Genomic DNA, 55,814 nt, shown 5'->3' with positions numbered 1-55,814 from the left:
GGCGATCACATCATCATGGTGGGCGAGGTGGAGCGCTGCGGCCATAGCGCCGAGCCGCCGCTGGTCTTCCATGCCGGCGGCTTCGACCTGACGCCGGCCGGCGACCGCGCGGAAAAAAAGGGGTAGCCCATGAGCGCAGATATCGATTGCGTCGTCATCGGCGCGGGCGTGGTGGGCCTGGCGATCGCGCGGGCGCTGGCCCGCTCCGGGCGCGAAGTGCTGGTGGCCGAGGCCACCGAGGCCATCGGCACCGGCACCAGCTCGCGCAACTCCGAAGTCATCCACGCGGGCATCTACTATCCGGCGGGCAGCCTCAAGGCCCGCCTGTGCGTGCGCGGCAAGCACCTGCTGTACGCCTATTGCGCCGAACGCGGCGTGCCGCACAAGCGTCTGGGCAAGCTCATCGTCGCCGCGGACGCCGAACAGGCCGCGCAGCTGGAAAGCATCGCGCAGCGCGCCCGCGCCAACGGCGTGGACGACCTGCAGTTCCTGTCGGGCGAAGACGCCATGCGCCTGGAGCCGGCGCTGCAATGCGCGGCCGCGCTGTCCTCGCCGTCCACCGGCATCGTGGACAGCCACGCGCTGATGCTGTCGTACCAGGGCGACGCCGAGAACGCGGGCGCCCAGTGCGTGTTCCACACCCCGCTGGTGTCGGGCCGCGCGCGCCCCGAGGGCGGCTTCGAGCTGCAGTTCGGCGGCGACGAGGCCATGAGCCTGAGCTGCAACGTGCTGATCAATTCGGCCGGCCTGCATGCGCCGGCGCTGGCGCGCCGCATCGACGGCGTGCCGCCCGCCAGCATCCCGGCCGACTACCTGTGCAAGGGCAGCTATTTCACGCTGTCCGGCCGCGCGCCCTTTTCGCGCCTGATCTACCCGGTGCCGCAGCATGCCGGCCTGGGCGTGCACCTGACGCTGGATATGGGCGGGCAGGCCAAGTTCGGTCCCGACACCGAATGGATCGGCGTCGAGGACTACACGCTCGATCCGGCCCGCGCCGACGTGTTCTACGCGGCCGTGCGCAGCTATTGGCCGGCCCTGCCCGACGGCGCGCTGGCGCCCGGCTACACCGGCATCCGGCCCAAGATCTCCGGCCCGCACGAACCGGCGGCCGACTTCGTCGTCGCCGGCCCGGCCGCGCACGGCGTGCCCGGCCTGGTGAACCTGTTCGGCATCGAATCTCCCGGCCTGACGGCCAGCCTGGCCCTGGCCGAAGAAACCCTGGCCCGCCTGGCCGCCTGACCTCCACGATTTCCCATTCAGCCCTTTCTTACGCACATGCAGCACAACGACTACATCCTGACCCTGTCCTGCCCCGACCGCACGGGCATCGTGTACCGCGTCAGCGGCCTGTTGTTCGAATTGGGCTGCAACATCCTGGATTCGCAGCAGTTCGGCGACGAGGAAACCGGCCGCTTCTTCCTGCGCGTGCACTTCGACGCGCCGGCCGGCGTGGCCGCCGCCGACCTGCGCGCCCGCCTGGCGCCCATGTCCGAGGAATACGGCATGGAGCTGAAGCTGCACGACGCGCGCCGCAAGGAACGCCTGCTCATCATGGTCAGCAGGCAGGGCCACTGCCTGAACGACCTGCTGTTCCGCGTGCACAGCGGGCACCTGCACGCCGAAGTGGCGGCCATCGTGTCGAACCACAACGACTACGCCGGCCTGGCGGCCTCCTACGGCATCCCGTTCCACCACCTGCCGGTCACGCCCGACACCAAGGCCGAGCAGGAGCGCCAGGTGCTGGCCCTGGTCGAGCAGGAAAACATCGACCTGGTGGTGCTGGCCCGCTACATGCAGATCCTGTCGGAGGACATGTGCCGCGCGCTCAACGGCCGCGCCATCAACATCCACCACAGCTTCCTGCCCAGCTTCAAGGGCGCCCGCCCCTATCACCAGGCGCACGCCCGCGGCGTCAAGATCATCGGCGCCACCGCCCACTACGTGACCTCGGACCTGGACGAAGGCCCCATCATCGACCAGGACATCGAGCGCGTGGACCACACGATGACCGCCCAGGACCTGACCCAGGTCGGCAGCGACATCGAATCCCTGGTGCTGTCGCGCGCCGTGCGCAGCCACGTCGAACACCGCATCCTGCTGAACCGCAGCAAGACGGTGGTGTTCCGCTAGGAATCCTGCCGCTCCCCCCGGGCCAGCGCCACGGCCGCCGCCGTGGCGCCGGCCACGTCCGGCCGCAGGTCGCCCAGCAGCCGCTGGTACAGGCCGACGCGGCGCACGATGTCCAGCGGCTGGCCCAGCAGGCCCGAGACCATCAGCCGCACGCCGCGCGTCTCGCAGGCCCGGCTCAGGCTTTCCAGCGCCTCGGCCCCGGTCGAGTCCACGTAGATCACGTTCTTCAGGTCCAGCACCAGCGCGCGCGCCGGCAAATGGTCCTCGAGCGACTCCACCAGCTTGGTCGCGCCGAAGAACACGGTGCCGTACAGCCGCCATACCGCCACCTGCGCCTCCAGCCCGGCCAGCGCCGGCTGCTCGGCCGGCGTCAGGCGTTCGGCGCGCGACAGGCTGGAAATGCGGTAGATGAAGGTCAGGCAGGCGGCGAAGATGCCGAACTGCACCGCCACCGTCAGGTCGAACACCACCGTCAGCAGGAACACCGACAGCAGCGTCACGCGGTAAGGCAGCCGGTAGGTCTTGAGGCGCGCGAATTCGCGCCACTCGCCCATGTTCCAGGCCACGAACATCAGGATGGCCGCCAGCGTGGCCAGCGGGATGGAAGACGCCAGCGGCGCGGCCACCAGGATCACCAGCAGCAGCACCACGGCGTGCGTCATGCCCGCGATCGGGCTGGTGGCGCCGCTTTTCACGTTGGTCACGGTGCGGGCGATGGTGCCGGTGGCCGGCATGCCGCCGAAGAACGGCGTGGCGAAGTTGGCGATGCCCTGCGCCATCAGTTCCTGGTTGGGGTCGTGGCGGTCGCCGATCATGCCGTCGGCCACCCGCGCGCACAGCAGCGATTCGATCGCGCCCAGCAGCGCCAGCGTGATCGTGGGCATCAGCAGGTAGCGGGCCGATTCCCAGCTGAACGCCGGCAGCGTGAAGTCCGGCAGCGCCGCCGGTATGCCGCCGAAGCGGCTGCCTATGGTCTCCACCGGCAGGCCGAACAGGGCCACCGCGGCCGTAGCCAGCACCAGCGCGACGATGGAGCCCGGCACCCGCGCCAGCGGCGCGGCCCTGGGTCCGCCCCATTTCGGCAGCCAGCGCTGCCAGGCCACGATGAGCGCCAGCGACGCCACCGCCACGCCCGCGGCCCAGGGATTGAAGGAGGACAGGTGGCTGCCCAGCGCGCCCAGGATGCCGAAGAAATCGCCCGGCATCTCGGGGATCGCCAGGCCCAGGAAGTCCTTGACCTGCGACAGCGCGATCAGCACCGCGATCCCGTTGGTGAAACCGATAATGACGGCCACCGGGATGAAGCGCACCAGCGTGCCCAGCCTGAGCAGCCCCATCACGAACAGCAGCACGCCGGACAGCGCAGTGGCGATAATGAGGTTGGCCACGCCGTACTGCTGCACGATGTCGTAGACGATGACGATGAACGCGCCCGCCGGCCCGCCGATCTGCACCCGGCTGCCGCCGAGCAGGGCGACCAGGAAGCCCGCGATGATGGAGGTGAACAGGCCCGCTTCCGGCTTGAGGCCCGAGCCGATGGCGAAGGCCATGGCCAGCGGCAGCGCGACCACGGCGACCGTGAGGCCGGCGCCCAGGTCCTGCACGAAACGGATGCGGTCGTAACCGCGCAACGCGCTCAAGAGGCGCGGACGAAACGAAAAGGGAAGATCCACGATCGACTCCGGAGAAGAAACCGAAAAGCCCTGGAACGGGTTTCAGTGCTTCGCCGGAGGGCCGCAGTGGCGCAGCCGGGTAATGAAACGCTTGCGGCGCGTCAGCGGCTGGATCGATCGGTAGGACATGGCCGGGTCAGTGTACCCCCAATGTCCCGGCCCCGGCATAGTGCCGCGCCACCAGTTCCAGGGCTTTTTCCTGCAGCGGCGTGCGCATGGCCTGCGGCCAGATCGCCTGGCTGACCGAGCGCGCGGCGTGCTCGAAGGCAATGAAGCGCGTGCCCGCCAGGCCGCTGCGCGACAGGCAGGCGGGCACGATGGACACGCCCAGCCCTTGCGAAACCAGCGAGGCCACGCTCAGCCAGTGCCGCACCTCGTGGCGGATCACGGGCATGAAGCCGGCCGATACGCACATGGCCAGCACCGTCTCGTAGTAGCTGGGCGAGGCCGCGCGGGCGAAGAACACGAAATCGTCCCCCGCCAGTTCGTCCAGCCGCAGCGACTCGCGACCGGCCAGCCGGTGGTCCTGCGGCAGGCACACCACGAAAGGCTCGGCCACCAGGTCGCGCGCCTGCACGCCCGGCGGCAGGGGGTTGGCGTGGATGAAGCCCAGATCCTGCTCGCCGCGGCGCACCGCCTCGATCTGGTCGTGCGAGTTCAGCTCGGTCAGCACATGCTCGACGTCGGGCAGCTCGGCCCGCATCGCATTGAGCAGGGCGGGCAGGCCGCGGTACAGCATCGACCCCACGAAACCGATGCGCAGCCTGCCGCGCAGGCCGGCGTCCACCCGCTGCACCAGCGTGCGCACGTCCTCGGCCTGGCGCAGCAGGGTCTGGGCCTCGCGGTACAGCACCTGGCCCGCGTCGGTCAGTTCCACGTGGCGGCTGCTGCGGTTGAGCAGGCGCGCGCCGACGTTTTCCTCCAGCTGCCGGATGGCGTAGCTCAACGGCGGCTGCGAGATGTGCAGCCGCACGGCGGCCCGGCTGAAATGGCGCTCTTCGGCCACGGCGATGAAATACCGCAGCAGGCGCGGGTCCAGATCCATGCGCGTTCCCTTTGATTTGCCTATCTATACTTTTTTTGGATTGTTCTAAATCAAAACAGTATTTGTATAGATTAATCCAGGCAAGCACCATGAGGCATCCCCCCGTTTTGCGCAGGATGCCGCCATGGATGCCCCCGTCAAGACCGCCACGCCCGCCGCCACCCCGATTCCGGATGCGCGCGGCCTGAACCTGTTCCACGCCGACCCCTATGCCGCGGCGCTGTGCCGGCGCTACCTGCCGCCGGCGCTGCACGCGCACCTGCTGCCGCACCTGGAGCGGCTGGGCGAGCTGGCCGGCGGCCTGATGGACGAGCTGGCCGCCACGGCCGACAAGCATCCGCCCACGCTGTCGGTGCGCAGCCGCGCCGGCCAGGACGAATCCCGCATCGACAAGCACCCGGCCTATGTGGAACTGGAACGCCTGGCCTACAGCGAGTTCGGCCTGGCCGCGCTGTCGCACCGCGGTGGGGTGCTGGGCTGGCCCGAGCCCATGCCGGCCGCCGCCAAATACGCGCTGAGCCATTTGTTCGTGCAGGCCGAGTTCGGCCTGTGCTGCCCGGTCAGCATGACCGATTCGCTGGCCCGCACGCTGCGCAAGTTCGGCGACGCCGACCTCGTGGCGCGCGTGCTGCCGCAGGTGACGACGCAGGATTTCGACGCGCTGCGCCAGGGCGCCATGTTCATGACGGAGCAAGGCGCGGGTTCGGACGTCAGCGCCACGGAGGTCACGGCCGAACCGCAGGACGACGGCAGCTGGCGCCTGTCGGGCGACAAGTGGTTCTGCTCCAACCCCGACGCGGGCTACGCCATGGTGCTGGCCCGCAGCGAGCCGCAGCCCGGCCTGAAGGGGGTGTCGCTGTTCCTGCTGCCGCGCGACCTGCCCGGCGGCGGCCACAACCACTACCGCATCCTGCGCCTGAAGGACAAGCTGGGCACGCGCTCCATGGCCAGCGGCGAAATCCGCCTGGAAGGCGCCGTGGCCTGGCTGGTGGGCGAACGCGGCCGCGGCTTCAAGCAGATGGCCGACATGATCAACAACTCGCGCCTGTCCAACGGCATGCGCGCGGCCGGCCTGATGCGCCGCGCCGTCACCGAGGCGGTGTATTTCTCGCAGCACCGCCGCGCCTTCGGCAAGCGGCTCATCGACATGCCGCTGATGCAGCGCCAGCTGGTCAAGATGACGGTCTGGACCGAACAGGCGCGCAGCGTCATGTTCCAGACCGCGCGCGCGCTGGCCGAGGCCGACCAGGGCGGCGGCGATCCGGCGCTGGCGCGCATCCTGACCCCGCTCATCAAGTTCCGCGCCTGCCGCGATGCCCGCAAAGTGACCGGCGACGCCATGGAGGTGCGCGGCGGCTGCGGCTATATCGAGGAGTGGACCGAACCGCGCCTGGTGCGCGACGCGCATCTGGGCTCGATCTGGGAAGGCACCAGCAACATCGTGGCGCTGGACGTGCTGCGCGCCATCACGCGCGAACAATCGCTGCCGGCGCTGCGCGCCCACATCGAGCGCCTGCTGGCCGAGGGCGCGCCCTGCCCGCCCGAACTGGCCGACATGCAGGCCCGCGCGCTGGAACAGACCTACGCGCTGGCCGAACACGCCGCGCGGGAAAACCGCGCCGAGCTGGCGCGCCAGGCCGCGTCGCTGCTGTACCACGCGGTGTCCCTGGCCGCGCTGCGCTGGGAAGCCGCGGACCCGGCGCTGGCCGCTCGCGCCAGGCTGGCCGACCAGGTGCTGCTGCATCGCCTGGGCCCGCGCGATCCCTACGCCATCCCGCCCGACGAAAGCGCCGCCTGCCGGGAAATCCTGCAATACGCGCTGTAAACCGACGCCGGCGGCACAGCCGGCGCGCATCCACCACTGGAGACAAACATGAACCGCTACTTCGCCCCCTTGCTGCTGGCCGCCGCCGCGGCCCTGCCCGCGGCGCCCACGCTGGCGGCCGAGGCCTTCCCCGCGGAACGCCCGGTCACCCTGGTCGTGCCCTTCCCGCCCGGCGGCCCCACCGACGCCCTGGCGCGCCGCCTGGCCGACAAGCTCAGGCAGCCGCTGAAGCAGAACGTCATCGTCGAGAACCGCAGCGGCGCGGGCGGCAATATCGGCTCGGAATACGTGGCCCACGCCAAGCCCGACGGCTACACGCTGCTGTTCGGCACTTCCGGGCCGCTGGCCATCAACGTCAGCCTGTACAAGAAGCAGGGCTACGATCCGCAGACCAGCTTCGCCCCCATCATCCGTATCGGCCACCTGCCCAACATCCTGGTGGTGAACCCGTCGGTGCCGGCCACCAACGTGCAGGAACTGATCGCCTACGCCAAGAAAAACCCGGACGCGCTGAGCTACGCCTCGTCGGGCAACGGCGCGTCCTCGCACCTGGCCGGCATTCTGTTCAACCGCATGGCCGGCACCCAGATCATGCACATTCCCTACAAGGGCACCGGCCCGGCGCTGAACGACCTGCTGGGCGGGCAGGTGTCCATGTCGTTCACCGACATCCTGACCGCGCTGCCCTACGTCAAGGCCGGCAAGCTGCGCGCCATCGGCCTGGCCAGCGCGCAACGTTCCGACGCCCTGCCCGACCTGCCCACGCTGTCCGAACAGGGCCTCAAGGGCTATGACGTCAGCGTGTTCTTCGGCATCGTCGCGCCAAAAAATACCCCGGCGCCGGTCGTGGAGACCCTGAACAAAGCCTTCCAGAGCGCGCTGGCCGACCCCGAGGTGGCCAACACGCTGCGCAGCCAGGGCATCGTCGAGGCGCAGGACAAGACGCCGCAAGGCCTGTCCGCCTTCATCACGGCCGAAGTGCCCAAGTGGCGCGACGTCATCGCCAGCGCCCACGTCTCCATCGACTGAAGGACTTTTCCATGGCAGCAACCCTCCCCAATGCCGGCGCCCTGGCCGGCTGCAAGGTCATCGACCTGTCGCGCGTGCTGGGCGGCCCCTATTGCACGCAGATCCTGGCCGACCACGGCGCCGACGTGCTCAAGATCGAGCCGCCCGGCGGCGACGAGACGCGCGGCTGGGGGCCGCCCTTCCTGGGCGCCACGGCCTCCTACTTCGTCGGCGTGAACCGCAACAAGGAAGGCATGACGCTGGACCTGTCGCAGCCTGCGGGCCAGGAGCTGCTGCGCCGGCTGCTGGCCGACGCCGACGTGCTGGTGGAGAACTTCAAGCCCGGCACGCTGGAGAAATGGGGCTTGGGATACGAGACGCTGAAACAGGAATTCCCCGCGCTGATCCATTGCCGGGTCAGCGGCTTCGGCGCCGACGGGCCGCTGGGCGGCCTGCCGGGCTACGACGCCTGCGCCCAGGCCATGTGCGGGCTGATGAGCGTCAACGGCGAGGCCGACGGCGAAGCCACCCGCGTCGGCCTGCCGGTGGTGGACATGGTGACGGGCCTGAACGCGGCGGTGGCCATCCTGCTCGCGCTCAACGAGCGCGTGCGCAGCGGCCTGGGCCAGTTCCTCGATATCACGCTGTACGACTGCGCCCTGTCGCTGTTGCATCCGCACGCTCCCAACTACTTCTACAGCGGCAAGGTGCCGGCGCGCAGCGGCAACGCGCATCCCAACATCGCGCCCTACGAAACCCTGCCCACGGCCAGCGGCCCGATCTTCCTGGCGGTGGGCAACAACCGCCAGTTCGCGCTGCTGGCGCAGACGCTGGAAGCGCCCGCGCTGGCCGAAGACCCGCGCTACGCCGCCAACGCCGACCGCCTGCGGAACCGCCAGGCGCTGCGCGCCGACCTGTCGGCGCTGCTGGCCGGATTCGACGCCGCCGAACTGGCCGACCGCCTGCTGCGCAACGGCGTGCCCGCCGCCGCGGTGCTCACCGTGGACCAGGCGCTGGCGCACCCGCATACCCGGCATCGCGGCATGGTGCTGGAACAGGGCGACTACCGCGGGGTCGGCTCCCCGATCAAGCTGTCGCGCACGCCGGCGACGCTGCGAAGATTGCCGCCGGATCTCGAACGCGCGTGACCCATCCTACCCGCCCGACGCCACGCCTTCGCGCCGCGGGTCCGCCCCGCCCTGCAGCCCCTCGGGCCCGATCACGATGCCGTGGATGCCGCTGGGAAACTCGGTGATGCGCACGGGATGCCCCATGCGTTCGAGCTCGGGCGCCAGCGCCTCCAGCGGCGTGCCTTTTTCGAGTTCGGTGTCCTTGTTGCGGCTGCCCATGTTGGGCAGGTCGATGGCGGCCTGGATGTCCAGGCCCCAGTCCAGCACGCCCACCACCGTCTTGGCGACGTAATTGATGATGGCGCTGCCGCCGGGCGAGCCCACCAGCAGGTACGGCTTGCCGTCGCGCAGCACGATCATGGGCGCCATCGAGCTGCGCGGGCGCTTGCCGGGTTCGATGCGGTTGGCCACGAGCCGGCCTTCGGGGTCCTGGTAGGACGAGGAAAAGTCCGTCATCTCGTTGTTCAGCAGAAAGCCGCGCACAAAGATCTTGCTGCCGAATTCGCTTTCGATGGTGGTCGTCATGCTGAGCGCGTTGCCCTTGGCGTCGACCGCCACCAGATGGCTGGTGGAGGGCAGCTCCAGCGCGTCGTCCTTGCCCAGCGACAGCAGCTTGCCTTCGGGGTCGCCGGGCAAGGCGACCTTCATGCTGCGGTCCGGCCGTATCAGCGCGCCGCGCGCGCGCAGGTAGGCGGGGTCCAGCAAGGCGTTCACGGGCACCTGCACGAAGGACGGGTCGGCCACGTAGAAATCGCGGTCGGCGAACGCCAGCCGGCCGGCCTCGGAGAAGTAATGCACCGCCTCCACGCTGCCCGGCGCGTAGCGGCCGATGGGGTATTGCTCGAGTTCGCCCAGCATCTGCAGCACGGCCAGCGGGCCGCTGCTGGGCGGCCCCATGCCGCACAGGCGATAGCCGCGATAGGCGCCGCAGACGGGATCGCGCTTGACGGCGCGGTAGGCGGCCAGGTCGGCCTCGGTGAGGTCGCCGGGCACGGCATGGCCCTGCACCGCGGCGACGATGTCGCGCGCGATCTCGCCCTGGTAGAACGCGTCCGCGCCCTGCTGCGCCACCGCGCGCAGCGTGCGCGCGAATTCGGGATTCTTCAGCATGTGCCCGACCGGCCAGGGCGAGCCGTCGGGCGCGTAGAAATAGGCCGCGGCGGCCTGCTGCCTGGGCAGTTCCTTGTTGCCCGCCAGCAGCTTGTGCAGGCGCGGCGATACGGCGAAGCCCTGCTCGGCCAGCCGGATCGCCGGCTGGAACAGCTCGGCCCAGGGCAGCACGCCGTGCTCCCGGTGCGCCAGTTCCAGGCCGCGCAGCAGGCCCGGCACGGCCACCGCCATGCCGTTGTTGACCGACTGCGCGAACGGCAGCGGCTTGCCCGCGGCGTCGAGGAAGCGGTCGCGGCGGGCGGCCGCGGGCGCGGTCTCGCGGCTGTCGTAGGTCTGGATGGCGCCGCCGCCGGCCGTATACAGCACCATGAAGGCGCCGCCGCCGATGCCGGACGATTGCGGCTCGACCAGGTTCAGCACCAGCTGGGCCGCGATGGCCGCGTCCACCGCGCTGCCGCCGCGGCGCAGCATCTCGTCGCCGGCGCGCGTGGCCAGCGGATTGGCCGAGGCCATCATGAAATGCTTTGCGCGGGCCAGCTGGCGCGCCTGCGTGCCGCTGGCGGCTTCGGGATTGAGGTCTTCGGCCGCCTGGGGCGTGCGCGCCCAGGCGGAGGACATGGCGGCCGGAAGGGCCAGGACGGCGGCCAGCAGGATCGCTGCGGCGGGACCGGGTGCGCGCATGGGAAGCTCCTTGGTTCGCCGGCATGGCGGCAGGCGTCCATCATAGCAACGCGCCGCGCCGCCGTATCCGGCATAGAATCCGGTTTTTCATCGACTTTCCCGCCCGTGCCATGCGCCTGCGCCACATCGAGATTTTCGAAGCGATCCGCCGCACCGGTTCGCTGACCGAGGCCGCCGCCGCGCTGCACATTTCGCAGCCCGCGGCCAGCAAGCTGCTGGCGCACGCCGAGGCCCAGCTGGGCTTCAAGCTGTTCGAACGCGTCAAGGGCCGGCTGGTGGCCACGCGCGAGGCCGAGATCCTCACCCCCGAGGTCGCGCGCCTGAACCAGGACCTCAACAGCGTGCGCCGGCTGGCCGCCAGCCTGCGCGACCGCCCCCACGGCCATCTGCGCCTGGGCTGCGCGCCCGCGCTGGGCCTGGGGCTGCTGCCCGGCGTGGTGCGCGACAGCCGCGACGCGCAACCCGGCATCACCTTCGACATCCACACCCATCACAGCGCCGAGCTGGTGCAGGGCCTGCTCACGCGCGAACTGGACCTGGCCATCACCTTCGACACCAACGACTATCCCGGCCTGACCCGCATGGGCCTGGGCCACACCGAGCTGGTGCACCTGAGCCGCAAGCCCGGCCGCGGGCCGTTGCGGCTGGCCGAGCTGTCCGACATGGCGGGCAACACGCTGATCGTGCTGGACGCGTGCGATGCCTCCGGCGCGCTGCTGCAGATGGCGCTGGACGCGCAGGGCCTGGACCCGCAGGTCGCCATCCAGGTGCAGACCCATTACGTGGGCTGCGCGCTGGTGGACGCCGGTTGCGGCGACGCCATCGTGGACGCGATCACCGCGCAGGCCATGCTGCGCCCCGGCATGCACCTGCGCCGGCTGGACCCGCCGCTGCGCGTACCCATCAGCATCATGGTGCGCAACCAGGACCCCTTGTCGGCGCTGCACCGCGACCTGATAGACCGGCTCAAGACCGGCTGCGCCGCGCGCCTGGCCGCGCTCGACGATATCGCCTGACGCGGGCGGGCCGCGCGCAAAATGCAACGGGCGCCCGAAGGCGCCCGTGGTTCATGCAGCCGGGGCGGACAGCGCCGCCCCGCGCGCCATCAGTCCAGCTTGATGTTCTGCTTCTTCACGACGTCCTTCGCCCAGTCGTACTGCTCTTTGATTTCCTTGGCGAATTCCTCGGGCGTGTTGCCCGACGGGGCCGAGCCCTGGTCGTCCAGCGCCTTGATGACCTTGGGGTCCTTCAGGGCCACCACGGCGGCGTCGCGCAGCTTGTTCACGACGTCCATCGGCGTGCCCTTGGGCGCCAGCAGGCCGTACCAGACCGGCTGGTTCAGCACCGGGAAGCCCGCGTCCTTGAAGGTCGGCACGTCCTTGATAGCGGCAATGCGGTCCGGCCACGCGATGGCCATGGCGCGCAGCTTGCCGGCCTGGATCTGCGGCATCGACGACGGCAGGTTGTCGAAGATGATTTCGATCTGGCCGCCGACGGCGTCAGCCACGGCCGGGCCCGAGCCCTTGTACGGCACGTGCACGATGTCCGTGCCGGTGGCCATCTTGAACGATTCGCCCATCAGGTGCAGCACGCCGCAGGTGCCCGAGCTGCCGTAGGAGTACTTGCCCGGGTTCTTCTTCAGCTCTTCCAGGAAGCCCTTGAAGTCCTTGGCGGGGAACTTCGGGTTCACGGCCACCACGTTGGCGGTGTTGGCGAAGTTGGTGACCGGCTGGAAATCCTTGATCGGATCGTAGGGCAGGTCATTGGGGCGGCAGGCGGGGTTGACGGCCATCGTCGACACGGTGGCGATCGACAGCGTGTAGCCGTCGGCATCGGCGCGCGCGGCTTCCGAAGCGCCGATGGCGCCGCCGGCGCCGCCCTTGTTTTCCACGACCATGGGCTGGCCCAGTTCCTGGCTCATGCGCTGCGTCACCAGGCGCGCGATGATGTCGGTGGAACCGCCAGGCGCGAACGGAACGATGACGCGGATCGGCTTGCTCGGGTATGCGTCGGCGGCGTGGGCGGCTGAAACGCCGAGGGCGCCGGCGGCCAGAGCGATGGCCGCAGCCAGGGAGCGGACGTTGTTCATAGAAGTGTTTCCTCCAATAATGCGAGCCCGTATGTGAACGGGACCCTGCGTGATGTGCCCGCCTGTAGACGGGTCAGCCATTGACTTAGACGGCGCGCGGCTAGGGTGCTGGTCGAATCGCACTGCTTTTGTTGGTTGCTTGTGGCACACGCGGCCGCCAGAATGTCGGAGAATAGCAGCAAATGCTTACAGTCGCATAGCGCGCCGCGGCGCGCTTGACGCCCATCAAATCGTACTCGCCCATGTCGGTAGCCCTCCTGGTTTTCCCTGATTTCATGCTGGTTGCGCTAGGTTGGGCGCTGCGTCACAAACTCGGTTTTTCGCGCGAATTCTTTGCCGGAACGGAACGGCTCGTCTACTTCGTGCTGTTCCCCGCGCTGCTGTTCCAATCCATCATCCGCACGCCCATCACGGCCGGCAACGCCGCCATGCTGCTGCAGGCCACGGCCGCCGTCATCGGCTCGGGCGTGGCGCTGTCGTGGCTGGCCGGGCTGGTGCTGCGGCCCTCGTCGCTGGCGCTGGCCTCGTCGGCGCAATGCGGCTATCGCTTCAATACCTATATCGGCCTGGCGCTGTCGGCCAGCCTGGGCGGCACGCAGGGCCAGACCGTCATGGCGCTGATCGTGGGCTTCGCGGTGCCCATGGCCAACCTCGCCGCGGTCTACGGACTGGCGCGCCACAGCGGCGGCAGCCTGCTGCGCGAACTGGCGCGCAATCCGCTGCTGGTCTCCACCCTGCTGGGACTGGCCTGTAATCTGGCCGGGCTGCAACTGCCCGGCCCGGTGGACACGGTGCTGGCCAGGCTGGGCGCGGCCGCCATCGCGCTGGGCATCATCTGCGTGGGCGCCAGCCTGTCCTGGGAAGGCGGCAAGGGCTATGGCGCGCTGATCGGCTGGATGCTGTCGGTCAAGCTGCTGGCGCTGCCCGCGATTGCGTGGCTGGTGGCGCGCCTGCTGGGCCTGCCGCCGCTCGAAGCCCGCATGCTGCTGCTGTTCGCGGCGCTGCCCACGGCCTCCGCGGCCTACGTGCTGGCCATGCGCATGGGCGGCGACGGCCGCATGGTCGCGGTGCTGATTTCGCTGGGAACGCTGTTCTCGGCGCTGTCGATCCCGTTGTGGCTGATGCTGACGGGCTAGAAAAAAGCACGCCCCTGAACAGCCGCCCTCCCCCGACCCGGGTCGCGCGGATCCGGCTCCGCCGGTCCGCAGCGACGCCCCCCCAGGGGGGGGAAGCGCGCAGCGCTTCGGGGGGGGACCTATTTATTAGTCATAGCCGCCGGAACGACCCATTGCGCGAACTGCGCCTCGGTCAGATAACCCAGCGCCAGCGCCGACTCCTTCAAGGACAGGCCTTCCTTGTGGGCCTTCTTGGCGATCTGCGCGGCCTTGTCGTAGCCGATGTGCGGGTTGAGCGCCGTCACCAGCATCAGCGAACGGTCCACCAGTTCGGCGATGCGCTCGCGGTTGGGCTCGATGCCGGCCGCGCAATGCTGGTCGAAACTGGCCATGCCGTCGGTCAGCAGGCGCACCGACTGCAGGAAGTTGTGGATCACCAGCGGCTTGTACACGTTGAGTTCGAAATTGCCGCTGGCCCCGCCGATGTTGATCGCCACGTCGTTGCCCATCACCTGCGCGGCCAGCATGGTGACGGCCTCGCACTGCGTGGGATTAACCTTGCCCGGCATGATGGAGCTGCCCGGCTCGTTCTCGGGAATGCTGATCTCGCCCAGGCCGGAACGCGGGCCGCTGGCCAGCCAGCGCACGTCGTTGGCGATCTTCATCAGGCCGGCCGCCAGCGCCTTGAGCGCGCCGTGCGCGAACAGCAGCGCTTCGTGCGAGGCCAGCGCCTGGAATTTGTTGGGGGCCGACACGAAGGCCGTGCCGGTGGCGTGCGCCAGTTCGGCGGCCACCTTGGCGCTGAACTGCGGATGCGCGTTCAGCCCGGTGCCGACCGCGGTGCCGCCGATGGCGAGCTGGTGCAGCCCCGGCAGCGTGGCGCGGATCTGCTGCTCGGCCAGGTCGAGCTGGGCGACGTAGCCCGACAGTTCCTGGCCCAGGGTCAACGGCGTGGCGTCCTGCAGGTGGGTGCGGCCGATCTTGACGATGTCGTAGAAGGCCGCGCTCTTGGCGGCCAGCGTGGCGCGCAGGGCCTTCAGCGCGGGCAGCAGGTGGTGCTCGACCTGCACGGCGGCCGCCACGTGCATGGCGGTGGGGAAGGTGTCGTTGGACGACTGCCCGCGGTTGACGTGGTCGTTGGGGTGGACCTTGCGCTCTTCGCCGCGCACGCCGCCCAGCAACTCGGAGGCGCGGTTGGCCAGCACCTCGTTCATGTTCATGTTGCTCTGCGTGCCCGAGCCGGTCTGCCAGACCGACAGCGGGAATTCGTTGGGCCATTTGCCCGCGATCACCTCGTCGGCCGCGCGGACGATGCCGTCGGCGATCTTGGGATCGAGTTCGCCCAGGTCCGCGTTGACCTTGGCCGCCGCGCGCTTCAGGCGCGCCATGGCCTCGACCAGCGGGGCCGGCATTTTTTCGGTGGAAATCGCGAAGAAATGCAGCGAGCGCTGCGTCTGGGCGCCCCAGAGATGGTCTTCGGGCACCTCGATGGGGCCGAACGTGTCTTTTTCGATGCGGGTCTTCATGGCGCTTGCAACTCCGTGGCTACGTCGATCGCGGCCGGCTGCGGCGCGCCGGCCACGGAAAATTGAGAATGACAATCAATACTAGGTTAGCAGAAACCCGCATTCCTATAATTGCGCGTACCTTCGAGCTTTCTTCACTGTTTTTACCACTCGCCCCGCGCCATGTCCGCCCCTCTCTGCAGCCTGACCTTGCACCTGCCCTCCGAGGCCGCCACCGAGTCGCTGGCGCGCCAGCTCGCCCCCATGGTGTCCGGCCGCCAGGGCGGACCGGCGGGCGCCCATATCCACCTGCGCGGAGACCTCGGAGCCGGAAAAACGGCGTTCACACGGGCATTGTTGCGCGAATGCGGCATCACCGGCCGAATCAAAAGTCCGAGCTACGCCCTACTTGAATCCTATAAAGTTTCTAACTTATACTTCTATCACCTTGATTTTTATAGATTTAGTGATTCGCGCGAATGGTTGGACGCAGGATTCCGGGATTTGCTGCGTGACGACGCGGTCGTTTTGATCGAATGGCCTGAACGGGCGGAGGGTCTTTTACCCCCGCCCGACCTGCTGATTTCCCTGGCCTACGCCGGCGAGGGACGCGACGCCACCCTGACCGCGTACACCGCCCGAGGACAAACATGGTTGAACGCGATTGTCCCCCCGCCCCCAGCGGCGCCCTCCCCTCGGCAGGCGCCACCCGGCGCCGCCTGATCAGCGTCGCAGCCACCCTGCTCGTCCTGCCGGTCCTGCCGCGCCTGGCCCAGGCCGCGACCATCCTCGCCGTGCGGACCTGGCCGGCCGACGAATACACCCGGGTCACACTCGAACTCGACAGCGAGCTCAAGGCCGAACAATTCACACTGGAAAACCCCCACCGCCTGGTGGTGGACATCGAAGGGCTGACCATCAGCGCCGCGCTGAACGACCTGATCTCCAAGGTGCGGCCGGACGATCCCTACATCCAGAGCCTGCGCGTGGCGCAGAACCGCCCCAACGTGGTGCGCCTGGTGTTCGACCTGAAGCAGCCCGTGGCGCCACAGGTGTTCACCCTCAAGCCCGTGGCCGACTACCAGTACCGGCTGGTGCTGGACCTGTACCCGAAGATCGCCCAGGACCCGCTGATCGCCATCCTGAACAAGCAGAGCGGCCCCGACGTGGACGACCCGCTGGCGCGCATCCTCGAAGACATCCAGCGCAACCCGGTGACCCGCGCCGATCCGCCCGAACCGCCGCGCGTGCCGGGCCAGCAGCCCGCCGCGCCCCTGCCCTCCACGCCCAAGCCGCCGCCGGCCACCGCCAGCCGCGGCAAGCAGCGCATGCTGACCATCGCGCTGGACCCGGGCCACGGCGGCGAGGACCCCGGCGCCATCGGCCGCAGCGGCCTGCGCGAGAAAGACGTGGTGCTGCGCATCGCCCGGCGCCTGAAGGCGCTGATCGACAGCCAGCCCTACATGCGCGCCTACCTGACGCGCGACGACGATTATTTCGTGCCGCTGCACGTGCGCGTGCAGAAGGCGCGGCGCGTGCGCGCCGACCTGTTCATTTCGATCCACGCCGACGCCTGGGTCAAGCCCTCGGCCAACGGCTCCTCGGTGTTCGCGCTGTCGCAGCGCGGCGCCACCAGCGCCCAGGCGCGCTGGATGGCCGACAAGGAAAACGCGGCCGACCTGATCGGCGGCGTCAACCTGGGCGGCCACGACCGCCAGGTCGCCAAGGTGCTGCTGGACCTGTCCACCACCGCGCAGATCAACGATTCGCTCAAGGTCGGCAGCGCCTTCCTGGACGAAATCAAGAAGATCAACCGGCTGCACAAGAACAGCGTCGAACAGGCCGGCTTCGCGGTGCTGAAGGCGCCGGACATCCCCTCGGTGCTGGTCGAGACCGCCTTCATCAGCAATCCGCAGGAAGAAGCGCTGCTGCGCAGCGCCTCGCACCAGGACAAGCTGGCGCAGGCCATGATGACCGGCATCCAGCGGTATTTCACCGCCAACCCGCCGCTGGCGCGGCTGGGGGATGTGAGCTAGCTGCCCCGCCGGGCCTTGATCAGCTTGAACAGCCCGGCGCCCACCACCGGCACGATGGCCGCGGCCAGCCCGATCAGCACGATGGTGTTCAGGTGCTCGCGCACCAGCGGGATGTTGCCGAAGAAATAGCCTGCGGCCACCAGGCTCACCACCCACAGCAGTGCGCCCAGGATGTTGAACATCTGGAAGCGCGCCAGCGACATGTCGGCCACGCCGGCCACGAAGGGCGCGAAGGTGCGCACGACCGGGATGAAGCGCGACATCACGATGGTCTTGCCGCCGTGCTTTTCATAGAACGCGTGCGTGCGCATCAGCGCGCCGCGGTCCAGGAAACGCAGGTTCATCGAGAACACTCTCGGCCCGATATAGCGGCCGATCGTGTAGTTGACGGTATTGCCGATGATGGCCGCGGCGATCAGCAGGGCCGCCATCAGGAAGGGATCGATGTGGCCGGTGGCGCCGAACGCCCCGGCGATGAAGAGCAGCGAATCCCCGGGCAGGAAGGGCAGGACCACCAGCCCCGTCTCCGCGAAGACGATCAGGAACAGCACCAGGTACACCCACACGCCGTATTGCTCGACCCAGACGCCCAGCGTCTGGTCGATGTGGAGCACCATATTGAAAAATTCGAGCATCAAGCCAACCTTGAGGTGGGAACGTGTCAGCGACTATAGCCCAGGCATCCATGACGCTAAAATCGTCCGCATAGCCATGCCAGAAATATCCAGCCACATGACCGACCGCCGTTCCATTCTTGCGCTTCCCGACCTGCTGATCAGCCAGATCGCTGCCGGCGAGGTCATCGAGCGGCCCGCTTCCGTGCTCAAGGAAATCCTCGAGAACGCGATCGACGCTGGCGGGCGCGCGATCGAAGTGCGGCTCGAAGGCGGCGGCATCCGCCGCATCGCCGTCACGGACGACGGCGGCGGCATCCCGCCCGAGGAACTGCCGCTGGCGCTGGCGCGCCACGCCACCAGCAAGATCCGCTCGCTCGACGAGCTGGAGTCGGTGGCTTCCATGGGGTTTCGCGGCGAGGCCCTGGCCTCGATCGCGTCGGTGGCGCAGGTAAGCATCATTTCCCGCACCCGCGACGGCGAGCATGCCTGGCAGATCGACGCCGGCAGCATGCAGGTCAGCCCCGCCTCGGGCCCGCCCGGCACCACGGTGGACGTGCGCCAGCTGTTCGACGCCGTGCCGGCCCGCCGCAAGTTCCTGCGTTCCGAGGCCACGGAGTTCGGCCATTGCGTCGACGCGATGGAGCGCATCGCGCTGGCGCACCCGCAGATCGCGTTCCGCCTGTTCCACCACGACCGCGCGCAGCGCCAATGGCTGCCGGCCGAGCCGCCGCAGCGCATCCGCGACGTGCTGGGCGCCGAGTTCGCCGAACACGGCCTGCTGCTGTCGCACTCGGTGGGCAATGTCAGCCTGGCCGGCATGATCACCCGCCCCACCGCCGCGCGCGCCCGGGCCGACCGCCAGTACCTGTACGTCAACGGCCGCTACGTGCGCGACCGCACCGTCAGCCACGCGCTGCGCGCGGCCTACGCGGACGTGCTGCACGGCGACCGCCAGCCGGCCTACGTGCTGTTCCTGGACATCGATCCGGCCGCGGTCGACGTCAACGTCCACCCCGCCAAGCACGAGGTGCGCTTCCGCGACAGCGGCGCGGTGCATCGCTTCGTGTCCCATGCCGTCGGCCAGACGCTGGCGCAGACCGGCGGCTCGTCGGCGGTGACGCCAAACGAGCCGGACGACGCCGGCTTCGAGACGCAGGCCGTTGCGCCACCGGCTTCGACCCCGGCCCCCGCGCCCCGTCCCGCCGAGCCCGCCAGGCCGTCCCACGACGGCGGCGCCGCGGCATCCTACGGCCTGCGGCCCTCGCCCGCGCCGCAACGCCCGCACACCCAGGTCCCGTTCCGGCTGCACGCCGAGCCCGCCGGCATACCGGCGGCTGACTGGAAATCGCTCTACCGCCCGCTGGACGACGGCATGGCTCCCAAGGCCCAGACCCTGCGCGAGCCCGCTCCGGCAGCGGCGGCGCCGGCCGCGCCCCTGCCCGCCGACGAAGAGCATCCGCTGGGCATGGCGCTGGGGCAGCTGCACGGCATCTACATCCTGGCGCAGAACCGCCGCGGCATGGTGCTGGTGGACATGCACGCCGCCCACGAACGGGTGGTCTACGAACAGCTCAAGCAGGCCCTGGACGCGCGCAGCCTGCCGCGCCAGGACCTGCTGGTGCCGGTGGTGTTCCACGCCCAGGAAAAGGACGTGGCGCTGGTCGAGGAGTTCGAAGCGCAGCTCGATGAACTCGGCTTCGAACTGCGTCCGTCGGGCCCCACCTCGATCGCGGTGCGCAGCGTGCCGGCGCTGCTGGCGCGCGGCGACATCGAAACCCTGGCGCGCGCCGTGCTGCGCGACCTGGGCGCGGTGGGCGTGTCGCGCCTGCTGACCGAACAGCGCAACGAACTGCTGGCCACCATGGCCTGCCACGGCTCGGTGCGCGCCAACCGCAAGCTCACGCTCGAAGAAATGAACGCGCTGCTGCGCCAGATGGAAGCGACCGAACGCGCAGACCAGTGCAACCACGGCCGCCCCACCTGGGTGCAGTGGTCGGTGTCCGACCTGGACAAACTCTTCCTGCGCGGGCAATAGCCTTGTCTTCCGCTTCCCTATCCCATCCGGCGCCGCCGGTGATCTGCCTGGCCGGCCCCACCGCGGCCGGCAAGAGCGCGTCCACGCTGGCGCTGGCGCGGCGCTGGCCGCTGGAAATCGTCAACGTGGACTCGGCCACCATCTATCGCGGCATGGACATCGGCACGGCCAAGCCCTCGCCGGCCGAACAGGCCTTGGTGCCGCAGCACCTGCTGGACATCCGCGATCCGGCCCAGTCGTACTCGGCGGCCGAGTTCGTGGCCGACGCGCAGCGTCTGATCGACGAGATCCGCGCGCGCGGCCGCATTCCGCTTCTGGCCGGCGGCACCATGATGTACTACAAGGCCCTGCGCGACGGCCTGGACGACCTGCCCCAGGCCGATCCGGCGCTGCGCGCCGAACTCGAGGCGCGCGCGGCGCAGCAAGGCTGGCCGGCGCTGCATGCCGAACTGGCGCGGCTCGACCCGGCCACCGCGGCGCGGCTGGCGCCCAACGACAGCCAGCGCATCCAGCGCGCGCTCGAGGTCTGCATGCTTTCGGGCCAGCCCATGTCCGCCCTGCTGCTGCGCGGCCAGCGCCAGCCCGATGAGGGCGCCCACCGCTATCTCACCATCAGCCTGGAACCCTCGGACCGCGCCGCGCTGCATGCGCGCATCGCGCAGCGCTTCGACGCCATGCTGGAACAGGGCCTGCTCGACGAGGTGCGCGGCCTGCACGCCAGGGCCGACCTGCATCCGGGCCTGCCTTCCGTGCGCTGCGTGGGCTACCGGCAGATGTGGGCGCACCTGGACGGCGAGATCGACCTGGACGCCGCGCGCGAACAGGGCATCGCCGCCACGCGCCAGCTGGCCAAGCGCCAGATCACCTGGCTGCGCGCCCAACCCGGGCGCGTCATCGTGGACTGCCTGGCGGCCGACGCCGTGGCGCGGACCATAGACGCGGTGGCGGCCGTCCTGCCGCACTGACGATCGGCCGGGACGAAAAAAAACCGCAAGCCCCTCATCGGGCCTTGCGGTTTTCTTTCCGCGAAAGACGGCGGTCAGACGACGAAGGTCTGCGCCATGCCTTCCTGCTGCTCGACGATTTCGCCCAGCGTGCTGACGGTTTCGCCCTGCTCGCGCAGCGTGGCGGCGATGGCTTCGGCCTGGGCCGGGTCCACCACCAGCACCATGCCGATGCCGCAGTTGAACACGCGGTACATCTCGGTGTCTTCGACGCCGCCCTGCTGCTGCAGCCACTGGAACAGCTTGGGCATTTCCCAGTTGGCGCGGTGCAGCCTGGCCGACAGGCCGGGCTGCAGGATGCGCGGCACGTTGTCCAGCAGGCCGCCGCCGGTGATGTGGGCCAGGCCCTTGATGGCGGCGCCGTGCTTGGCCAGCGCGGCCAGCACCTGCTTGACGTAGATGCGGGTCGGGGCCATGACCACGTCGGCCAGCGGCTGGCCGTGGAAATCGTCGTCGGGCTTGGCGTTGGCGCGTTCCAGGATCTTGCGCAGCAGCGAGTAGCCGTTGGAGTGCGCGCCGCTGGACGCCAGGCCCAGGACCACGTCGCCGGCCTTGATGGTCTTGCCGGTGATGATGGCCGATTTTTCGACCGCGCCCACGGCAAAGCCGGCCAGGTCGTACTCGCCGTCGGGGTACATGCCCGGCATTTCGGCGGTCTCGCCGCCGATCAGCGCGCAGCCCGACAGTTCGCAGCCCTTGGCGATACCGCCCACCACCGCCGCCGCCGTGTCCACCGAGAGCTTGCCGCAGCCGAAGTAATCCAGGAAGAACAGCGGCTCGGCGCCCTGCACCAGGATGTCGTTGACGCTCATGGCGACCAGGTCGATGCCCACGGTGTCGTGGCGGTTCCAGTCGAAAGCCAGGCGCAGCTTGGTGCCCACGCCGTCGGTGCCCGAGACCAGCACCGGCTCCTTGAAGGTCTTGGGCACTTCGAACAAGCCGCCGAAGCCGCCGATACCGGCCAGCACTCCGGCACGCATGGTGCGGGCCGCAAGCGGTTTGATACGGTCGACCAGGGCGTCGCCTGCGTCGATATCGACACCGGCGTCGCGGTAGGTCAGAGGGGCGGTAGGTTGATTCGTCATGTGAAATGCCGTGGGGTATGTAACAATTGCTGGGATTTGGGTGGAACGCCCTGCATTTTACGATGTTGCGGGCCCGGGCAGGGATAAGCCGCCCGGGGCGCCGGGAACGCGCGCCGGCAGGCCCTTTCCGGCCGGCGCGACACCGCTGCCCCAGGTGGTTTAAAGTGTAGGGTTCGCCGGACCCGTTTTTTGGCTTTTCGGCCCCGGTGACGCGCTACCCGGCCAGTCGCTCGCGGAAATCCCGCCATGTGGACCGCCCGCTTTCGCAAAAGCCTGATTGATAAGCTCTCATGAACCGCCAGCTGCTGCTCGACGTTCTTCCCGCGCCAGCGCCATCGCTGAACAACTATATTGCCGGCCCCAACGGCGAAGCGCTCGCCGCCGTGCGCGCGCTCGCGCCCGGCCGCGCCCTGTACATCTGGGGCGCCGCGGGCTGCGGCCGCAGCCACCTGCTGCGCGCCCTGACCGCGCGCCGCGACGCCGTCTACATCGACGCCCCCACCGGCGAAAACATGCTGCGCCGCCTGGCCGAGGCCGATTCCAAGTCGCCCATGCCCAAGTTCGTGGCCGTCGACGACGTGCACCGCATGGACGACAGCCGCCAGGCGGCGCTGTTCGCGCTGTACAACCGCTGGCGCGAATCCGCGGCCACCGGCCGCGCCTTCGCGCTGGCGCTGGCTGGCGACCGCGCTCCGCTGTCCATGCCGTTGCGCGAGGATCTGCGCACGCGCCTGGGCTGGGACCTGGTCTTCCGCCTCGATCCGCTTTCCGACGCCGACAAGCTGGCGGCCCTGTCGGCCAAGGCCGCCGAGCGCGGCATGCAGCTGGCGCCGGAAATCATCAACTGGATGCTCACGCACCACGAACGCGACATCCGCAAGCTGACGGCGCTGCTCGACGCGCTGGACCGCTATTCCCTGGCCACCGGCCGTCCCATCACCCTGCCCCTGCTGCGCGCCATGCTCGCAGACCCTGATTCGCAACCCAAATGACCTCCCGACGTCTCGCCCTGTTCGACCTGGATCACACCCTGTTGCCGCTCGACAGCGACTATCAATGGGCCGACTATCTGGCACGCACGGGCCGCGCGGGCGATCCCGACGCCGCCCGCCGCCGCAACGACGACCTGATGGACCGCTACAACCGCGGCGAACTCACCGCCGAACAGGCCGCCGAGTTCATGCTCGGGTTGCTGGCCGCGCACGCGCCCTACGACCTGGCCGCCTGGCACGAGTCCTTCATGAACGAGGTGATCCGCCCGTCCATGACGCCGGCGGCGCGCGAGCTGGTGCAGTCGCACCTGGAAGCCGGCGACCTGTGCGCGGTCGTCACCGCCACCAACAGCTTCGTCACCGCGCCCATCGCGCGCGCCTTCGGCGTGCCCCACCTGGTGGCCACCGACGCGGAATACCTGCACGGGCGCTACACCGGCCGCATCCTCGGCATCCCCAGTTTCAAGGAAGGCAAGGTCCTGCGCGTCAACCACTGGCTGGCCGGCATGGACCTGGGACTTGCGGATTTCTCCGAATCGTTCTTCTATAGCGATTCGGTAAACGATGTTCCGCTGCTCGAGAAAGTCACCCGTCCGATCGCCGCCAACCCCAGCCCCACCCTGCGCAAGATCGCGCAGGAACGCGGCTGGCAAGTGATCGACTTGTTCGACCACATGGAAGATGCGAAGTCCTAAATGATCACAGAAACCATAAAAAAATTCGTCGGCCGACTGTTCGCGCCGGCTCCCCGGGGACCCCAGCGCATCGCACGCGACAAGCACGGCATCGACCGCCGCAACGTGTCGCGCCACGCCATCAAGGTCTGCGAGGTCCTGCGCCAGCACGGCTATGAGGCCTATATCGTCGGCGGCGCCGTGCGCGACCTGATCGTGGGCCTGGAACCCAAGGACTTCGACGTCGCCACCAACGCCACGCCCGAGCAGATCCGGCCGCTGTTTCGCCGCGCCCGCATCATCGGCCGCCGCTTCCAGCTGGTGCACGTGGTGTTCGGCCAGGAGATCATCGAGACCTCCACCTTCCGCGCGCCCGCCTCGGAAGACCAGGAGACCGACGAGCACGGCCGCATCCTGCGCGACAACGTGTTCGGCACCCAGGAAGAAGACGCCAAGCGCCGCGACTTCACCATGAACGCGCTGTACTACGACCCGCATACCGAGGAAGTCATCGACTACCACAACGGCGTGGCCGACCTGAAGAAGCGCCAGATCCGCATCATCGGCGATCCGGCCCGGCGCTACCGCGAAGACCCGGTGCGCATGCTGCGCGCGGTGCGCTTCGCCGCCAAGCTCAACGGCTCCATCGACCCGGCCACGCGCGAACCCATCGGCACGATGGCCGACCTGATCGAGAACGTGCCGGCCTCGCGCCTGTTCGACGAAATGCTCAAGCTGCTGACCTGCGGCCATGCCATGGACTGCCTGCGCCAGCTGCGCGCCGACGGCCTGCACAAAGGCCTGCTGCCGCTGCTGGACGTGGTGCTGGAGCAGCCCGGCGGCGAGCATTTCGTGGAACTGGCGTTGGAACGCACCGACGCGCGCGTGCGCGCGGGCAAGACCATCAGCCCCAGCTTCCTGTTCGCCGCGCTGCTGTGGCAGCAGGTGGACGTGCGCTGGAAGCAGCTGCGCGCCCAGGGCGAGCACACCATACCGGCGCTGTCGCAGGCGGCCGACTCGGTGCTCGACGAACAGACCGAGAAGCTCGCGATCCAACGCCGCTTTTCCTCGGACATGCGCGAGATCTGGTTCATGCAGCCGCGTTTCGAGCGCCGCATGGGCAAGAGCATTTTCCGCATGATCGAGCAGCCGCGCTTCCGCGCGGCCTGCGACTTCCTGCAGCTGCGCGCCGCCGCCGGCGAGTTCGACAGCGTGCTGGCGCAATGGTGGATGGACCTGGCCAACGCCGACGACGTGGCCCGCGCCGAAATGATCGAAGAAGTCGCGCGCCAGCCGCGCGACGCCGGCGACGCCCCGGCCCCGCGCAAGCGCCGCCGCCCGCGCCGTTCCGGCCCGCGCAGCGCGCCCAGCGCCGGCTGACATGGCGACCGCCCCCGCGCGCGCCTACGTCGGCCTGGGCGCCAACCTGGGCGACGGCGCGGCCACGCTGCGCCAGGTGCTGGCCGAGCTGCGCGACACCGAAGGCGTGCTGGCGGTGACGGCTTCGCCGTTCTACCGCAGCGCGCCGGTGGAAGCGACCGGCCCGGACTTCGTCAACGCGGTCGCGGCGCTGGACACGCGCCTGGCCCCGCTGGCGCTGCTGGATGCGCTGCAGGCGCTGGAAAACCGCCACGGCCGCCAGCGCCCCTACAAGAACGCGCCGCGCACGCTGGACCTGGACCTGCTGCTGTACGGCGACACCGCCATGGCGCACGAGCGCCTGTCCCTGCCCCATCCCCGCATGCACCAGCGCGCCTTCGTGCTGCTGCCGCTGCGCGACCTGGCCCCCGACCTGACGCTGCAAGGCAGGCGCCTGGACGACTGGCTCGGCGAAATCCACGGCCAGGCGATAGCGCGGGTTGCGTAGGATGGGTGCAGCGCGAGAATCCTTAAGCAAGAACGCATATCTCAACCGCGCGTAACCCATCAGGCGGCGCAAGCCGCCGATTTTCGTGGCAAGAGGCCAGTTCTTTTCACCAGGAGAATGCCGGCCTGCGCCGGCCGATGGGTTACGCGCGCTCGAGACTTGAGTTCTTATTCAGACAATCGCGCGCTACACCCTCACGCCTTCGGCGCAAAACGCATCATCGCCCGCTCCACGTCCTCGACCCGCGGCAGGCCCGCCTCGTTGCCCAGGTGCTGGATCTTGTGGGCGGACGCGGCGCGCGCGAAGGTGAAGTGTTCCGCCCAGGGCTGTTCGGGCCGGTTCAGATAGGACCAGACATAGGCGCCGTGGAACACGTCGCCCGCTCCCGAGGTGTCGACGATTCGCGCGGCGGGCACGTCCAGCGACGGTAGCGTGGCCACCGTGCCGCTCTCGTCGTACCAGAGCATGCCGCGTTCGCCCATCGTCACGGCGCCGATGCGGCAGCCGCGCGCCTTGAGCAGGTCCAGCATTTCCTGCGGCGACAGGCCGAGCTGTTCGCACATGCGCTCGGCGCAGACCGCCACGTCGATGTAGCGCAGCAGTTCATCGGTGTTCTCGCGCACGCCGCCGCCGTCCAGCGAGGTCAGCACGCCCGCCTCGCGGCAGGCGCGCGCGTAGTGCAGCGCGGCATCGGGCTGGTGGCCGTCCAGATGCAGGGCGCGGTAGCCGCCGATGTCCAGGCGCGGAAAATCGTTCAGGTATTCCGTGTCGCGGGCGCGCACGATGGCCCGCTTGCCGCCGTTGGGCATGATGAACGACAGCGACGAGCGCCGCACCTGGCGCGCGTGCACCGACACGCCATGCGCCGCCGCCATGTCGCTGTACATGTGGCCCAGCCAGTCGGGCGCCAGCGTGCAGATCAGGTCGGGCGGCATGCCCAGGCGCGCGCAGGCGAACGCGGCCGTGACGGCGTTGCCGCCGAAGGACACGGCGTAGTCGCGCGCCACGCTCTTCTCGTCGCCGCTGGGCCAATGGTCGGCCAGCACGGTGACGTCGATGTAGGTATGTCCGATGAAGAGCGCTTCTCGCATGGGGCCGCCGGAAAGAGCTGCCGGCTAGGCGCCGGATTCCCCCGCCTGCGCCAGCACCACGCGGGCGCGCGCGACGACCGGGGCGTCGACCATCCTGCCGTCCAGCATGAAGGTGCCGGCCGCGGTATCGCGGTGCGCGGCGACGACGCGGCGCGCCCAGTCCAGCTCATCGGGCGCCGGCACGAAGGCCGCATGAATGATGCCGACCTGCGTCGGATGAATGCACAGCATGCCGCCGAACCCCATCTGCTGTGCGCGGCCGGCGGCCTGGGCCTGCCCGGCCTGGTCCTGCACGCCGGGGAACACGCCGTCCAGCGCCGGCGCCAGGCCGGCGGCGCGGGTGTGCAGCAGCACCTGCACGCGCGCCTGGTCCAGCACCGCCGCGGCGCCCGGCGTGTCGGGCGCCAGCCCCAGGTCCAGCCCGTAGTCCAGGCTGCCGAAGGCCAGCCGCGCCACGCCGGGCGTGGCCGCGACCTCGGCGGCGTTGAGTATGCCCTGGGCGGTTTCCAGCAGCGGGATCACCGGCAGCCCGGTCTGGGCCACGTGGCGCACCTGCGCCAGGCTTTCGGCCTTGGGCAGCAGGATGCCGGCCACGCCGGCCTTGCCCCGGCAGGCCTTGAGATCGTCGTCGTGCCAGGGCGTGGAGGCGTCGTTGATCCGCACCCACAGCCGCACGCCCGGATGCGTGCCCAGGAAATCGCACAGCGCTTCGCGGGCCGCGTCCTTGGCCAGGTGCTCGACCGCGTCTTCCAGGTCGACGATGACGGTATCGGCGCCTGCGGCCAGCGCCTTGGGAATGCGCTCGGCCCGCGAGGCGGGCACGAACAGCGCGCTACGGACGACAGGATGGGTCACACGACCTCCGAGGCATGGAATTGCGCCACTTGTTCGGGCGCGTATCCCAAGGATGCTAGCACCGCATCCGTGTTTTGGCCTACCGCCGGCACGGCGTCCATGCGCGGCGCGAACGCGCTGCTGCTGGCCGGCGGCAGCAGCGCCGGCAGCTCGCCGGCCGGGCTGTCGACACGGCTCCAGCGCGCGCGCGCCTGCAACTGCGGATGGGCCCAGACGCCGGCCATGTCGTTGACGCGGGCGTTGGCGATCTGCGCGTCCTCCAGCCGCTGGGTCACCTGCTCGATGGACAGGTCGGCGAAGGCCGCCACGATCAGCGCGCGCAGGTCCGCGCGGTTCGCGGTGCGCAGCGAATTCGAGGTAAAGCGCGGGTCTTCCGCCAGTTCGGCCTGGCGCAGCACCTGGGCGCAGAACACGCGCCATTCGCGGTCGTTCTGCACGCCCAGCATNCCCAGACGCCGGCCATGTCGTTGACGCGGGCGTTGGCGATCTGCGCGTCCTCCAGCCGCTGGGTCACCTGCTCGATGGACAGGTCGGCGAAGGCCGCCACGATCAGCGCGCGCAGGTCCGCGCGGTTCGCGGTGCGCAGCGAATTCGAGGTAAAGCGCGGGTCTTCCGCCAGTTCGGCCTGGCGCAGCACCTGGGCGCAGAACACGCGCCATTCGCGGTCGTTCTGCACGCCCAGCATGATGGTGGCGCCGCCGCCCACCGGGAACGGCCCGTAGGGATAGATCGAGGCGTGCGAGGCGCCGGCGCGCACCGGCGGCGAGCCGCCCTCGAACGCGTAGTACATCGGGAAACCCATCCACTCGACCATGCTCTCCAGCATGGACACGTCCAGGCGGCTGCCCAGGCCGGTCTTCTGGCGCAGCAGCAGCGCATTCAGGATGGCCGAATAGGCATACATGCCGGCGGCGATGTCGGCGATGGAGCTGCCCGCCTTGACCGGATCTTCCTGGGTGCCGGTCACCGACAGGAAACCGCTTTCGCTCTGGATCAGCAGGTCGTAGGCCTTCTTGTCCTGGTAGGGGCCGCCTTCGCCGTAGCCGGAGATGTCGCAGACGATCAGGCGCGGATACTTCCGGTGCAGGGTTTCGAACGACAGCCCCAGGCGCGCGGCCGCGCCGGGCGCGAGGTTCTGCACCAGCACGTCGGCCGAGGCCAGCAGGCGCTCCATGATGCCGCCGGCTTCCTCGCGCTTGAGATCCAGCGTCAGGCTTTCCTTGGAGCGGTTGGTCCAGACGAAGTGCGAGGACAGGCCGCGCACGCGTTCGTCGTAGCCGCGCGCGAAGTCGCCGCTGCCGGGGCGCTCGATCTTGATGACGCGCGCGCCCATGTCCGCCAGCTGGCGGGTGCAGAAAGGCGCGGCGATGGCGTGTTCCAGGCTGACGACGGTGATGCCGTCCAGCGGACGGGGAGCCTGATTGCTCATTCGGAAAACCTCAGTTCGGCTTGGTGGGCCAGGGTGCCGTCCTGCTCGGCCCAGAGCTGGGCCACGCCCGGCTCGGTCAAGCGGCCGGCCGCCTGGAAGGGCCTGGGCGCGATCAGCGGGCGCAGGCCGCGGTACGAAAGATGGGTCAAGCGCGCCTTGGGATGGGCGCGCACGAAGGCCGCGACCATTTCCGTGGCGATGAGCGGGCCGTGCACGACCAGGCCCGGATAGCCTTCCGTGCCGGTCACGTAGGGATGGTCGTAATGGATGCGGTGGCCGTTGAAGGTCACCGCCGAATAGCGGAACAGCAGCACCGAGGACGGCTCAACCGTGTCGCGCCATTGCGCCTCGGGCGCCGGCTCGCTGCCCGCCAGCTTGGGCGGCGTGGGCTGGCGATAGACGATGTCCTGCTCTTCGTGGATGGCGATCTCGCCGGCCTGGTGGTAGTCGTGGCTCACCGTCACGAACAGCAGCGCGCCGGTGCGGCCGGTCTTTTCCTTGACGTCGATGACGCGCGACACCCGCTCGGCCGGCACGCCGACCTTCAGCGGCTGGCAGAATTCCACGCGCCCGCCGGCCCACATGCGGTTGCGGTCGTGGGCCGGTGGCAGAAAGCCGCCGCGCGCCGGATGTCCATCCGTCCCCAATCCGTCCATGCCTACCGTGCTGATGAAGAACGCCCATTGCCACAGCGGCGGCAAGGCCTCGCCCTGGCCCGGCGCGGGCGCGCCCAGGGTGGCCGCGATGCGCGCGGCGTGGCCGGGGTCCATGGCGTCCGCCATGCGTTCGCCGCTGCCGATCCAGGCGGTCGGATCATTAGTCGTCATTCCCATGTCCTCTGGTGGGTTTTTTCACAGCCTGAAGCATGCCCGCAAGCCGTTCCCGTTGTGAATTCGTTTTTCCTCAAGGCGGGGTTTGCGGCGCCTGAATCGGCCCCGCCCGCCGTAATATATGGCCCATGCACTTCGACCTCGCCGACCTCCGCCTGTTCATCCACATCGCCGAATCCCCCAGCCTGACTCAGGCCGCCAAGCGGGCGCACCTGTCCCTGGCGGCGGTCAGCGTGCGGATCAAGGCGCTTGAAAACCAGCTGAACACGCGGCTGCTATACCGCGACAGCCGCGGCGTGGAGATCACGCCCGCCGGCCAGAAGCTGCTGCAGCACGCCCGGGTCATCATGCGCCAGGTCGACCACCTGAAGCACGACTTCCAGGAACAGGCCGACGGCGACGCGGGCCACATCCGCATCTTCGCCAACACCACGGCGGTCACCGAGTTCATGCCGGACATCCTGGCGCAATTCCTGTCGGTCCATCCCGGGGTCACGGTGGACCTGCAGGAACGGCTGACGCGCGACATCGTGCGCGGCGTGCTCGACGGCACCACCGACCTGGGCATCGTGGCCGGGCCGGTCGACGCGCCCGAGCTGCAGACCATCCACTTCAGCACCGACCGGCTGGTGGTGGTGGTGCCCAACGGCCATCCCCTGCAGGATCAGGAAAGAATCAAGCTGGTCGACGCCGTGCGCTACCCGTTCGTGACCATGCACGAAGGCTCCACGCTGGTGGCGTTCCTGCGCGACCAGCTCGAACGGGTCGGGCAGCGCCTGCCGCAGCGCATCCAGCTCTACAGCTTCGATTCGATCTGCCGGATGGTGCAGGCGGGCGTGGGCATCGGCGTCATCCCCGATTCCGCCGCGCGCCGTTACGGCGCGGACATGAAGCTGCGCGTGCTGGAGCTGGACGAGCCCTGGGTCGTGCGCGAGCGCAAGCTGCTGGTGCGCGACATCGACGCCCTGCCCGGCTGCGCGCGCGAACTGATCGAGCAGATCCAGGCGCCGCGCGCGGCCTGAAGGCCGCGCCGGCGGCGCATCAGGCCAGCGCCTCCAGCACGGCCAGCTGTTCGGCGGTGTCGCCCAGCAGCTGGTCCACCATCGTCAGGCGCTTGAAGTAGTCGCCCACCTCCAGCTCGTCCGTCATGCCCATGCCGCCGTGCAGCTGCACCGCCATCTGCGCCACCTGGCGGCCGGCGCGCGCGGCCTCCAGCTTGGCCGAGGCGATCATGCGCCGGCGCTGCGCGGCGTCGGGCTCGGTCAGGGCCGCCACCGCCACGTAGGCCATGGACAGGGCCAGTTCCTTGGCCACCAGCATCTCGGCCAGGCGGTGCTGCAGGGCCTGGAACGAGGCCAGCGGCTGGCCGAACTGCTTGCGGGTCTTCAGGTAATCGACCGTGATCTCCAGCAGCCGCTCCATGGCGCCCGCCGCATGGGCGCACAAGGCCGCCGTGCCCCATTGCAGCGCCAGCGCCAGGGCCTGCTGCGCCGCCTCGCCGCGCGCCAGCAGGGCCTCGGACGGCACCCGCACGCCATCCATATCCAGCCGGGCGCAGCGCGCGCCGTCCAGCGTGGGCGTGTCCGTGACGCGCACCCCGCCGGCATCGGCCGGCACCGCCAGCAGCAGCGGCGTTCCGTCGGCGGCGCGCGCGCTCACCAGCCAGGCCGAGGCGGCCGCGCCGTGCCAGACCAGGTGCTTGGCGCCGTCCAGCCGCCAGCCGTCGGCGGCCTCGACAGCGCGGCAGTCCTGCGGATCGGTGTCGTAGCGGCGGCCCGGCTCCTGGTAGGCCACGCTGACGATGGCCTCGCCCGCCGCGATCGGCGGCAGCCAGCGCGCCTGCGCCGCCTCGCCGCAGGCCCCGATCAGCGCCGCGCCCATGACGGCGCTGGGGATGACGGGTTCGGACACCAGCCCGCGCCCCAGCTCCAGGTGCACCGGCAGCAGGCTGGCCGGCACTTCGCCGAAGCCGCCGAAATCCTGGGAAATGTTCAGGCCCAGCACGCCCAGCTCGGCCAGCGCGCCCCAGGCCTGCGGATCCAGCGCGCCGGCGGCCTGCCGGGCGCGGCGCTGGGGAAAGGTCCATGCCTGGTCCACCAGGCGGCGCAGGCTGTCGGCCAGCATGCGCTGTTCTTCGGTATAGATGAAGTCCATGCGTCGCGTTCCTCTAGAGGCCCAGCACCTGGCGGGCGATGATGCCTTTCTGCACCTCGGTGGTGCCGCCGTAGATGGAAGTCTTGCGCATGTCGGCATAGCCCGCGCCCGCCGCCGCGGCCATCTCGGGACCGGGGCCGTGATATTCCGATTCGGCGATCATCCAGTCCGGGTCGTAGGGCCAGGCGTCCGGCCCCGCCACTTCCATCTGCAGCATGGCCAGGTCCTGCTGGATTTCGGAGCCGCGTATCTTCAGCACCGAGGCCTCCGGGCCGGGCGAGCCGTCGTTGCTGGAGGCGACCCGCAACAGCAGCATCTCCAGCGCCATGATGTCCACCTCGATGCGCGAGATGCGGTCGCGCATGCGGCTGTCCGACAGCAGCGGACGTCCATGGGAGCGGGCGTTTTCCGCCATGCGCTTGAGCACGCCCAGTTCCCGGTGGCAGTGGCCCAGCCCGGCGATGCCGGTGCGCTCATGGCCCAGCAGGTATTTGGCGTAGGTCCAGCCCTGGTTCTCCTCGCCCACCAGGTTGGCCGCGGGCACGCGCACGTTCTCCAGCCACACTTCGTTGACGTCGTGGCCGCCGTCCAGCGTGCGGATCGGGCGCACGGTGACGCCAGGGGCGCGCATGTCCAGCAGCAGCATGGAAATGCCGCGCTGCGCGCGCGCCTCGGGATCGGTGCGCACCAGGCAGAACATCCAGTCCGCATACTGCGCCAGCGTGGTCCAGGTCTTCTGGCCGTTGACCACGTAATCGTCGCCGTCGCGCACGGCGCGCGTCTTCAGCGAGGCCAGGTCGGAGCCCGAACCCGGCTCCGAATAGCCCTGGCACCACCAGTCCTCGACCCGTGGGATGCGCGGCAGGAAGCGGGCCTGCAGCGCGGGACTGCCGTACTTCATCAGCACCGGACCGATCATCGACAGCCCGAACGGCAGCAGGCGCGGCGCCCCCGCCTTGAAGCACTCCACCTCGAAAATCAGGCGCTGCAAGGCGTTCCAGCCGGTGCCGCCGTGCTCGACGGGCCAGCTCGGCGCGCCCCAGCCCTGGTCGGCCAGGATGTTGTGCCAGCGCACGTAATCGTCGCGTTCCAGCCGTTGGTGCCGCAGCACCTTGTCGCGGATGTCCGCCGGCAGCTTGGCCTCGGCGAAGGCGCGCACCTCCTCGCGGAATCGACGCTCTTGCGGCGTCCAGGTCAGGTTCATGGTCTACCTCCTTTGCCGCTATCTAGCCACGGCCCGGCCACGGCGGCAATCTGCCTGTGCCGAAGCCCGGCTTCGGGCGGGACGTAGGGCGGCGGACTCTACGGGCCGGCAAAAGCCCAGCTTCAGCAATGAAGAATGGCCCTGCGCCGCGCCTGTGCCGACACTATGGGCCTGTCCACACCAGAAGAGTCCCATCGCATCATGACCGTTGCCGATATCCCGGAAACCGCGCCCCAGGGCGCCGAGGCGCAATACCGCCAGGCGCTGGACCAGGGCCGCTTCCTCATCCAGCGCTGCGCCGGCTGCGAGCGCGCCGTGTTCTATCCCCGCATGATCTGCCCGCATTGCGGCGCGGGCGCGCTGGACTGGGTCGCGCCCGACGGGCGCGGCACCGTCTACGCCACCACCGTGGTGCGGCGCAAGCCCGAAGCCGGCGGCGACTACAACGTGGCCCTGGTGGACCTGCAGGAAGGCGTCCGGATGATGAGCCGGGTGGAGGGCGTGGCGCCCGAGGCCGTGCGGATCGGCATGGCGGTGCGCGCCCAGGTGGCGCAGCAGGACGGGCGCGGCCTGGTGGTGTTCGTGCCCGCATCCACTGCCAATCGGGAGGCGCAATGACACTCGACGATCTGCGCGGCGCCGTGGCGGTGGCCGGCGTGGGCCACGCCGGCCTGGGACAGGCGAACGGCTTCACCGAAATGGAAATCCTGGTGCAGGCCGCGCAGCGCGCGGTGGCCGACGCCGGGCTCTCGATGCGCGACATCGACGGCATCTGCACCGCCAGCGTGGCCGCGCCGATGTGGGCCATGCCCGTCATCGAGCACCTGGGCATCCGGCCCAGCTTCATCGACAGCACCATGCTGGGCGGCTCCAGCTTCGTCGCGCACCTGCTGCCGGCGCTGCACGCGCTGGCCTCGGGCCAGTGCAACGCGGTGCTGGTCTGCTACGGCAGCACCCAGCGCACGTCCACGCTGAGCCGCGCCGAGATCGGCCGGGTCCGCAAGCAGTTCGACCCGCAGCCCTACGAGACGCCCTACGACCCGCTCAGCCCGCTGTCTTCCTATGCGCTGGCCGCCTCGCGCCACATGCACCAGTACGGCACGCGCCGCGAGCACCTGGCGCAGGTGGCGCTGGCGGCCAACCAATGGGCGCAGCTGAATCCGGAGGCGCAGCTGCGCGAGCCGGCCACGCTGGAGCAGATCCTGGCCGCGCGCATGGTGTCCGATCCCTTGAGCGTGCGCGACTGCTGCCTGGTGACCGACGGCGCCGGCGCCTACGTGCTGGTGCGCGCCGACCGCGCGCGCGACCTGCCGCGCCCGCCGGTCTACGTGCTGGGCAACGCCACGGCGGTCTGGAACCGCCAGATCTCGTCCATGGAGGACCTGACGGTCACGGCCGCCGCCGAATCGGGCCGGCGCGCCTTCGAGATGGCGCGGCTTGCGCCGGCCGACATCGACGTGGTCGAGCTCTACGACGCCTTCACCATCAACACCCTGCTGTTCCTGGAAGACCTGGGCTTCTGCGCCAAGGGGGAAAGCAAGGACTTCATCGCCGACGGCGCCATCGCCCCGGGCGGGCGGCTGCCGGTGAACACCAACGGCGGCGGGCTGTGCTGCGTGCATCCCGGCATGTACGGCGTGTTCATCATGATCGAGGCGGTGCGGCAGCTGCGCGGCGAATGCGGCGCGCGCCAGGTCGGCGGCGCGCAGCTGGCGCTGGTGCATGGCAACGGCGGCACGCTGTCGAGCCAGTCCACCGCCATTCTGGGCACCCAGGCCACGCTTTGAACGAAACGATACGTCCCATGCCGCAGACTTCTCCCCACACCCGCATCCACCAATTGCTGGCGCAGCAGGCGAGCCGCCAGCCCGACGCCGTCCTGCTGTACGAGGAAGGCGGAGGCATCCTGAGCTACGCGCAATGCTGGCGGCGCGTGCAGGACGTCGCCGCCTGGCTGGCGCGCGAGGGCGTGCGGCCCGGCCACCGCGTCATGGTCGTGGGCGAGAACTGCAGCGCCATGATCGCGGCCCTGTTCGGCTGCAGCCTGGCCGGCGCCTGGCCGGTGGGCGTGAACGCCCGGCTGTCGGCGCGCGAGATCGACGCCATCGGCCGGCACGCGCAGCCGGAACTGACGCTCTACACCAGCGGCATTTCCCCGGCCGCGCGCGACCATGCCGACGCCGCCGGCGCCGATCAGGCCGATCCTGAAGTCTGGGGCCCCGGCATCCGGGCGCGGCGGGCCGCCGCGCCCACCGAGCCGGAGACGGGCGAGCAGGCCGAGGCCGTGGCCACCCTGATCTACACGTCCGGCACCACCGGCGCGCCCAAGGGCGTCATGGTGCCGCACCGGGGCCTGCTGCACTTCGCCCGGGTGTCGGCGGCCTCGCGCCGCCTGAGTCCGCAGGACATCGGCTACGCGGCGCTGCCCATGTCGCATATCTTCGGCATCGCCACGGTGCTGATGGCCACCGTGCAGGCCGGCGCCAGCCTGGTGCTGCGCAGCCGCTTCGATCCCGAGGACGCGTTCCGCGCGCTCGCCAGTCCGGGCATCAGCATCCTGCAGGGCGTGCCCACCATGTTCAGCCGCATGCTGGCCGCAGCCCCGCCCAAGGCCGCGCTGCGCGCGCCCGCGCTGCGCTACGTGTACACCGGCGGCGCGGCGCTGGACCCGACCCAGAAGCGCGACGTGGAACGCTATTTCGGCGTGCCCATGCACCACGGCTACGGCATCACCGAGTACGCCGGCTCCATGTTCATCACGCCGATCGACGCGCCGCGCGCCGACTGCTCCGCCGGCTACGCCGTCGACGGCGTGGAGCTGCGCATCGGCACGCCCGACAGCGGCGCGCCCCAGCCCGGCGAACGCGGCGACATCCTGATCCGCGGCCCCGGCGTGATGCTGGGCTACTACCGCAACCCGGCGCAGACGGCCCAGGCGCTGCTGCCCGGCGGCTGGCTGCATACCGGCGACATCGGCTATGTGGACGCCGACGGCGCGCTGTTCATCTCCGGGCGCTCCAAGGACCTGATCATCCGCTCCGGCTTCAACGTCTATCCGCTGGAAGTCGAGTCCGTGATCAACGCCTTTCCCGGCGTGCGCCTGTCCGCCGTGGTGGGCCGCGCCACTGCCGACCACAACGAGGAAGTCATCGCCTTCGTCGAACCGCTGCCGGACGCGACGCTCGACCTGCGGCTGCTGGCGCTGCACCTGCAGAACCAGCTGGCGCCGTACAAGCGGCCGGCGCAGATCATTCCGATCGACACGATTCCCACCACAGTCAGCGGCAAGATCCTGAAGCAGCCGCTGAGAGAAAGGCTGGCGTAAGGCGGGCGCTACGCCACGCGGCACGACCGGCCACGCACACAAGGAGACATGAGCATGCGCATCAAGACCTTGTTCGCCGCGGCCGCCGCCGCGGCGACGATCGCCACCGGCCAGGCGGCCTGGGCCCAGTCCGCCTATCCCGACCGCCCTATCCGTCTGCTGGTGGGCTATTCCCCCGGCGGCCCCGTCGACACCACGGCGCGCGTGTTCGCCAAGTACCTGGGCGACAAGCTGGGCCAGCCCGTGGTGGTGGAGAACCGCGCCGGCGCCAGCGGCATGATCGCCTCGGACGCGACCGCCAAGGCGGCGCCGGACGGCTACATGCTGGGCTTCGCCGCCAGCCCCACGCTCACCATGTCGCCGCTGGTCCAGCGCAGCACGCTGTTCGACCCGCGCAAGGACTTCACGCTGATCGGACTGGTGGTGGACTACGCCAACGTGCTGCTGATCGGGCCGCAGATCCCGGCCAAAAACGTGGGCGAACTGGTGAGCTATGCGCGCGCGCATCCGGACGCGGTCTCGTTCGGGTCGGCCGGCATCGGCGCCTCCAACCACCTGTCGGCCGAGCTGCTGAAATCGCAGGCTCAGGCGCCGATGCTGCACGTGCCCTATCGCGGCAATTCGCCCGCCATGATGGACGTGGTCAGCGGCAAGGTGACCTTCATGTTCGACATCACCAGCACCGCCATTCCGTTCATCAAGAGCGGCAAGGCGCGCGCGCTGGCGGTCACCTCGCGCACGCGCAACCCCGAGCTGCCGGACGTGCCCACGATGATGGAGGCCGGCATGAAGGACTACGAAGTGGTCGGCTGGTACGCGCTGGTCGGGCCCAGGAAACTGCCCGAGGCCGTATCCGGGCGGCTGACGCGCGCGCTGGCCGAGGTATCCGCCGATCCCGCGTTCCGCCAGGCCATGACCGACGGCGGCTACACCATCAACAACGGCGATTCCAAGGCATTGCAGGCTCGCATCGACCGCGAGTACGCCTTGTGGTCCGACGTGATCAAGACCGCCAACATTCAAGCAAACTAGATGACGAATCCCTCCTCGCTGCACGCCCAAACCCGTTTGCCGGTCATCGGCGCGCCGATGTTCCTGGTCTCCGGCCCCGAGCTGGTGATCGCGCAATGCGCCGCCGGCATCGTCGGCACGTTTCCGTCGCTCAACGCCCGGCCCCAGGAACAGCTGCACGCCTGGATCAGCCGCATCGAGGACGGGCTGGCCGCGCGGCGCCGCGCGGACCCGTCGGCCAGGGTGGCGCCGTACGGCGTGAACCTGATCGTCCATCCCAGCAATGCGCGCTGGGAAGGCGATCTGGCGATCTGCGCCGAGCGCAGGGTGCCGCTGGTGATCACGTCGCTGCATCCGCCCGAGGCCGTGGTGCGCGCCATGCACGCGCACGGCGGGCTGGTGTTCCACGACGTGACCACGGTGCGCCATGCCAAGCGCGCGCTGGCCGCCGGCGTGGACGGCCTGATCCTGGTGGCCGCCGGCGCCGGCGGCCATGCCGGCCAGGTCAACCCGATCGCGCTGGTCAACGAGATCCGCGCCTTCTACGACGGCCCGCTGGCGCTGTCGGGCTGCATCAGCCACGGCAAGGACATCCTGGCCGCGCAGGTGATGGGCTGCGATTTCGCCTACATGGGAACGCGCTTCATCGCCACGCAGGAATCGCTGGCCGGCGACGCCTACCGCGAGATGGTGCTGCAGGCGCAGGCCGCCGACGTGGTCTACACGCCGTATTTTTCCGGAGTGCCGGCGAACTACCTGGCGGCCAGCATCCGGGCCACGGGTCTGGACCCGGCCGCGCTGGCGGGGGTAGGCACGGACCGCGAGCCGAACCTGGACAAGAGCTCACGGCCCAAGGCCTGGAAGGACGTGTGGAGCGCGGGCCAGGGAGTCGGCGCGGCGCAGGAGATTCTGCCGGTGGAGACGCTGGTGGATCAGCTGGCGGCGGAGTACCGGGAGGCCTTGCTGCGGGTTGGCGCGCCTACGCCTGCGCCGCCCGCTGCAGATGCTCGATGAAGCGCTCCGCGAAACTGGGCAGGTCGCGGCCGCGCTGGCGGCATAGCAGGCGGTCGCGCAGCGCCCAGGGGTCCTCCAGCCGGAGCACGTGCAGCGCGTCCGCGCGGCTGTAGCGCGCGACGCAGGCGCGCGGCACCACGGCGATGCCGGCGCCGGCTTCGACCATGCGGCACACCGCCTCGAAGCTGCCCACGTGCACGCGCTGGCACAGGCGTTTGCCCAGGCCGCTGGCGATGTCTTCGAGAAAGCTCTGGATGGCGCTGTTGGGATGGATGCCGACGAACTGGTAGTTGTCCACCAGGTCCACGAAATGCGCCGACGCCTGCGCGGCCAGCGGATGGTCCAGCGCCGTCACCACGGTGAGCTCGTCGCGGAACAGCGGCGTGACGTCCAGCCCTTCGACGTCGATATTGCCGGCCACCAGGCCCAGGTCGCCGGCGCCCGCGCGGATCGCGATGACGATGTCGCCCGAGATCTTCTCTTCCAGCTCCACGTCCACGTCCGGGTTCTCGGCCAGGAACGTGGAGAGCGCGTCGGCCAGGAAGGAATTGGTGGCGGTGGTGTTGGCCAGCAGGCGCAGACGCCCTTTGAGGCCGCTTGCGTAGGGCTGCAGGTCGGCGTTCAGGCATTCGAGCTGGCGGAAGATGGCGTTGGCGTGCTTGAGCAGCACTTCGCCGGCCGGGGTCAGCGCCACGCCCGTGGCCATGCGCACCAGCAGCCGGGCCTTGAAGGCTTCTTCCATGTTCTTGACCCGGGCGCTGGCGGCGGGCAGGGACAGGAAGGTGCGCTCGGCCGCGCGGGTCAGGTTGAGGGTCTCGCCTACGTTCAGAAACAAACGCAGGTCGGTCAGGTCATGTCTCATGTTCCACCACGCAGAAGGGGGGCATTTCTAATTTTGAATTCTGCGAATGCCGTCACGAATCTACCATGGGCCATGCCCGCAAACCAGAAGGGATGATGCGGAACTGTTTTCACATGGCACAGGAGTCAGCTTCAATGAGCGGTATCGTTTCCGGCAAGGTGGTGATCGTTACCGGCGCGGGCGGCGGCATCGGCCGCAGCATCGCGCTGGCCATGGCGCAGGCCGGCGCCAAGGTGGTCGTCAACGACATCGGCGTATCGCTGACGGGCGAAGGCGGCACGGAAGGCCCGGCGCAGGCGGTGGTCAGGGAGATCGTGGCGGCCGGCGGCCAGGCGGTGGCCAACACCGACAGCGTCGCCGCCTACGACAGCGCCAGCCGCTGCGTGCAGACCGCGATCGACGCGTACGGACGCATCGACGCGGTGGTCAACAACGCCGGCAACCTGCGCGACCGCGTCTTCCACAAGATGAGCGAAGAGGAATGGCGCCAGGTGCTGGACGTGCACCTGAACGGCTCGTTCTACATGAGCCGCGCCGCCGCCCCCTATTTCCGCGAACAGGAGTCCGGCGCGCTGGTGCACATGACGTCCACCTCCGGCCTGATCGGCAACTTCGGCCAGGCGAATTACGCGGCGGCCAAGCTCGGCATCGTCGCGCTGTCGAAGTCCATCGCGCTGGACATGGCGCGCTACAACGTGCGCTCGAACTGCATCGCGCCGTTCGCCTGGAGCCGCATGACCAGCTCGATTCCCGCCGAAACCGACGCGGAGAAGGCGCGCGTCGAGAAGCTCAAGAAAATGGAGGCCGGCAAGGTCGCGCCGCTGGCGGTCTACCTGGCCAGCGACGCGGCCCGCGAAGTCACGGCGCAGATCTTCGCGGTGCGCGCCAACGAGATCATGCTGATGAGCCAGCCGCGGCCGCTGCGCAGCGTGCACCACGGCGAGGGCTGGACGCCCGAACTGATCGCCGAAATCGCCGTGCCCGCGATGCGCAAGCACTTCTATGCGTTGGAGCGTTCGCCCGACGTGATCGACTGGGACCCCATCTGAGGCCGCCATGCCCCTGGACTATGCAACCGTGAAGAACTGGCGCTTCGACGAAGTGCGCCAGCGCTACGACGAGAATGACGCCATGCTTTATGCGCTGGGCATCGGCCTGGGGCAGGACCCCGAGGACGCCGGCCAGCTGCGCTACGTCTACGAACAGGGCCTGCAGGCCTTTCCCACCATGAGCGTGGTGCTGGGCTATCCCGGCTTCTGGGTGCAGGACCCGCGCGCCGGCATCGACTGGGTCAAGGTGGTGCACGGCGAGCAGCGCCTGACGCTGCACGCGCCGCTGCCGGCCAGCGGCGTGGTCGTCGGCAGGAGCCGCAACACCCACGTGATCGACAAGGGCGCGGACAAGGGCGCGCTCATCGTCACCGAACGCACGCTGCACGGCGAGGACGGCGCCTGCCTGGCGACCTTGCAGCAAAGCACTTTCTGCCGCGGCGACGGCGGCTTCGGCCAGGGCGACGCCGGCCCGCCGCCGCTGCCGGCCGCCCCGGACGGCGATCCGGACCTGCGCTGCGAGCTGCGCATCGCGCCCAACGCCGCGCTGCTGTATCGCCTAAACGCCGACCGCAATCCGCTGCATGCCGATCCGGAAGTGGCGCGCCGCGCCGGCTATCCGCGCCCCATCCTGCACGGGCTGTGCACCTACGGCATGGCGGCGCACGCCATCGTCAGGAGCTGCTGCGACTACGACGCCTCGCGCCTGGTCAGCCTGAACACGCGCTTCTCGGCGCCGGTCTATCCCGGCGAGACCCTGCAGTGCAACATCTGGCGCATGCCGGACGGGCAGATCCGCTTCCTGGCCCGCGCCCGCGAGCGCGACGTGGTGGTGCTGAGCAACGGCACCGCGGAGCTGCGGCCATGACGCGCGCTCCCGCCCTGGACGGCATCCGCGTGCTGGACCTTTCGCGCATCCTGGCCGGCCCCTGGTGCACGCAGAACCTGGCCGACCTGGGCGCCGACGTCATCAAGGTCGAGCGTCCGCGCGTGGGCGACGACACCCGCGCCTGGGGCCCGCCGTTCCTGAAGGATGGCGAGGGCCGCGACACCGAGGAATCCGCCTATTACCTCAGCGCCAACCGCAACAAGCGCTCGATCGAGGCCGACATGGCCACGCCCGCGGGCGCGGCGCTGATCCGCGAGCTGGCGACGGCCAGCGACATCCTGGTCGAGAATTTCAAGGTGGGCGGGCTGGCCAAGTACGGCCTGGACTACGCCAGCCTCAGGGAAATCAACCCGCGCCTGATCTATTGCTCGGTCACCGGCTTCGGCCAGGACGGCCCGTATGCCGGCCGTCCCGGCTATGACTTCATGATCCAGGGCCTGGGCGGCCTGATGAGCATCACCGGAGAACGCGACGACCTGCCCGGCGGCGGGCCGCAAAAGGCCGGCGTGGCGGTGACCGACATCATCACCGGCATGTACGCCACGGTGGCGATACTGGCCGCGCTCAACGAGCGCCATCGCAGCGGCCTGGGCCAGCACCTGGACATCGCGCTGTTCGACAGCCACGTGGCGATGCTGGCCAACCAGAACTCCAATTACTTCAACTCCGGCGTGGCGCCCTCGCGCGCCGGCAACGCGCACCAGAACGTGGTGCCCTACCAGGTGTTCGCCGCCAGCGACGGCCATCTGATCGTGGCCACCGGCAATGAATCGCAGTACCGCGCGTATTGCGCCGCCATCGGCGCGGCGGAGCTGGGCGACGATCCGCGTTTCGCCACCAACCGATTGCGCATCGCCAACCGCGAGCTGCTGGTCGGCATGCTGGCCGCGATCATGCGCCAGGGACGGCGCGACGAGTGGATCGCGAAACTGGAAGCCGTGGGCGTGCCCTGCGGCCCCATCAACGACATCGCGCAGGCTTTCGCGCATCCGCAGGCCGAGGCGCGGCAGCTGCGCCGCGACCTGCCGCATCCCGCGGGCGGACAGGCGGCCGTGACGGCCAGCCCGCTGCGCCTGTCGGAAACCCCGGTGCGGTACCGCAATGCGCCGCCGCTGCTGGGCGAACACACCGAGGAAGTGCTGCGCGACGTCCTGGGCAAATCGCCGCGGGACATCGCCGCATACCGCGCCGGGTTGAAGGCCCCGTAATTACGCCACGGCGACCGGGATCTTGCCGATCCGGGCCTGCCATTCCTTCGGTCCCGTCGTGTGGACCGAGGTGCCCTGGGCGTCGACCGCCACCGTCACCGGCATGTCCTTCACGTCGAACTCGTAGATGGCTTCCATGCCCAGGTCGGCGAAGCCCAGCACCTTGGCGCCGCGGATGGCCTTGGACACCAGGTAGGCCGCGCCGCCCACGGCCATCAGGTAGGCCGAGCCGTGCTTCTTGATGGCGTCGATGGCGACCGGGCCGCGCTCGGACTTGCCGATCATGGCGATCAGGCCGGTCTGCTCCAGCATCATGCCGGTGAACTTGTCCATGCGGGTGGCGGTGGTGGGGCCGGCCGGGCCGACCACTTCGTCGCGCACCGGATCGACCGGGCCGACGTAGTAGATGACGCGGTTGGTGAAGTCCACCGGCAGCGGCTCGCCCTTGGCCAGCATGTCCTGGATGCGCTTGTGCGCGGCGTCGCGGCCGGTCAGCATCTTGCCCGACAGCAGCAGGGTCTGGCCCGGCTTCCAGCTGGCCACTTCTTCCTTGGTCAGCTTGTTCAGGTCCACCTGCCTGGACTTGTTGTAGTCGGGCGCCCAGTGCACTTCCGGCCATTCCGACAGGGCCGGCGGGTCGAGGCGCGCCGGGCCGGAGCCGTCCAGCTCGAAATGCGCGTGGCGGGTGGCGGCGCAGTTCGGGATCATGGCGACGGGCTTGGAGGCCGCGTGCGTGGGGAAGGTGTTGATCTTGACGTCCAGCACCGTGGTCAGGCCGCCCAGGCCCTGGGCGCCGATGCCCAGCGCGTTGACCTTTTCGTACAGCTCGATGCGCAGCTCTTCCAGCTTGCTCTGCGGACCGCGCGCCAGCAGCTCGTACATGTCGATGTCTTCCATCAGCGACTGCTTGGCCATCAGCATGGCTTTTTCGGCGGTGCCGCCGACGCCGATGCCCAGCATGCCCGGCGGGCACCAGCCGGCGCCCATGGTCGGGACCGTCTTGAGCACCCAGTCCACCAGCGAGTCGCTGGGGTTGAGCATGGCGAACTTGGACTTGTTCTCGGAGCCGCCGCCCTTGGAGGCCAGCTGCACGTCAACCTTGTCGCCCGGGACCAGTTCGACGTGCAGGATACAGGGCGTGTTGTCGCGGGTGTTCTTGCGCGTGAAGAGCGGGTCTTCCAGCACGGAGGCGCGCAGCGGATTGTCCGGGTTCAGGTAGCCGCGGCGCACGCCTTCGTCGCACAGTTCCTGCAGGGTGCGCTTGGTGTCGAAGCGCACGTCCATGCCTACCTTCAGGAACACGTTGACGATGCCGGTGTCCTGGCACAGCGGACGCTTGCCTTCGGCGCACATGCGCGAGTTGGTCAGGATCTGGGCCATCGCGTCGCGCGCGGCCGGGCTTTCCTCGCGCTCGTAGGCGCGGGCCAGATGGCGGATGTAGTCCACCGGATGGTAGTAGCTGATGAACTGGATCCCGTCGGCGATCGACTGGATGAAGTCTTCTTCTTTGATGATGACGGACATGGCTATATACGGGCTAAAGAAAATAACGAAAAGAAGAGGGGCTCATTTCCCCTGCCAGACCGGCTTGCGCTTCTCGGCGAAAGCCGTGGCGCCTTCCTTGGCGTCGGCCGAGGTAAAGATGTGGGCGGCCAGCGGACGCTGGCGGTCGAACATTTCTTCCTGCGTCCAGTCGCCGGACTGCGACACGATGCTCTTGGCGGTCTGCACCGACAGGGGACCGTTCTCGACGATGGTGCGGGCCAGTTCCAGCGCGCCGGCCAGGGCGCCGCCAGGCTCGGTCAAGCGGTTCACCAGGCCGAAGGCGTGGGCGCGCTCGGCCGTGAACATGTCGCCGGTCAGGATGACCTCCATGGCGATATGGTACGGCAGGCGGCGCGGCAGGCGCAGCATGCCGCCGGCGCCGGCCACCAGGCCGCGCTTGACTTCAGGCAGGCCGAACTTGGCGTTGTTGGCGGCCACGATCAGGTCCGAGGCCAGGGTCAGCTCGCAGCCGCCGGCCAGCGCGTAGCCTTCGACCGCGGCGATCAGCGGCTTCTTGGGCGGGCGTTCGGCCAGGCCGCCGAAACCGCGGCCGTCCACGTAGGGGCGCTGGCCGGTGGCGGCGAAGGCCTTGAGGTCCATGCCCGAACAGAACGTGCCCCCGGCGCCGGTCAGGATGCCGATGCGGATGTCGTCGCTGCCGTCGAGCTGGTCCAGCGCCGCGGCCAGGGCCTGCGCGGTTTCCAGGTTGATGGCGTTCTTGGCCTCGGGACGGTTGATCGTGATGATCTGGATGCCGTCGGTGACTTCTACCTTGATCAGGTCGGACATGAGGGGCTGCTCCTTTTTCGGGATTCCGAGGAATCGGGTTCCTGGCTTTTATATAAGACTTGGCTCAACCCGGAATCATACGACCATTGGTTGCCCCCTGCTTCCGGCCCTGCGCGGGCAGGAATGTAACCGTCCATGCGCCGCCCGCCGGCGGGCCGGCCCGGCGCCAGTTAAAATGCCAGGTTTCCCACGCCCAGGGCAGGCCTTGCCCGGCGGCCGAATTCCAAGAATCCTATGCTCACCTTTCAGCAAATCATCCTTACGCTCCAGGAATACTGGGACAAGCAGGGTTGCGCCCTGCTGCAACCCTACGACATGGAAGTCGGCGCCGGCACCTCGCACACCGCCACGTTCCTGCGCGCGATCGGCCCGGAACCCTGGCGCGCCGCCTACGTGCAGCCCTCGCGCCGTCCCAAGGACGGGCGCTACGGCGAAAACCCCAACCGCCTGCAGCACTATTACCAATACCAGGTCGTGCTGAAGCCGGCGCCGCCCGAAATCCTGGATCTGTACATCGGTTCGCTCAAGGCGCTGGGCATCGACCCCGCGCAGCACGACATCCGCTTCGTCGAGGACGACTGGGAAAACCCCACGCTGGGCGCCTGGGGCCTGGGCTGGGAAGTCTGGCTCAACGGCATGGAAGTCACGCAATTCACGTACTTCCAGCAGGTGGGTGGCCTGGACTGCACCCCGACCACCGGTGAAATCACCTACGGCCTGGAACGCCTGGCCATGTACCTGCAGGACGTGCAAAGCGTGTACGACCTGGTCTGGACCGAAGGCGCCAACGGCAACCGCGTGCTGTACCGCGACGTGTTCCACCAGAACGAGGTGGAGCAGTCCACCTACAACTTCGAGCACTCCTCGGCCGAGATGCTGTTCGCGCACTTCAACGACTACGAAGCCGAGGCCAAGCGCCTGATGGACGTGCCGCTGGCGCTGCCGGCCTACGAGGCCGCGCTGAAAGCCGCCCACACCTTCAACATGCTGGACGCGCGCGGCGCGATCAGCGTGACCGAGCGCGCCGCCTACATCGGCCGCATCCGCAACCTGTCGCGCGCCGTCGCACAGGCCTATTACGATTCCCGCGAACGACTGGGCTTTCCCATGCTGGGCCGCGACAAGGCCGCCGGGGAGGCAGCATAAATGACGACGAACATCCGCCCGCTGCTGGTCGAACTGCTGACCGAAGAACTTCCGCCCAAGGCCCTGCAAAAGCTGGGCCAGGCCTTTGCCGAAGGCGTGCGCGCCACGCTCGAACGCCACGGCCTGCTGGCCGAGGGCTGCGCCGCGACCGCCTACGCCACGCCGCGCCGCCTGGCCGTGCATCTGTCGGCCGTGCTGGCGCAGGCGCCCGACCAGCCCTACGCCGAAAAACTGATGCCGGTGAAGATCGGCCTGGCCGAAGACGGCAGCGCCACGCCCGCGCTGCAGAAGAAGCTGGCCGCCAAGGGCCTGGAGCACCTGGACGTCGCCAAGCTGGAACGCGAGTCCGACGGCAAGCAGGACTACCTGGTGGCCCGCGGCACGGCCCCCGGCGCGCAGCTGGCCGCCGGCCTGCAAGAAGGCCTGGACGCCGCCATCGACGGCCTGCCCATCCCCAAGGTCATGCGCTACCAGCTGGCCGACGGGGTCACCACCGTCAAGTTCGTGCGCCCGGCGCACGGGCTGGTGGCGCTGTTCGGCGCCGACGTGGTGCCGGTGTCGGCGCTGGGCCTGGCGGCCGGCCGCGAAACGCTGGGCCACCGCTTCATGAGCGCCGGCCCCGTCTCCTTTACCGACGCCGACGCCTACGCCGCCACGCTGGCCGAGCGCGGCAACGTGGTGGCCTCGTTCGAAGGCCGCCGCGACGAAATCGCGCGCCAGCTGCAGGACCACGCCGCCCGCCTGTCCGCCACCCTGGGCGACGACCCGGAAGTGGCGGCGCTGCTGGACGAAGTCACCGCGCTGGTCGAGCAGCCCACGGTCTACGTCGGCCAGTTCGAGGAACAGTTCCTGCAAGTGCCGCAGGAATGCCTGATCCTGACCATGCGGCTGAACCAGAAATACTTCCCGCTGTTCGATCCGGCCACCGGCCGCCTGACCCACCGTTTCCTGATCGTGAGCAATATGCGCACGGACGATCCGGTGAACATCATCGAAGGCAACCAGCGCGTGGTGCGCCCGCGCCTGGCCGACGCGCAGTTCTTCTTTGAAACCGACCGCAAGACGCCGCTGGCCGCGCGCGTCGAGCAGCTGGGCTCCATCGTCTACCACAACAAGCTGGGCACCCAGCTCGAACGCGTCGAGCGCGTGCGCGCCATCGCCCGCGGCGTGGCCGAAAAGCTGGGCGGCGACGTCGCCGCCGCCGACCGCGCCGCCCTGCTGGCCAAGGCCGACCTGGGCTCCAACATGGTGGGCGAATTCCCCGAGCTGCAGGGCGTCATGGGCGCGTACTACGCGGCTGGCGACGGCGAGCCCGACAGCGTGGTGCAGGCCCTGCGCAACCAGTACCGCAACCGCTACGACACGCCCGTCACGCCGGAATCGCTGACCGCCGCCGTGCTGTTCATCGCCGAACGCGTGGAAACCCTGGTCGGCATCTGGGCCATCGGCCTGGCCCCCACCGGCGAGCGCGATCCGTTTGGCCTGCGCCGCGCGGCGCTGGGCCTGATCAGCGCGTTCGAGCAGCTGGCCGCGGGCGGCTGGCTGAAGATCAGCGAAGACGGTCCGCTGTCGCTGGACGGCCTGCTGGAACTGGCCGCCGGCACCTTCCCGGCCGGCAAGATCCCGGCCGGCACGCTGGCCGAGGTGCGCGCCTTCATCTACGAACGCTATCGCAACCAGCTCATCAACGACTTCGACCGCAACGCGGTGGAAGCCGTGATCGCCCTGACCCCGCCGCTGCACCAGGCCGCCGAGCGCGTGCGCGCCGCCGCCGCGTTCGCGCAGCTGCCCGAGGCCGCCAGCCTGGCGGCCGCCAACAAGCGCATCGGTAACCTGCTGAAGAAGGCCGAAGGCGAGATCGGCGCGGTCGACGCGGCCGCGCTGGCCGAGCCCGCCGAGAAAGCGCTGGCCGCCGCCGTGTCGGCGCTGCGCCCGCAGGCCGAGGCGCAGCTGGCCGCCGGCGACTTCGCCGGCAGCCTCAGCACGCTGGCGCAGGTGCGCGAGCCGGTGGACGCCTTTTTCGCCGACGTCATGGTCATGGCCGAAGACCCGGCCGTGCGCGCCAACCGGCTGGCCCTGCTGGCGCAGCTGCATGGCCTGATGAACCAGGTGGCAGACATTTCCAGGCTCGCACAGTGAAACTCATCATCCTCGACCGCGACGGCGTCATCAACCAGGACAGCGATGCGTTCGTCAAGAATCCCGACGAATGGATCGCCCTGCCCGGCAGCCTGCAGGCCATCGCCCGGCTGAACCAGGCCGGCTGGCGAGTGGTGGTCGCCACCAACCAGTCCGGGCTGGCGCGCGGCCTGTTCGACATGGACACGCTGACCGCCATCCACGCCAAGCTGCGCCGCGAACTGGCCGCCGTGGGCGGCGCCATCGACGCCATCTTCATGTGCCCGCACGGCCCCGACGACAACTGCAGCTGCCGCAAGCCGCGGCCGGGCATGTTCGAGCAGATCGGGCACCGCTACGACGTGGACCTGGCCGGCGTGCCGGCGGTGGGCGACTCGCTGCGCGACCTGCAGGCCTCGTCGGCGGCCGGCTGCTCGCCGTGGCTGGTGCTGACCGGCAACGGCAGGAAGGCGCTGGCCAAGGGCGGCCTGCCCGAGAACACGCGGGTGTGCGACGACCTGTCGGCCGTGGTCGACGCCCTGCTGCAGGACGCCTGACCCGATGGCCTGGCTCCGTTCGCTGCTGTACGCCCTGTTCCTGGCCGTCACGGTCATCCCCTACGCCTTCGCCTGCATCCTGTGGGCGCCGCTGCCGCTGCACTGGCGCTACAGGCTGACGGTGGGCTGGCCGCGCCTGGCCATCTGGGGCGCGCGCTTTTTCTGCGGCATCCGCTGGCAGGTCAAGGGCTGGGAAAACCTGCCCGACGGCCCGGCGGTGCTGCTGTCCAAGCACCAGTCCGCCTGGGAAACGCTGTTCTTCCCGGCCTATATGCCGCGCGAGGTCTGCTTCGTCTACAAGAAAGAACTGCACATGGTGCCGTTCTTCGGCTGGGGCCTGGCGCTGTTGCGCATGATCGCCATCGACCGCGCCAAGGGGCGCGACGCCTTCGAACAGGTGGTCAGGCAGGGCCAGACCCGCCTGGACGAAGGCCGCTGGCCGCTGCTGTTCCCGGAGGGCACCCGGGTCGCGCCCGGCAAGGTCGGCCGCTACAAGATGGGCGGCGCGCTGCTGGCCTCGCGCACCGGCGCCGTGGTCATCCCGGTGGCGCATAACGCCGGCGAATGCTGGCGGCGCAACGCCTTCGTAAAGCGTCCGGGTATGGTCACCCTGTCGATCGGACCCGCGATAGAATCCCAGGGACTCTCCCCCGAGGAACTGAACCAGAAGGTTCAGGACTGGATCGAAGGGGAAATGCGGCGTCTCAATCCTGAAAGGTATGTCCAGCCCTGACCAGCTAGAGCTCCTGTTCGACGTGCAGCCGCAAGGCGCGCCCGAAGGCGCCTCGCGGCCGCCCGCCGGACCCGCCGCGTCCGCGCCCAGGCCGGTCCCGCCCAAACCGCTCCACCCCGGCGCCCCGCAGCCTTCCGCTGCCGCCGGCGAGCCGCTGCTGACGCTGTCTCCCAACGCCGCCTCGCGCGTGCCCACGCCCTGCCCCGATCCGCTGCCGCCCGGCGCGCGCTGGCGCGAAGTCGCGACCGAGCAGCAGCCCATCGGCTTCGTGCTGCTGCGCTCGCGCCGCCGCAGCATCGGCTTCGTGGTCACGGACGACGGCCTGCGCGTCACCGCCCCCAACTGGGTCACGCTGGGGCAGGTCGACGACGCCGTGCGCGAAAAATCCCGCTGGATCCTCACCAAGCTGCGCGAATGGCATTCCCGCAAGCAGCAGCTGGCCATGGCGCACACCCGCTGGCAGCCCGGCGGCGAACTGCCCTACCTGGGCAAGCGCATCGTCATCGGCGTGGGCGGCGACAGCCGCCAGGCCTATCTGTCGGGCGACGCCGAGGCCCCCGAGGACGGCGACACGCTGTGGCTGGCGCTGCCTTCGTCGGCCGATCAGGGCCGCATCCGCGACGCCGCCCAGGCCTGGCTGCAGCAGCGGGCCGGCGCCTGGTTCGGCGCGCGCCTGGCCCATTTCCTGCAAATCAGCGGGCTGAAGATCCGCCGCTGGCGCCTGTCCTCGGCCGCCACGCGCTGGGGCTCGTGCACCAGCGACGGCAACATCATGCTCAACTGGCGCTTGATTCATTTCGCGCCCGCCATCATCGATTACGTCATCGCGCACGAACTTGCCCATCTGCGCGAAATGAACCACAGTCAAGACTTCTGGCGCGAAGTGGGACAGATCCTGCCCGGCTTCGAAGACGCCAAGAAGATCCTGCGCCGCCACGATCCCGCGTCCCTCCCTCAGTTCTGAGGCGGCGCGCCTCTCCACCGTACAAGGAATATCCCCATGCGTATGCTCCACACCATGCTGCGAGTCGGCAACCTCGACAAATCCATCGACTTCTACACCAACGTGCTCGGCATGCGCGTGCTGCGCCGCAAGGACTATCCCGACGGCAAGTTCACGCTGGCCTTCGTGGGTTATCAAGACGAATCCGAAGGCGCGGTCATCGAACTGACCCACAACTGGGACACCGACAAATACGACCTGGGCACCGGCTACGGCCACATCGCCCTGGAAGTGGACAACGCCTACGAGGCCTGTGAAAAGGTCAAGCAGAAAGGCGGCAAGGTCACGCGCGAGGCCGGCCCCATGAAGCACGGCAAGACCGTCATCGCCTTCGTCGAGGACCCTGACGGCTACAAGATCGAGTTCATCGAGAAGAAAGGCCGCGAAGACTGAGCGCCAAGAGGCCAGCCCATGATCCACCCCATCCTGAAAATGGGCGACCCGCGCCTGCTGCGCGTGGCCGCGCCCGTGGAACGCTTCGACACGCCCGAGCTGCACGCGCTGATCGACGACATGTTCGAGACCATGGCCGCCGCGCAGGGGGTGGGCCTGGCCGCGCCGCAGATCGGCATGGACCTGCAGCTGGTGATCTTCGGTTTCGACCGCAACGAGCGCTATCCCGACGCGCCCGCGGTGCCGCAGACCATCCTGTGCAATCCCGTCATCACGCCGCTGTCCGACGAGCGCGAGGACGGCTGGGAAGGCTGCCTGTCGGTGCCGGGCCTGCGCGGCCTGGTGCCGCGCTACCGCCGCATCCTCTACCGCGGACGCGACCCCTACGGCCAGCTCATCGAACGCGAGGCCGAGGGCTTCCACGCCCGCGTGGTGCAGCACGAATGCGACCACCTGATCGGCCGCCTGTACCCGTCGCGCATCGAGGATTTCTCGAAGTTCGGATTCACCGAGATCCTGTTTCCGGGCATGGACCCGAAGCAGGACGATTGACGCCGTCCGGCGGCGTCAATTCCTCCGGCGCGAAATCATCCACCTGCAACACCCGCGACACCACGGTCTCGGCCTCCTCGATCTGAGCGGCCTGGGTATCCGTGATGGCGCCGCGCCGGTGCGCCTCGCGCCAGTCGCGCACGCCGGACTGGCGCAGCCGGTCGCGTAGCGGCTGCACCGCGTCGGCCAGCGCGAAGGCGCGCGTCAGCAGGCTTACCGGATCGTCGCCGGCCTGCGCGCCGCCCGGCTCGCGCTGCAGGTCGGCGGCCAGCCGCGCATGGGTCGGCGAAGGCCTGAGCAGCAGTTCGGCGCATTCGCGCGTCAGCGCGTCGCCCGGCCCGCGCGCCAGGCGCAGCGGCAGGATGGCCGCGCGCAGGCCCCAGGCCAGCGCGCGCCCGGGCAGGTTGCGCAGCACCTGGTCCATGCTTTTCTCGATGCTTGCATAGCCCTGCTCCAGGCACCAGTGCACCAGGGGCAGGTCGTCGTGCTTGCGGCCCTCGTCCTCCCAGCGCTTGAGCACCGCGGACTGCAGGTACAGCTCCGACAGGATGTCGCCCAGCCGGGCCGAGATCATCTCGCGGCGCTTGAGCGCGCCGCCCAGCTGCGCCAGCGTGGCGTCGGCCAGCAGGGCGAAGCCCGCGGCGTAGCGGCCCAGCCGGCGGTAATGCCCGGCCGTGGGGCCGGAGACCGGCGCGGGCGCCAGCACCCCGCCGGTCCAGGCGCGGCCGATCGCGCGCAGCGCGTTGCGCGCCGCATGGCGCAGGTGGCGCCAGAACACGTCGTGGAACACGGCGATGCCGCGCTCCTCGTCGGGGTTGGCCAGCGCCAGCATTTCCGGCATCAGGTAGGGATGGGCGCGGATCGCGCCCTGGCCGAAGATGATCAGGTTGCGCGTCAGGATATTCGCGCCCTCGACCGTGATGGCGATGGGCACGGCGCGGTACAGCGCGCCCAGGTAGTTGCCGGGGCCGTCCATGACGGCGCGGCCCGCGTGGATGTCCATCGCGTCGTTGACCGAGCCGCGCATGCGTTCGGTGGCGTGGTACTTCATGATGCCCGACACCACCGCCGGCTTGACGTCCTGGTTCAGCGCGGCGCAGGTCAGGCGCCTCGCGGCCTCCACCAGATAGGCGTTGCCCGCCAGGGCGGCCAGCCGCTCCTGCACACCTTCGAACTTGCCCACGGGGATGCCGAACTGCTCGCGCACGCGCGCGTACATGCCGGTGGTGTGCGCGCACATGACGGCGGCGGCGGCCGACAGCGACGGCAGCGAAATGCCGCGCCCCGCGGCCAGCGCGCTCATCAGCATCTGCCAGCCGTGGCCGGCGCGCCCCGCCCCGCCGATCAGCGCGTCCAGCGGCACGAACACGTCGCGCCCGCGGTTGGGGCCGTTCTGGAACACCTGCATGGCCGGCAGATGGCGGCGGCCGATCTCCACGCCGGGCGCGTCGGTGGGCACCAGCGCCACCGAAATGCCGATGTCCTCGGGGCCGCCCAGAATGCCTTCCGGGTCCGACATCTTGAACGCCAGGCCCAGCACGGTGGCCACCGGCCCCAGCGTGATGTAGCGCTTGCGCCAGTTCAGCCGGATGCCGACGAGTTCGCGCCCGTCCACCACCTGCCTGCAGACCACGCCCGTGTCCACCATCGAGGCCGCGTCCGAGCCGGCCTCCGGACTGGTGAGGCCGAAGCACGGCACTTCGGTGCCGTCGGCCAGGCGCGGCAGCCAGTAGTCGCGCTGTTCCGGGGTGCCGAACTGCAGCAGCAGTTCGCCCGGCCCCAGCGAGTTGGGCACCATGACGGTCACGCCGGCGGTGATGGAATAGGCCGAGATCCGCCGCACCACCTCGGAATGCGCATAGGGGGAGAAACCCAGGCCGCCGTAGCGGCGCGGGATGATCATGCCGAAAAAGCGTTCGGACTTGAGAAAGGCCCAGACCTCGGGCGGCAGGTCGCGCCGCGTCCAGGTGATGTCCCATTCGTCCAGCATGGCGCACAGCCGGGCCACCGGGCCGTCGATGAAGCGCTGTTCATCCGGGGTGAGCGCGGCGGCGGGGACGTCCAGCAGCTTGCGCCAGTCGGGGTTGCCGGTGAAGAGGTCCGCGTCCCACCAGGTGTCGCCGGCCTCGATGGCTTCGCGCTCGGTGGCCGACATCGGCGGCAGCGCCTTGCGCGCCCAGCGGTACGCGGGTTCCGAAATGCGGCGTCGGCGCCAGGCATTGAAATCCATGAGCGGTCCTCGCAGTGACGGGTTGCTCCCCTTGGGGCCAAAGTACCAGAATTGCAGCCCTCGGACCAATCCTAGCCTTGTCGGGATGCGACAATGGGCGGCGCAACGAATCGCTATCCGGGCAACTTCCGCATGCTGAACAAACTCTGGCTGGGCTTTTTTCTTACCGCGGCAGCGGCGGCGCTGTACCGCTGGCTGATCGCCGGCGAACCCGAAGTGTTCCACCTGATGGTGACCAGCCTGTTCGACATGGCGCGCGTGTCGGTGGAGGTGATGGTGCTGCTGTTCGGCACCCTGACCCTGTGGCTGGGCTTTCTGCGCATCGCCGAGGGCGCCGGGCTGGTGGAAAAGCTGGCGCATCTGCTGGGGCCGCTGTTCGCGCGCCTGATGCCGGAAGTGCCGCGCAACCATCCCGCCATCGGCCTGATCACGCTGAACTTCGCGGCCAACGGCCTGGGGCTGGACAACGCCGCCACGCCCATCGGGCTGCGCGCCATGCGCGAGCTGCAGTCGCTCAACCCCACGCCCGAGACCGCCAGCAACGCGCAGATCCTGTTCCTGGTGCTCAACGCCTCGTCGCTGACCCTGCTGCCGGTCACGCTGTTCATGTTCCGCGCGCAGCAGGGCGCGGCCGACCCGACCCTGGTGTTCCTGCCCATCCTGCTGGCCACCAGCGCCTCGACGCTGGCCGGCTTTCTGGCGGTGGCGGCCTGCCAGCGCCTGCGCCTGGCCGACCCGGTCGTCATGCTGTGGCTGGGCGGCGCGGCGCTGCTGATGGGCGGCTTCATGGCGCTGTTGGCGGGCATGTCGGCCGCCGCCATCGCGTCGCTGTCCTCGCTGCTGGGCAACCTGACCCTGTTCGGCATCCTGCTGGCGTTCCTGATCGCGGGCGCCTGGAAGAAGGTGCCGGTCTACGAAGCCTTCATCGAAGGCGCCAAGGAAGGCTTCGACATCGCCAAGAGCCTGTTGCCGTATCTGGTGGCCATGCTGTGCGCGGTGGGCGTGCTGCGCGCCTCCGGCGCGCTGGACTTCCTGCTCGACGGCATCCGCTGGCTGGCGCAGTCGGCCGGCTGGGACACGCGCTTCGTGGACGCCCTGCCCACGGCCCTGGTCAAGCCGTTCTCGGGCAGCGCGGCCCGCGCCATGATGCTGGAGACCATGACGCATTTCGGGGTGGACAGCTTCCCGGCGCTGCTGTCGGCGGTGGTCCAGGGCAGCACCGAGACCACCTTCTACGTGCTGGCGGTGTACTTCGGCTCGGTGGGCATCCTGCGCGCGCGCCACGCCGTGGGCTGCGCGCTGGTCGCCGACCTGGCCGGCGTGCTGGCGGCCATCGGCGTGTGCTACTGGTTCTTCGGCTGAGGCCGCCGCGGCCTCAGTCCACCAGCAGGATCTTCATGCCGTTGGTGCCGCCGCTGTCGCGGTAGAAATCGCCCTTGGTCAGGATCACCCAGTCGCCGGTCTGCACCAGGTTGCGGCGGCGCAGCTCGTCGATGGCGGCATTGCTGAGATCGGCCGGATCGTAGTCGGACGGCGCGAACGGGATGGTGTAGACGCCGCGGAACATCGCCACGCGGTTCTGCGTGACGCTGTGCGGGCTGTAGCAGTAGATCGGCACGCCCGAACGGATGCGCGACATGATCAGCGGCGTGTGCCCGCTTTCGGTCAGCGAGATGATGGCCTTGACGCCCGGGAAATGGTTGGCCGCGTACATGGCGGCCAGCGCGATGGTCTCGTCGCAGCGCGCGAAGGTCTCGCCCAGGCGATGGTGCGACTTGGTCGAGGTGGGGTGTTTTTCGGCGCCCAGGCAGACGCGCGCCATGGCCTGCACCGTCTCGACCGGATACTGCCCCGAGGCGCTTTCGGCCGACAGCATGACGGCGTCGGTGTAGTCCAGCACCGCGTTGGCCACGTCGGACACCTCGGCCCGCGTCGGCATGGGGCTGGAGATCATGGACTCCATCATCTGCGTGGCCGTGATGACGACCTTGTTCAGCGTGCGCGCGTGCTGGATGATGCGCTTCTGGATGCCGACCAGCTCGGCGTCGCCCACTTCCACGCCCAGGTCGCCGCGCGCCACCATCACGCCGTCGCTGGCGCGGATCAGCGAGTCCAGCGCCTCGTCGTCGGCCACGGCCTCGGCGCGCTCGATCTTGGCGATGATCCAGGCCTGGCTGCCGGCCGCCGCCAGCAGCGTGCGGGCCTC

The 55,814-nt window shown here is 69.4% G+C and carries 49 protein-coding genes and 3 pseudogenes (2 of these 52 only partly in view); 33 read left to right on the top strand and 19 right to left on the bottom strand.

Annotation, left to right across the window (positions count from 1 at the left end):
* The 3 genes in view from C1I89_RS27305 to purU are tightly spaced (at most 36 nt apart) and all read left to right on the top strand, a layout consistent with a single transcriptional unit that may run on beyond the window.
* A protein-coding gene (locus C1I89_RS27305) for a flavin reductase family protein (protein WP_102775515.1) crosses the window boundary here: on the top strand, window positions 1–126 show its final stretch. Its footprint begins 396 nt before the window's first position; the window shows 126 of its 522 coding nt (coding positions 397–522); its start codon lies beyond the left edge, outside the window; its stop codon occupies window positions 124–126.
* A gap of 3 nt (window positions 127–129) precedes the next feature.
* Entirely contained in the window at window positions 130–1,239 is a 1,110-nt protein-coding gene (locus tag C1I89_RS27300) for an NAD(P)/FAD-dependent oxidoreductase (protein WP_102775514.1), read from the top strand.
* A gap of 36 nt (window positions 1,240–1,275) precedes the next feature.
* Window positions 1,276–2,130 (top strand): formyltetrahydrofolate deformylase, encoded by an 855-nt coding sequence (gene purU, locus C1I89_RS27295; RefSeq protein WP_102775513.1) that lies wholly within the window; start codon window positions 1,276–1,278, stop codon window positions 2,128–2,130.
* On the opposite strand, the gene C1I89_RS27290 is transcribed toward purU, so the two are convergent.
* Together C1I89_RS27290 and C1I89_RS27285 are read right to left on the bottom strand one after the other, a co-directional pair.
* Window positions 2,127–3,803, bottom strand: coding sequence for a SulP family inorganic anion transporter (locus C1I89_RS27290; protein ID WP_102775512.1), 1,677 nt, complete (start codon window positions 3,801–3,803; stop codon window positions 2,127–2,129). The genes purU and C1I89_RS27290 overlap by 4 nt on opposite strands.
* Before the next feature lie 136 nt (window positions 3,804–3,939).
* Window positions 3,940–4,848 (bottom strand): LysR family transcriptional regulator, encoded by a 909-nt coding sequence (locus tag C1I89_RS27285; RefSeq protein WP_102775511.1) that lies wholly within the window; start codon window positions 4,846–4,848, stop codon window positions 3,940–3,942.
* Between the two features lie 124 nt (window positions 4,849–4,972).
* On the opposite strand from C1I89_RS27285, the gene C1I89_RS27280 reads away from it, so the two are divergent.
* The 3 genes from C1I89_RS27280 to C1I89_RS27270 are packed head-to-tail and all read left to right on the top strand — an operon-like array spanning window position 4,973 to window position 8,829.
* Window positions 4,973–6,673, top strand: coding sequence for an acyl-CoA dehydrogenase family protein (locus C1I89_RS27280; protein WP_102775510.1), 1,701 nt, complete (start codon window positions 4,973–4,975; stop codon window positions 6,671–6,673).
* Window positions 6,674–6,721: 48 nt separating this feature from the next.
* Entirely contained in the window at window positions 6,722–7,702 is a 981-nt protein-coding gene (locus C1I89_RS27275) for a Bug family tripartite tricarboxylate transporter substrate binding protein (RefSeq protein ID WP_102775509.1), read from the top strand.
* 11 nt (window positions 7,703–7,713) lie between these two features.
* Complete coding sequence (locus C1I89_RS27270) at window positions 7,714–8,829, top strand: CaiB/BaiF CoA transferase family protein (RefSeq protein ID WP_102775508.1); 1,116 nt, start codon at window positions 7,714–7,716, stop codon at window positions 8,827–8,829.
* A 6-nt stretch (window positions 8,830–8,835) separates the two neighbouring features.
* On the opposite strand, the gene ggt is transcribed toward C1I89_RS27270, so the two are convergent.
* Complete coding sequence (ggt, locus tag C1I89_RS27265; RefSeq protein ID WP_181391068.1) at window positions 8,836–10,602, bottom strand: gamma-glutamyltransferase; 1,767 nt, start codon at window positions 10,600–10,602, stop codon at window positions 8,836–8,838.
* Between the two features lie 110 nt (window positions 10,603–10,712).
* Here ggt and C1I89_RS27260 point away from each other — a divergent pair, with 110 nt between their 5' ends.
* Window positions 10,713–11,618: a LysR family transcriptional regulator gene (locus tag C1I89_RS27260; RefSeq protein ID WP_102775507.1), complete on the top strand. Its 906-nt coding sequence runs from the start codon at window positions 10,713–10,715 to the stop codon at window positions 11,616–11,618.
* 89 nt (window positions 11,619–11,707) lie between these two features.
* Here the strand turns inward: C1I89_RS27260 and C1I89_RS27255 are convergent, their stop codons facing one another.
* A complete protein-coding gene (locus C1I89_RS27255) occupies window positions 11,708–12,691 on the bottom strand; it encodes a tripartite tricarboxylate transporter substrate binding protein BugE (RefSeq protein ID WP_102775506.1) in 984 nt (327 codons plus the stop codon).
* A gap of 242 nt (window positions 12,692–12,933) precedes the next feature.
* Between C1I89_RS27255 and C1I89_RS27250 the strand changes: the two genes are divergently transcribed.
* On the top strand, window positions 12,934–13,827 hold the full coding sequence (locus C1I89_RS27250; protein WP_102775650.1) for an AEC family transporter: 894 nt from the start codon (window positions 12,934–12,936) through the stop codon (window positions 13,825–13,827).
* Between the two features lie 119 nt (window positions 13,828–13,946).
* Here the strand turns inward: C1I89_RS27250 and fumC are convergent, their stop codons facing one another.
* Complete coding sequence (gene fumC / locus C1I89_RS27245; RefSeq protein ID WP_102775505.1) at window positions 13,947–15,332, bottom strand: class II fumarate hydratase; 1,386 nt, start codon at window positions 15,330–15,332, stop codon at window positions 13,947–13,949.
* Window positions 15,333–15,494: 162 nt separating this feature from the next.
* Between fumC and tsaE the strand changes: the two genes are divergently transcribed.
* Together tsaE and C1I89_RS27235 are read left to right on the top strand one after the other, a co-directional pair.
* The gene (gene tsaE / locus C1I89_RS27240; RefSeq protein WP_102775504.1) at window positions 15,495–16,034 is read left to right on the top strand and encodes a tRNA (adenosine(37)-N6)-threonylcarbamoyltransferase complex ATPase subunit type 1 TsaE; all 540 of its coding nucleotides are present in this window, start codon (window positions 15,495–15,497) and stop codon (window positions 16,032–16,034) included.
* On the top strand, window positions 15,962–17,347 hold the full coding sequence (locus C1I89_RS27235; protein ID WP_146196949.1) for an N-acetylmuramoyl-L-alanine amidase: 1,386 nt from the start codon (window positions 15,962–15,964) through the stop codon (window positions 17,345–17,347). The genes tsaE and C1I89_RS27235 overlap by 73 nt, the downstream gene beginning before the upstream one ends.
* Here C1I89_RS27235 and C1I89_RS27230 read toward each other — a convergent pair.
* Window positions 17,344–17,982: a VTT domain-containing protein gene (locus C1I89_RS27230; protein ID WP_102775648.1), complete on the bottom strand. Its 639-nt coding sequence runs from the start codon at window positions 17,980–17,982 to the stop codon at window positions 17,344–17,346. The genes C1I89_RS27235 and C1I89_RS27230 overlap by 4 nt on opposite strands.
* Window positions 17,983–18,079: 97 nt before the next feature.
* On the opposite strand from C1I89_RS27230, the gene mutL reads away from it, so the two are divergent.
* Window positions 18,080–19,999 carry a DNA mismatch repair endonuclease MutL gene (mutL, locus tag C1I89_RS27225; RefSeq protein ID WP_102775503.1) on the top strand — a complete coding sequence of 640 codons (1,920 nt, stop codon included), beginning with the start codon at window positions 18,080–18,082 and terminating at the stop codon, window positions 19,997–19,999.
* A gap of 2 nt (window positions 20,000–20,001) precedes the next feature.
* Window positions 20,002–20,964 carry a tRNA (adenosine(37)-N6)-dimethylallyltransferase MiaA gene (miaA, locus tag C1I89_RS27220; RefSeq protein WP_181391067.1) on the top strand — a complete coding sequence of 321 codons (963 nt, stop codon included), beginning with the start codon at window positions 20,002–20,004 and terminating at the stop codon, window positions 20,962–20,964.
* 74 nt (window positions 20,965–21,038) lie between these two features.
* Here miaA and purM read toward each other — a convergent pair whose 3' ends face one another.
* Window positions 21,039–22,088, bottom strand: coding sequence for a phosphoribosylformylglycinamidine cyclo-ligase (purM, locus tag C1I89_RS27215; protein WP_102775501.1), 1,050 nt, complete (start codon window positions 22,086–22,088; stop codon window positions 21,039–21,041).
* A gap of 290 nt (window positions 22,089–22,378) precedes the next feature.
* On the opposite strand from purM, the gene hda reads away from it, so the two are divergent.
* Genes hda through C1I89_RS27195 form a run of 4 tightly spaced genes read left to right on the top strand, consistent with a single transcriptional unit; the run spans window position 22,379 to window position 25,621 of the window.
* On the top strand, window positions 22,379–23,080 hold the full coding sequence (gene hda, locus C1I89_RS27210; protein WP_102775500.1) for a DnaA regulatory inactivator Hda: 702 nt from the start codon (window positions 22,379–22,381) through the stop codon (window positions 23,078–23,080).
* Window positions 23,077–23,775: an HAD family hydrolase gene (locus C1I89_RS27205; RefSeq protein ID WP_102775499.1), complete on the top strand. Its 699-nt coding sequence runs from the start codon at window positions 23,077–23,079 to the stop codon at window positions 23,773–23,775. Before hda ends, C1I89_RS27205 begins: the two co-directional genes overlap by 4 nt.
* On the top strand, window positions 23,776–25,134 hold the full coding sequence (gene pcnB, locus C1I89_RS27200; protein ID WP_102775498.1) for a polynucleotide adenylyltransferase PcnB: 1,359 nt from the start codon (window positions 23,776–23,778) through the stop codon (window positions 25,132–25,134). It abuts the gene before it with no gap.
* 1 nt (window position 25,135) lies between these two features.
* Complete coding sequence (locus tag C1I89_RS27195) at window positions 25,136–25,621, top strand: 2-amino-4-hydroxy-6-hydroxymethyldihydropteridine diphosphokinase (protein WP_102775497.1); 486 nt, start codon at window positions 25,136–25,138, stop codon at window positions 25,619–25,621.
* Window positions 25,622–25,815: 194 nt separating this feature from the next.
* Here C1I89_RS27195 and C1I89_RS27190 read toward each other — a convergent pair whose 3' ends face one another.
* The 5 genes and pseudogenes from C1I89_RS27190 to C1I89_RS27170 form a co-directional block, all read right to left on the bottom strand.
* Window positions 25,816–26,712, bottom strand: a complete 897-nt coding sequence (locus C1I89_RS27190; protein WP_102775496.1) for a sugar kinase — start codon at window positions 26,710–26,712, stop codon at window positions 25,816–25,818.
* Window positions 26,713–26,736: 24 nt separating this feature from the next.
* Window positions 26,737–27,567 carry an HpcH/HpaI aldolase/citrate lyase family protein gene (locus tag C1I89_RS27185; protein WP_102775495.1) on the bottom strand — a complete coding sequence of 277 codons (831 nt, stop codon included), beginning with the start codon at window positions 27,565–27,567 and terminating at the stop codon, window positions 26,737–26,739.
* Window positions 27,564–28,013 (bottom strand): annotated as a pseudogene (locus tag C1I89_RS27180) (CoA transferase); the annotation flags it as partial. The gene C1I89_RS27185 and the pseudogene C1I89_RS27180, both read right to left, overlap by 4 nt.
* A pseudogene (locus C1I89_RS27175) lies at window positions 27,938–28,996 on the bottom strand (CaiB/BaiF CoA transferase family protein); the annotation flags it as partial. The pseudogenes C1I89_RS27180 and C1I89_RS27175, both read right to left, overlap by 76 nt.
* Window positions 28,993–29,823, bottom strand: a complete 831-nt coding sequence (locus tag C1I89_RS27170; RefSeq protein ID WP_102775494.1) for an FAS1-like dehydratase domain-containing protein — start codon at window positions 29,821–29,823, stop codon at window positions 28,993–28,995. The gene C1I89_RS27170 and the pseudogene C1I89_RS27175, both read right to left, overlap by 4 nt.
* Before the next feature lie 131 nt (window positions 29,824–29,954).
* Between C1I89_RS27170 and C1I89_RS27165 the strand changes: the two genes are divergently transcribed.
* Window positions 29,955–30,848 (top strand): LysR family transcriptional regulator, encoded by an 894-nt coding sequence (locus C1I89_RS27165; RefSeq protein WP_102775493.1) that lies wholly within the window; start codon window positions 29,955–29,957, stop codon window positions 30,846–30,848.
* A gap of 19 nt (window positions 30,849–30,867) precedes the next feature.
* Here the strand turns inward: C1I89_RS27165 and C1I89_RS27160 are convergent, their stop codons facing one another.
* Window positions 30,868–31,980 carry an acyl-CoA dehydrogenase family protein gene (locus C1I89_RS27160; RefSeq protein WP_102775492.1) on the bottom strand — a complete coding sequence of 371 codons (1,113 nt, stop codon included), beginning with the start codon at window positions 31,978–31,980 and terminating at the stop codon, window positions 30,868–30,870.
* 13 nt (window positions 31,981–31,993) lie between these two features.
* Complete coding sequence (locus tag C1I89_RS27155; RefSeq protein WP_102775491.1) at window positions 31,994–33,184, bottom strand: acyl-CoA dehydrogenase family protein; 1,191 nt, start codon at window positions 33,182–33,184, stop codon at window positions 31,994–31,996.
* A 201-nt stretch (window positions 33,185–33,385) separates the two neighbouring features.
* On the opposite strand from C1I89_RS27155, the gene C1I89_RS27150 reads away from it, so the two are divergent.
* The 5 genes from C1I89_RS27150 to C1I89_RS27130 are packed head-to-tail and all read left to right on the top strand — an operon-like array spanning window position 33,386 to window position 38,534.
* Window positions 33,386–33,802 (top strand): Zn-ribbon domain-containing OB-fold protein, encoded by a 417-nt coding sequence (locus C1I89_RS27150; protein ID WP_102775647.1) that lies wholly within the window; start codon window positions 33,386–33,388, stop codon window positions 33,800–33,802.
* Entirely contained in the window at window positions 33,799–34,971 is a 1,173-nt protein-coding gene (locus C1I89_RS27145; RefSeq protein WP_102775490.1) for a thiolase, read from the top strand. Before C1I89_RS27150 ends, C1I89_RS27145 begins: the two co-directional genes overlap by 4 nt.
* A gap of 17 nt (window positions 34,972–34,988) precedes the next feature.
* On the top strand, window positions 34,989–36,509 hold the full coding sequence (locus C1I89_RS27140; protein WP_102775489.1) for a class I adenylate-forming enzyme family protein: 1,521 nt from the start codon (window positions 34,989–34,991) through the stop codon (window positions 36,507–36,509).
* 54 nt (window positions 36,510–36,563) lie between these two features.
* A complete protein-coding gene (locus C1I89_RS27135) occupies window positions 36,564–37,541 on the top strand; it encodes a Bug family tripartite tricarboxylate transporter substrate binding protein (protein WP_102775488.1) in 978 nt (325 codons plus the stop codon).
* Complete coding sequence (locus C1I89_RS27130) at window positions 37,542–38,534, top strand: NAD(P)H-dependent flavin oxidoreductase (protein ID WP_102775487.1); 993 nt, start codon at window positions 37,542–37,544, stop codon at window positions 38,532–38,534. It abuts the gene before it with no gap.
* Here the strand turns inward: C1I89_RS27130 and C1I89_RS27125 are convergent.
* Complete coding sequence (locus C1I89_RS27125; protein ID WP_102775486.1) at window positions 38,500–39,396, bottom strand: LysR substrate-binding domain-containing protein; 897 nt, start codon at window positions 39,394–39,396, stop codon at window positions 38,500–38,502. The two genes, C1I89_RS27130 and C1I89_RS27125, sit on opposite strands and share 35 nt — an antisense overlap.
* Window positions 39,397–39,530: 134 nt before the next feature.
* Between C1I89_RS27125 and C1I89_RS27120 the strand changes: the two genes are divergently transcribed.
* From C1I89_RS27120 to C1I89_RS27110, 3 genes are read left to right on the top strand one after another with little or no spacing between them, the layout of a single operon-like run.
* Window positions 39,531–40,445, top strand: a complete 915-nt coding sequence (locus C1I89_RS27120; RefSeq protein WP_102775485.1) for an SDR family NAD(P)-dependent oxidoreductase — start codon at window positions 39,531–39,533, stop codon at window positions 40,443–40,445.
* A 7-nt stretch (window positions 40,446–40,452) separates the two neighbouring features.
* Window positions 40,453–41,313 (top strand): MaoC/PaaZ C-terminal domain-containing protein, encoded by an 861-nt coding sequence (locus C1I89_RS27115; protein ID WP_102775484.1) that lies wholly within the window; start codon window positions 40,453–40,455, stop codon window positions 41,311–41,313.
* Window positions 41,310–42,542, top strand: coding sequence for a CaiB/BaiF CoA transferase family protein (locus C1I89_RS27110; RefSeq protein WP_102775483.1), 1,233 nt, complete (start codon window positions 41,310–41,312; stop codon window positions 42,540–42,542). Before C1I89_RS27115 ends, C1I89_RS27110 begins: the two co-directional genes overlap by 4 nt.
* On the opposite strand, the gene C1I89_RS27105 is transcribed toward C1I89_RS27110, so the two are convergent.
* Window positions 42,543–44,066 carry a fumarate hydratase gene (locus C1I89_RS27105; RefSeq protein ID WP_102775482.1) on the bottom strand — a complete coding sequence of 508 codons (1,524 nt, stop codon included), beginning with the start codon at window positions 44,064–44,066 and terminating at the stop codon, window positions 42,543–42,545.
* Between the two features lie 42 nt (window positions 44,067–44,108).
* Window positions 44,109–44,876, bottom strand: coding sequence for a crotonase/enoyl-CoA hydratase family protein (locus C1I89_RS27100; RefSeq protein ID WP_102775481.1), 768 nt, complete (start codon window positions 44,874–44,876; stop codon window positions 44,109–44,111).
* Between the two features lie 234 nt (window positions 44,877–45,110).
* Between C1I89_RS27100 and glyQ the strand changes: the two genes are divergently transcribed.
* The 7 genes and pseudogenes from glyQ to def all read left to right on the top strand — a co-directional run bounded on the left by glyQ (window position 45,111) and on the right by def (window position 51,378).
* Complete coding sequence (gene glyQ / locus C1I89_RS27095) at window positions 45,111–46,022, top strand: glycine--tRNA ligase subunit alpha (protein WP_102775480.1); 912 nt, start codon at window positions 45,111–45,113, stop codon at window positions 46,020–46,022.
* Window positions 46,023–48,161 carry a glycine--tRNA ligase subunit beta gene (gene glyS, locus C1I89_RS27090; RefSeq protein ID WP_102775479.1) on the top strand — a complete coding sequence of 713 codons (2,139 nt, stop codon included), beginning with the start codon at window positions 46,023–46,025 and terminating at the stop codon, window positions 48,159–48,161.
* Window positions 48,095–48,697 (top strand): annotated as a pseudogene (gene gmhB / locus C1I89_RS27085) (D-glycero-beta-D-manno-heptose 1,7-bisphosphate 7-phosphatase); the annotation flags it as partial. The gene glyS and the pseudogene gmhB, both read left to right, overlap by 67 nt.
* A gap of 4 nt (window positions 48,698–48,701) precedes the next feature.
* Window positions 48,702–49,430: a lysophospholipid acyltransferase family protein gene (locus C1I89_RS27080; protein ID WP_102775477.1), complete on the top strand. Its 729-nt coding sequence runs from the start codon at window positions 48,702–48,704 to the stop codon at window positions 49,428–49,430.
* Window positions 49,417–50,394: a M48 family metallopeptidase gene (locus C1I89_RS27075; RefSeq protein ID WP_102775476.1), complete on the top strand. Its 978-nt coding sequence runs from the start codon at window positions 49,417–49,419 to the stop codon at window positions 50,392–50,394. Before C1I89_RS27080 ends, C1I89_RS27075 begins: the two co-directional genes overlap by 14 nt.
* Window positions 50,395–50,430: 36 nt before the next feature.
* Entirely contained in the window at window positions 50,431–50,826 is a 396-nt protein-coding gene (gene gloA / locus C1I89_RS27070; RefSeq protein WP_102775475.1) for a lactoylglutathione lyase, read from the top strand.
* Between the two features lie 18 nt (window positions 50,827–50,844).
* Window positions 50,845–51,378 carry a peptide deformylase gene (gene def, locus C1I89_RS27065; RefSeq protein ID WP_102775474.1) on the top strand — a complete coding sequence of 178 codons (534 nt, stop codon included), beginning with the start codon at window positions 50,845–50,847 and terminating at the stop codon, window positions 51,376–51,378.
* Here the strand turns inward: def and C1I89_RS27060 are convergent.
* Window positions 51,332–53,608 carry an acyl-CoA dehydrogenase gene (locus C1I89_RS27060; RefSeq protein WP_102775473.1) on the bottom strand — a complete coding sequence of 759 codons (2,277 nt, stop codon included), beginning with the start codon at window positions 53,606–53,608 and terminating at the stop codon, window positions 51,332–51,334. The two genes, def and C1I89_RS27060, sit on opposite strands and share 47 nt — an antisense overlap.
* A gap of 132 nt (window positions 53,609–53,740) precedes the next feature.
* Here C1I89_RS27060 and C1I89_RS27055 point away from each other — a divergent pair, with 132 nt between their 5' ends.
* The gene (locus tag C1I89_RS27055; protein ID WP_102775646.1) at window positions 53,741–54,970 is read left to right on the top strand and encodes a nucleoside recognition domain-containing protein; all 1,230 of its coding nucleotides are present in this window, start codon (window positions 53,741–53,743) and stop codon (window positions 54,968–54,970) included.
* 13 nt (window positions 54,971–54,983) lie between these two features.
* On the opposite strand, the gene pyk is transcribed toward C1I89_RS27055, so the two are convergent.
* On the bottom strand, window positions 54,984–55,814 hold the 3' portion of the coding sequence (pyk, locus tag C1I89_RS27050; RefSeq protein ID WP_102775472.1) for a pyruvate kinase. The gene runs 612 nt beyond the window's last position; 831 of the gene's 1,443 nt are visible here — the last part of the coding sequence; its start codon lies off the right edge, out of view; it ends in the stop codon at window positions 54,984–54,986.

Origin of the sequence: Achromobacter pulmonis, assembly GCF_002885955.2 — a bacterium.
In the GTDB taxonomy this organism is placed as follows: Bacteria; Pseudomonadota; Gammaproteobacteria; order Burkholderiales; family Burkholderiaceae_B; genus Achromobacter; species Achromobacter pulmonis_A.
The sequence above is the reverse complement of the archived record's forward strand: the minus strand, read 5'-3'. Positions and strand labels throughout refer to the sequence as shown.

Excerpts from the sequence above, each read along its gene's own strand:
- C1I89_RS27140 (WP_102775489.1), top strand. The coding sequence starts at position 34,989 with ATGCCGCAGACTTCTCCCCACACCCGCATCCACCAATTGCTGGCGCAG.
- C1I89_RS27205 (WP_102775499.1), top strand. The coding sequence starts at position 23,077 with ATGACCTCCCGACGTCTCGCCCTGTTCGACCTGGATCACACCCTGTTG.
- C1I89_RS27170 (WP_102775494.1), bottom strand. The coding sequence starts at position 29,823 with ATGACGACTAATGATCCGACCGCCTGGATCGGCAGCGGCGAACGCATG.
- gloA (WP_102775475.1), top strand. The coding sequence starts at position 50,431 with ATGCGTATGCTCCACACCATGCTGCGAGTCGGCAACCTCGACAAATCC.
- C1I89_RS27160 (WP_102775492.1), bottom strand. The coding sequence starts at position 31,980 with ATGGACTTCATCTATACCGAAGAACAGCGCATGCTGGCCGACAGCCTG.
- C1I89_RS27120 (WP_102775485.1), top strand. The coding sequence starts at position 39,531 with ATGAGCGGTATCGTTTCCGGCAAGGTGGTGATCGTTACCGGCGCGGGC.
- C1I89_RS27235 (WP_146196949.1), top strand. The coding sequence starts at position 15,962 with ATGGTTGAACGCGATTGTCCCCCCGCCCCCAGCGGCGCCCTCCCCTCG.
- glyS (WP_102775479.1), top strand. The coding sequence starts at position 46,023 with ATGACGACGAACATCCGCCCGCTGCTGGTCGAACTGCTGACCGAAGAA.
- C1I89_RS27285 (WP_102775511.1), bottom strand. The coding sequence starts at position 4,848 with ATGGATCTGGACCCGCGCCTGCTGCGGTATTTCATCGCCGTGGCCGAA.
- purM (WP_102775501.1), bottom strand. The coding sequence starts at position 22,088 with ATGACGAATCAACCTACCGCCCCTCTGACCTACCGCGACGCCGGTGTC.
- C1I89_RS27130 (WP_102775487.1), top strand. The coding sequence starts at position 37,542 with ATGACGAATCCCTCCTCGCTGCACGCCCAAACCCGTTTGCCGGTCATC.
- C1I89_RS27270 (WP_102775508.1), top strand. The coding sequence starts at position 7,714 with ATGGCAGCAACCCTCCCCAATGCCGGCGCCCTGGCCGGCTGCAAGGTC.
- C1I89_RS27110 (WP_102775483.1), top strand. The coding sequence starts at position 41,310 with ATGACGCGCGCTCCCGCCCTGGACGGCATCCGCGTGCTGGACCTTTCG.
- C1I89_RS27275 (WP_102775509.1), top strand. The coding sequence starts at position 6,722 with ATGAACCGCTACTTCGCCCCCTTGCTGCTGGCCGCCGCCGCGGCCCTG.
- C1I89_RS27260 (WP_102775507.1), top strand. The coding sequence starts at position 10,713 with ATGCGCCTGCGCCACATCGAGATTTTCGAAGCGATCCGCCGCACCGGT.
- tsaE (WP_102775504.1), top strand. The coding sequence starts at position 15,495 with ATGTCCGCCCCTCTCTGCAGCCTGACCTTGCACCTGCCCTCCGAGGCC.
- C1I89_RS27155 (WP_102775491.1), bottom strand. The coding sequence starts at position 33,184 with ATGAACCTGACCTGGACGCCGCAAGAGCGTCGATTCCGCGAGGAGGTG.
- ggt (WP_181391068.1), bottom strand. The coding sequence starts at position 10,602 with ATGCGCGCACCCGGTCCCGCCGCAGCGATCCTGCTGGCCGCCGTCCTG.
- hda (WP_102775500.1), top strand. The coding sequence starts at position 22,379 with ATGAACCGCCAGCTGCTGCTCGACGTTCTTCCCGCGCCAGCGCCATCG.
- fumC (WP_102775505.1), bottom strand. The coding sequence starts at position 15,332 with ATGAAGACCCGCATCGAAAAAGACACGTTCGGCCCCATCGAGGTGCCC.
- mutL (WP_102775503.1), top strand. The coding sequence starts at position 18,080 with ATGACCGACCGCCGTTCCATTCTTGCGCTTCCCGACCTGCTGATCAGC.
- C1I89_RS27145 (WP_102775490.1), top strand. The coding sequence starts at position 33,799 with ATGACACTCGACGATCTGCGCGGCGCCGTGGCGGTGGCCGGCGTGGGC.
- C1I89_RS27195 (WP_102775497.1), top strand. The coding sequence starts at position 25,136 with ATGGCGACCGCCCCCGCGCGCGCCTACGTCGGCCTGGGCGCCAACCTG.
- C1I89_RS27075 (WP_102775476.1), top strand. The coding sequence starts at position 49,417 with ATGTCCAGCCCTGACCAGCTAGAGCTCCTGTTCGACGTGCAGCCGCAA.
- C1I89_RS27165 (WP_102775493.1), top strand. The coding sequence starts at position 29,955 with ATGCACTTCGACCTCGCCGACCTCCGCCTGTTCATCCACATCGCCGAA.
- C1I89_RS27150 (WP_102775647.1), top strand. The coding sequence starts at position 33,386 with ATGACCGTTGCCGATATCCCGGAAACCGCGCCCCAGGGCGCCGAGGCG.
- C1I89_RS27080 (WP_102775477.1), top strand. The coding sequence starts at position 48,702 with ATGGCCTGGCTCCGTTCGCTGCTGTACGCCCTGTTCCTGGCCGTCACG.
- C1I89_RS27135 (WP_102775488.1), top strand. The coding sequence starts at position 36,564 with ATGCGCATCAAGACCTTGTTCGCCGCGGCCGCCGCCGCGGCGACGATC.
- C1I89_RS27105 (WP_102775482.1), bottom strand. The coding sequence starts at position 44,066 with ATGTCCGTCATCATCAAAGAAGAAGACTTCATCCAGTCGATCGCCGAC.
- def (WP_102775474.1), top strand. The coding sequence starts at position 50,845 with ATGATCCACCCCATCCTGAAAATGGGCGACCCGCGCCTGCTGCGCGTG.
- C1I89_RS27280 (WP_102775510.1), top strand. The coding sequence starts at position 4,973 with ATGGATGCCCCCGTCAAGACCGCCACGCCCGCCGCCACCCCGATTCCG.
- C1I89_RS27115 (WP_102775484.1), top strand. The coding sequence starts at position 40,453 with ATGCCCCTGGACTATGCAACCGTGAAGAACTGGCGCTTCGACGAAGTG.
- C1I89_RS27230 (WP_102775648.1), bottom strand. The coding sequence starts at position 17,982 with ATGCTCGAATTTTTCAATATGGTGCTCCACATCGACCAGACGCTGGGC.
- C1I89_RS27055 (WP_102775646.1), top strand. The coding sequence starts at position 53,741 with ATGCTGAACAAACTCTGGCTGGGCTTTTTTCTTACCGCGGCAGCGGCG.
- C1I89_RS27300 (WP_102775514.1), top strand. The coding sequence starts at position 130 with ATGAGCGCAGATATCGATTGCGTCGTCATCGGCGCGGGCGTGGTGGGC.
- C1I89_RS27190 (WP_102775496.1), bottom strand. The coding sequence starts at position 26,712 with ATGCGAGAAGCGCTCTTCATCGGACATACCTACATCGACGTCACCGTG.
- purU (WP_102775513.1), top strand. The coding sequence starts at position 1,276 with ATGCAGCACAACGACTACATCCTGACCCTGTCCTGCCCCGACCGCACG.
- C1I89_RS27060 (WP_102775473.1), bottom strand. The coding sequence starts at position 53,608 with ATGGATTTCAATGCCTGGCGCCGACGCCGCATTTCGGAACCCGCGTAC.
- glyQ (WP_102775480.1), top strand. The coding sequence starts at position 45,111 with ATGCTCACCTTTCAGCAAATCATCCTTACGCTCCAGGAATACTGGGAC.
- C1I89_RS27250 (WP_102775650.1), top strand. The coding sequence starts at position 12,934 with ATGTCGGTAGCCCTCCTGGTTTTCCCTGATTTCATGCTGGTTGCGCTA.
- C1I89_RS27255 (WP_102775506.1), bottom strand. The coding sequence starts at position 12,691 with ATGAACAACGTCCGCTCCCTGGCTGCGGCCATCGCTCTGGCCGCCGGC.
- pcnB (WP_102775498.1), top strand. The coding sequence starts at position 23,776 with ATGATCACAGAAACCATAAAAAAATTCGTCGGCCGACTGTTCGCGCCG.
- C1I89_RS27100 (WP_102775481.1), bottom strand. The coding sequence starts at position 44,876 with ATGTCCGACCTGATCAAGGTAGAAGTCACCGACGGCATCCAGATCATC.
- C1I89_RS27125 (WP_102775486.1), bottom strand. The coding sequence starts at position 39,396 with ATGAGACATGACCTGACCGACCTGCGTTTGTTTCTGAACGTAGGCGAG.